At 72.0% G+C, this 45,810-nt stretch carries 42 protein-coding genes; 24 read left to right on the forward strand and 18 right to left on the reverse strand.

From position 1 onward, the window contains the following. Positions 1-841: MORN repeat-containing protein (locus QWZ14_RS02900; protein WP_408903615.1), on the forward strand; the 841-nt coding region annotated here is incomplete at its 5' end. 25 nt (positions 842-866) lie between these two features. Here the strand turns inward: QWZ14_RS02900 and QWZ14_RS02905 are convergent. From QWZ14_RS02905 to QWZ14_RS02920, 4 genes are all read right to left on the reverse strand, one after another. Further along, positions 867-2,303 carry a serine/threonine protein kinase gene (locus QWZ14_RS02905; protein ID WP_290315065.1) on the reverse strand — a complete coding sequence of 479 codons (1,437 nt, stop codon included), beginning with the start codon at positions 2,301-2,303 and terminating at the stop codon, positions 867-869. Positions 2,304-2,305: 2 nt separating this feature from the next. Beyond that, positions 2,306-3,046 (reverse strand): metallophosphoesterase family protein, encoded by a 741-nt coding sequence (locus QWZ14_RS02910; RefSeq protein ID WP_290315066.1) that lies wholly within the window; start codon positions 3,044-3,046, stop codon positions 2,306-2,308. A gap of 66 nt (positions 3,047-3,112) precedes the next feature. Then, positions 3,113-4,447, reverse strand: a complete 1,335-nt coding sequence (locus tag QWZ14_RS02915) for an LLM class flavin-dependent oxidoreductase (RefSeq protein WP_290315067.1) — start codon at positions 4,445-4,447, stop codon at positions 3,113-3,115. Then, the gene (locus tag QWZ14_RS02920; protein ID WP_290315068.1) at positions 4,444-5,820 is read right to left on the reverse strand and encodes an NtaA/DmoA family FMN-dependent monooxygenase; all 1,377 of its coding nucleotides are present in this window, start codon (positions 5,818-5,820) and stop codon (positions 4,444-4,446) included. The genes QWZ14_RS02915 and QWZ14_RS02920 overlap by 4 nt, the downstream gene beginning before the upstream one ends. A 116-nt stretch (positions 5,821-5,936) precedes the next feature. On the opposite strand from QWZ14_RS02920, the gene QWZ14_RS02925 reads away from it, so the two are divergent. Further along, positions 5,937-6,677 carry an aldolase gene (locus QWZ14_RS02925; protein WP_290315069.1) on the forward strand — a complete coding sequence of 247 codons (741 nt, stop codon included), beginning with the start codon at positions 5,937-5,939 and terminating at the stop codon, positions 6,675-6,677. Here QWZ14_RS02925 and QWZ14_RS02930 read toward each other — a convergent pair. The 4 genes from QWZ14_RS02930 to QWZ14_RS02945 form a co-directional block, all read right to left on the reverse strand. Beyond that, entirely contained in the window at positions 6,674-8,398 is a 1,725-nt protein-coding gene (locus tag QWZ14_RS02930) for an ABC transporter permease subunit (RefSeq protein WP_290315070.1), read from the reverse strand. The two genes, QWZ14_RS02925 and QWZ14_RS02930, sit on opposite strands and share 4 nt — an antisense overlap. Next, positions 8,395-9,483: an ABC transporter ATP-binding protein gene (locus tag QWZ14_RS02935; protein ID WP_290315071.1), complete on the reverse strand. Its 1,089-nt coding sequence runs from the start codon at positions 9,481-9,483 to the stop codon at positions 8,395-8,397. The genes QWZ14_RS02930 and QWZ14_RS02935 overlap by 4 nt, the downstream gene beginning before the upstream one ends. Continuing rightward, positions 9,426-10,469 (reverse strand): ABC transporter substrate-binding protein, encoded by a 1,044-nt coding sequence (locus QWZ14_RS02940; protein WP_290315072.1) that lies wholly within the window; start codon positions 10,467-10,469, stop codon positions 9,426-9,428. Before QWZ14_RS02940 ends, QWZ14_RS02935 begins: the two co-directional genes overlap by 58 nt. 96 nt (positions 10,470-10,565) lie before the next feature. Then, a complete protein-coding gene (locus QWZ14_RS02945) occupies positions 10,566-11,630 on the reverse strand; it encodes a hypothetical protein (protein ID WP_290315073.1) in 1,065 nt (354 codons plus the stop codon). An 88-nt stretch (positions 11,631-11,718) separates the two neighbouring features. Here QWZ14_RS02945 and QWZ14_RS02950 point away from each other — a divergent pair, with 88 nt between their 5' ends. From QWZ14_RS02950 to QWZ14_RS02965, 4 genes are all read left to right on the forward strand, one after another. Continuing rightward, a complete protein-coding gene (locus QWZ14_RS02950; RefSeq protein ID WP_290315074.1) occupies positions 11,719-12,765 on the forward strand; it encodes an MBL fold metallo-hydrolase in 1,047 nt (348 codons plus the stop codon). After that, positions 12,765-14,054 carry a flavin monoamine oxidase family protein gene (locus QWZ14_RS02955; RefSeq protein WP_290315075.1) on the forward strand — a complete coding sequence of 430 codons (1,290 nt, stop codon included), beginning with the start codon at positions 12,765-12,767 and terminating at the stop codon, positions 14,052-14,054. Before QWZ14_RS02950 ends, QWZ14_RS02955 begins: the two co-directional genes overlap by 1 nt. After that, complete coding sequence (locus QWZ14_RS02960; protein WP_290315076.1) at positions 14,051-15,295, forward strand: M20/M25/M40 family metallo-hydrolase; 1,245 nt, start codon at positions 14,051-14,053, stop codon at positions 15,293-15,295. Before QWZ14_RS02955 ends, QWZ14_RS02960 begins: the two co-directional genes overlap by 4 nt. An 85-nt stretch (positions 15,296-15,380) precedes the next feature. After that, positions 15,381-15,611 (forward strand): hypothetical protein, encoded by a 231-nt coding sequence (locus QWZ14_RS02965; RefSeq protein WP_290315077.1) that lies wholly within the window; start codon positions 15,381-15,383, stop codon positions 15,609-15,611. A gap of 23 nt (positions 15,612-15,634) precedes the next feature. Here QWZ14_RS02965 and QWZ14_RS02970 read toward each other — a convergent pair whose 3' ends face one another. From QWZ14_RS02970 to QWZ14_RS02980, 3 genes are all read right to left on the reverse strand, one after another. After that, complete coding sequence (locus QWZ14_RS02970; RefSeq protein WP_290315078.1) at positions 15,635-16,597, reverse strand: Bug family tripartite tricarboxylate transporter substrate binding protein; 963 nt, start codon at positions 16,595-16,597, stop codon at positions 15,635-15,637. A gap of 74 nt (positions 16,598-16,671) precedes the next feature. Then, positions 16,672-17,481, reverse strand: a complete 810-nt coding sequence (gene modA / locus QWZ14_RS02975; RefSeq protein ID WP_290315079.1) for a molybdate ABC transporter substrate-binding protein — start codon at positions 17,479-17,481, stop codon at positions 16,672-16,674. Between the two features lie 76 nt (positions 17,482-17,557). Continuing rightward, a complete protein-coding gene (locus QWZ14_RS02980) occupies positions 17,558-18,178 on the reverse strand; it encodes a pyridoxamine 5'-phosphate oxidase family protein (protein WP_290315080.1) in 621 nt (206 codons plus the stop codon). 106 nt (positions 18,179-18,284) lie between these two features. Between QWZ14_RS02980 and QWZ14_RS02985 the strand changes: the two genes are divergently transcribed. Next, positions 18,285-19,166 carry a LysR substrate-binding domain-containing protein gene (locus QWZ14_RS02985; protein WP_290315081.1) on the forward strand — a complete coding sequence of 294 codons (882 nt, stop codon included), beginning with the start codon at positions 18,285-18,287 and terminating at the stop codon, positions 19,164-19,166. Between the two features lie 37 nt (positions 19,167-19,203). Here QWZ14_RS02985 and QWZ14_RS02990 read toward each other — a convergent pair whose 3' ends face one another. From QWZ14_RS02990 to QWZ14_RS03000, 3 genes are all read right to left on the reverse strand, one after another. Further along, complete coding sequence (locus QWZ14_RS02990; protein ID WP_290315082.1) at positions 19,204-19,563, reverse strand: winged helix-turn-helix domain-containing protein; 360 nt, start codon at positions 19,561-19,563, stop codon at positions 19,204-19,206. Positions 19,564-19,611: 48 nt separating this feature from the next. Next, positions 19,612-21,786, reverse strand: a complete 2,175-nt coding sequence (locus QWZ14_RS02995) for a malate synthase G (RefSeq protein ID WP_290315083.1) — start codon at positions 21,784-21,786, stop codon at positions 19,612-19,614. Positions 21,787-21,888: 102 nt separating this feature from the next. Continuing rightward, a complete protein-coding gene (locus QWZ14_RS03000) occupies positions 21,889-23,208 on the reverse strand; it encodes an NAD(P)/FAD-dependent oxidoreductase (RefSeq protein WP_290315084.1) in 1,320 nt (439 codons plus the stop codon). Positions 23,209-23,303: 95 nt separating this feature from the next. Between QWZ14_RS03000 and QWZ14_RS03005 the strand changes: the two genes are divergently transcribed. The 6 genes from QWZ14_RS03005 (at position 23,304) to QWZ14_RS03030 (ending at position 28,933) form a co-directional block, all read left to right on the forward strand. Continuing rightward, positions 23,304-24,407, forward strand: a complete 1,104-nt coding sequence (locus QWZ14_RS03005) for an extracellular solute-binding protein (RefSeq protein ID WP_290315085.1) — start codon at positions 23,304-23,306, stop codon at positions 24,405-24,407. 98 nt (positions 24,408-24,505) lie between these two features. Next, positions 24,506-25,456 (forward strand): 2-hydroxyacid dehydrogenase, encoded by a 951-nt coding sequence (locus QWZ14_RS03010; RefSeq protein ID WP_290315086.1) that lies wholly within the window; start codon positions 24,506-24,508, stop codon positions 25,454-25,456. Position 25,457: 1 nt separating this feature from the next. Further along, a complete protein-coding gene (locus QWZ14_RS03015; RefSeq protein ID WP_290315087.1) occupies positions 25,458-26,228 on the forward strand; it encodes a class II aldolase/adducin family protein in 771 nt (256 codons plus the stop codon). Continuing rightward, the gene (locus QWZ14_RS03020) at positions 26,225-27,322 is read left to right on the forward strand and encodes an ABC transporter ATP-binding protein (protein ID WP_290315105.1); all 1,098 of its coding nucleotides are present in this window, start codon (positions 26,225-26,227) and stop codon (positions 27,320-27,322) included. The genes QWZ14_RS03015 and QWZ14_RS03020 overlap by 4 nt, the downstream gene beginning before the upstream one ends. Further along, positions 27,312-28,148 (forward strand): ABC transporter permease, encoded by an 837-nt coding sequence (locus tag QWZ14_RS03025; protein ID WP_290315088.1) that lies wholly within the window; start codon positions 27,312-27,314, stop codon positions 28,146-28,148. Before QWZ14_RS03020 ends, QWZ14_RS03025 begins: the two co-directional genes overlap by 11 nt. Then, complete coding sequence (locus QWZ14_RS03030; protein ID WP_290315090.1) at positions 28,148-28,933, forward strand: ABC transporter permease; 786 nt, start codon at positions 28,148-28,150, stop codon at positions 28,931-28,933. The genes QWZ14_RS03025 and QWZ14_RS03030 overlap by 1 nt, the downstream gene beginning before the upstream one ends. A gap of 21 nt (positions 28,934-28,954) precedes the next feature. Here QWZ14_RS03030 and QWZ14_RS03035 read toward each other — a convergent pair whose 3' ends face one another. Together QWZ14_RS03035 and QWZ14_RS03040 are read right to left on the reverse strand one after the other, a co-directional pair. After that, positions 28,955-29,821, reverse strand: a complete 867-nt coding sequence (locus QWZ14_RS03035) for a hypothetical protein (protein ID WP_290315091.1) — start codon at positions 29,819-29,821, stop codon at positions 28,955-28,957. A gap of 56 nt (positions 29,822-29,877) precedes the next feature. Then, positions 29,878-31,455, reverse strand: a complete 1,578-nt coding sequence (locus tag QWZ14_RS03040; RefSeq protein ID WP_290315092.1) for an ABC transporter substrate-binding protein — start codon at positions 31,453-31,455, stop codon at positions 29,878-29,880. A 162-nt stretch (positions 31,456-31,617) separates the two neighbouring features. Here QWZ14_RS03040 and QWZ14_RS03045 point away from each other — a divergent pair, with 162 nt between their 5' ends. From QWZ14_RS03045 to QWZ14_RS03095, 11 genes are all read left to right on the forward strand, one after another. Next, positions 31,618-33,234 carry an amidohydrolase gene (locus QWZ14_RS03045; RefSeq protein WP_290315093.1) on the forward strand — a complete coding sequence of 539 codons (1,617 nt, stop codon included), beginning with the start codon at positions 31,618-31,620 and terminating at the stop codon, positions 33,232-33,234. Next, entirely contained in the window at positions 33,234-34,175 is a 942-nt protein-coding gene (locus QWZ14_RS03050; RefSeq protein ID WP_290315094.1) for an ABC transporter permease, read from the forward strand. Before QWZ14_RS03045 ends, QWZ14_RS03050 begins: the two co-directional genes overlap by 1 nt. Next, entirely contained in the window at positions 34,172-35,026 is an 855-nt protein-coding gene (locus tag QWZ14_RS03055; RefSeq protein ID WP_290315095.1) for an ABC transporter permease, read from the forward strand. The genes QWZ14_RS03050 and QWZ14_RS03055 overlap by 4 nt, the downstream gene beginning before the upstream one ends. Positions 35,027-35,174: 148 nt before the next feature. Beyond that, complete coding sequence (locus tag QWZ14_RS03060) at positions 35,175-36,755, forward strand: ABC transporter substrate-binding protein (protein WP_290315096.1); 1,581 nt, start codon at positions 35,175-35,177, stop codon at positions 36,753-36,755. Positions 36,756-36,766: 11 nt separating this feature from the next. Next, complete coding sequence (locus QWZ14_RS03065; protein ID WP_290315097.1) at positions 36,767-38,200, forward strand: amidohydrolase family protein; 1,434 nt, start codon at positions 36,767-36,769, stop codon at positions 38,198-38,200. Continuing rightward, positions 38,197-39,177 carry an ABC transporter ATP-binding protein gene (locus QWZ14_RS03070; RefSeq protein ID WP_290315098.1) on the forward strand — a complete coding sequence of 327 codons (981 nt, stop codon included), beginning with the start codon at positions 38,197-38,199 and terminating at the stop codon, positions 39,175-39,177. The genes QWZ14_RS03065 and QWZ14_RS03070 overlap by 4 nt, the downstream gene beginning before the upstream one ends. Next, on the forward strand, positions 39,174-40,235 hold the full coding sequence (locus QWZ14_RS03075) for an ABC transporter ATP-binding protein (RefSeq protein ID WP_290315099.1): 1,062 nt from the start codon (positions 39,174-39,176) through the stop codon (positions 40,233-40,235). The genes QWZ14_RS03070 and QWZ14_RS03075 overlap by 4 nt, the downstream gene beginning before the upstream one ends. 339 nt (positions 40,236-40,574) lie before the next feature. Next, a complete protein-coding gene (locus QWZ14_RS03080) occupies positions 40,575-41,216 on the forward strand; it encodes a GNAT family N-acetyltransferase (protein WP_290315100.1) in 642 nt (213 codons plus the stop codon). A gap of 129 nt (positions 41,217-41,345) precedes the next feature. After that, entirely contained in the window at positions 41,346-42,173 is an 828-nt protein-coding gene (locus QWZ14_RS03085) for a tellurite resistance TerB family protein (RefSeq protein WP_290315101.1), read from the forward strand. A 117-nt stretch (positions 42,174-42,290) separates the two neighbouring features. Continuing rightward, positions 42,291-43,460, forward strand: a complete 1,170-nt coding sequence (locus QWZ14_RS03090; protein WP_290315102.1) for an iron-containing alcohol dehydrogenase — start codon at positions 42,291-42,293, stop codon at positions 43,458-43,460. Positions 43,461-43,668: 208 nt separating this feature from the next. Further along, a complete protein-coding gene (locus QWZ14_RS03095) occupies positions 43,669-44,214 on the forward strand; it encodes a hypothetical protein (RefSeq protein WP_290315103.1) in 546 nt (181 codons plus the stop codon). A 27-nt stretch (positions 44,215-44,241) separates the two neighbouring features. On the opposite strand, the gene QWZ14_RS03100 is transcribed toward QWZ14_RS03095, so the two are convergent. Both QWZ14_RS03100 and QWZ14_RS03105 read right to left on the reverse strand, forming a co-directional pair. Continuing rightward, positions 44,242-45,117: an EAL domain-containing protein gene (locus QWZ14_RS03100; RefSeq protein ID WP_290315106.1), complete on the reverse strand. Its 876-nt coding sequence runs from the start codon at positions 45,115-45,117 to the stop codon at positions 44,242-44,244. A gap of 233 nt (positions 45,118-45,350) precedes the next feature. Then, positions 45,351-45,810, reverse strand: a 460-nt coding sequence (locus QWZ14_RS03105; RefSeq protein WP_290315104.1) for a tripartite tricarboxylate transporter substrate-binding protein, incomplete at its 5' end; no start/stop codon positions are given.

The raw sequence follows: 45,810 nt of genomic DNA on the forward strand, positions 1-45,810 counted from the left end.
GCCGCGGCTGCCGCGGCCGCCGGCGCCCCGCGCCGCCCCCCGGCCGGCTCCGAAGGCCGCGGCCGGCCTGGTCGCCGATGCGCGCTCCCGCTGCCAGGCCTGGGTGCCGGGCCTGGCGCCGGACGAGGCGGTCGAGTGGTCCGGCCCCTGCCGCAACGGCCTGGCCCATGGCATGGGCGAGCTGCTGCGGCGCCAGGGCGAGGCGGTGGTCAGCGTCACCCAGGGCCGCTTCGCCGAGGGCCGGGCGGAAGGGCCCGCCACCGTCGCCCTGGCCGGCGGCGGCTTCCTCGAGGCCGAGTTCAGCGCAGGCCAGGCCAGCGCCGGCAGCATCCGCTACGGCGATGCCAGCCTCTACCAGGGCGAGCTGCGCGACCTCCTGCCGGACGGCCAGGGCTCGCGGTCCTGGCCGCGCGGGGCGCGGTACGACGGCCAGTGGGTCGCCGGGCAGCGCTCGGGCGAGGGCCGCCAGCAGGATGCCGCCGGGGTCTATGAAGGGCAGTGGCGCCACGACCGCCGCCACGGCGAGGGCGTCCAGACCTATCCGGGCGGCGACCGCTACGAGGGCGCTTGGCGCGACGACCAGCGCAGCGGCCGCGGCACCATGCAGTGGTCGGGCGGGGTGTACGAGGGCGAGTGGCGCCACGACCGGCGCAACGGCACCGGCAGCGAGACCTACCGCAGCGGCAGCCGCTACCTCGGGCAGTTCGTCGACGACCTGCCGAGCGGCGCCGGCACGCTGGTCGCGCCCGGCGGCAGGCCGCAGCCGGGCCAGGTGGCGGGCGGCTGCTTCATCGCCGGCGGCCGCAGCCAGCGCATCCTGCCCGGCCCCGGCGCCTGCTGAGGCCCAGCGGGCGCCAGGTCCGGCGCTACGCCGGGTGCCGGGGCGGCGGGGGCTCGGCCGGCACGCCGCGCTGGCCGGGGCGCACCACCGTCACCGTGCAGGGCGCCTTCTCCGCCACCTCGCCGGAGACGCTGCCGAGCAGCTTCCGCCGCAGGCTGCCGGTCCGGGCGCCGAGCACCACGTGGTCCACCGGATTCTGCCGGAGGTAGTCGAGCAGCGCATCGGCCGGGCTCACCGCCTCCAGCACGTGGAAGGTCACCCGGGCCTCCGCCAGGCCGAGCGGCGCCGCCCAATGCCGCAGCTCCGCCAGCCGCTGCAGGTGCTTGTTGTGCCCCTCCGGGTCGAGGCTCTGGTCGGGCGCGATGCGGTTCTGCCGCAGCACGTTGAGGCAGGCGAGCCGGGCCCCCGGCACCGTCGCCAGGACATGGCCGACGGTGGCGCGCAGCGCCTCGGCCAGGGCCGGCGGCTGGTCCGTCAGATCGATGGCGACGGCGATGATCGGCGCCGCCGCCAGGGCGCCGGCGAGGCTCGGCCGGCGTAGCTGCGGCTGCCAGGCCGGGTTGAAGCGCCGGCGCAGCACCGCCGCCCAGCCGTCCCGCCGCAGCTTCGCCGCCCGCGCCGTCAGCGGCACCTGCTCGGGATGCCGCAGGGCGAAGGCGAGCTGCGCCGCGCTGGCGTAGCGGCTGCGGGGCTCCACCTCGAGGCAGCGCAGGATGACCTCCTGCAGCCAGGGCGGGCAGTCCGGCCGCAGCGCCCGCGGCGGCACCGGGTCCCGCCACAGCCGGCGCCTGAGGTTGGCCAGCCGCTGCGGGTCGCCGAAGGGCCGCACGCCGGTGGTGAAGAAGGCCAGCATGGCGCCCAGCGCGAAGAGGTCGCTGGCGGGTTCGTCGCGGATCCGCATCACCTGCTCCGGCGCCATGTAGGGCGCGGTGCCGTAGGGCAGGCGGAATTCCTCCTCCATCAGGTCGGGCAGCTGGTCGTGCCGGGACAGGCCGAAATCGACCAGCACCGCCACGCCGTCCGGCCGCAGGATGACGTTGGAGGGCTTGAGGTCGAGGTGCACCACATGCTGGCGATGCACGGCATCGAGCGCCGTCGCCACGGCGATGCCGGTCTCGACCACCTCCTCGATCGGCCGCGGCAGCGCCTCCAGCCGGCCGTACAGGGAGGCGCCGGGCACCCGCTCCATGACGATGTAGGGCTGGCGGGTGAAGTCGCCGATGGCGATGCAGCGCGGCACGTGCGGGCCGCTGAGCCGGGGCAGGATCATCTGCTCCATCTCGAAGCTGACGATGGTCGCCGGGTCCTCGCCCTCGAAGAGCCGCGGCAGCTTCATCAGCAGCGGGCCGGGATGGTCGGGATGGGTCACCGACCAGAGCAGCGCCATGCTGCCGTGGTGCACCACCGTCTCCAGGGTGAAGCCGTCGATGGTGGTGGCCGGCGCGAGCCGCGGGCGGACCATGGTCAGTGGCCGCCGTAGAGCCGGGTCGCCAGCATCTCCGGCAGCCCGGCCGCCAGGATGGCCGCCGCCGCGCCCGCCACGTCATAGGGCACCCGGTGCCAGGCCAGCTCCTGGCTTTCGGTATCGAAGACGGCGTAGCAGGCGGCCGGATTGCCGTCCCGCGGCTGCCCCACCGCCCCCAGCACCGCCAGCCAGCGCCGCGGCCGCCGCAGCGGCACCGGCACGGCGGAGACCGGGTGGAAGGCCATCAGCTTCTCGGCGGCGGTGATGCCGAAGAGGCGGGGGATATGGGTATGGCCGCAGAAGGTCAGCCGCTGGTCGGTCGCCTCCAGGCTGCGCCGGGCATCATCCGCGTCCAGCACGTAGTGCCAGCGCTGCGGCGCCGAGGCCTCGGCATGGACATAGAGCCGGTCCTCCTCCTCCACCGCCAGCGGCAGGGCGCCGAGGAAGTCGAGCGCCGGTGCGCCCAGCCGCTGCCGGGTCCAGAGCATCGCGACGGTGGCCGCCGCGTTCAGGTCGCCCTGGCCGGCCAGCACCGCCTCGTCGTGGTTGCCGAGCAGGGCGATGGCGCCCCGGCCCACCATCTCCCGCACCCGGTCCACCACCCAGTCCGGATCGGCGCCATAGCCGACCAGATCGCCGAGGATGGCATAGCGGTCGGGTGCCAAGCCCTCGGCATGGGCCAGGCAGGCCTCGAAGGCCTGGCGGTTGCCGTGGATGTCGCTCATCAGCGCGATACGCATGCCGCCGTCCCTCCCTTTGCCGGGATATCAGCACGGATCGGGGCTCCGCAGTTTGCGCTGGCTCAGTCAGGCCGCATATCGGCTCGGCGCCGGCGGCAGGCCGAGGCGGGTGCGGAGGGTGCTGCCATCGTAGCCGGCCGGGCGCAGCCCGCGCCGCTGCAGTTCCGGGATGACCAGCTCGACGAAATCCGCAGTATCGACCGGGATGCAGGGGCCCTGGATGTTGAAGCCATCGGCCGCGCCGGTGGTGAACCATTCCTCCATCACGTCGGCGACCATGGCCGGGGTGCCGACCACCCCGAGGTGCCAGAAGCCGCCCGAGACCGCCTCGTACAGCTGGCGGATGGTCATCCCCTCGCGCCGCATCCTCTCCATCAGCGGGCTGGAGAAGAAGCTCTTCTGCCCCGGCGCCGCGGCGATGTCGGGCACCGGCCCGTCGATGTCATGGCCGCGGTAGTCGGGGAAGTTGTTCACCGCCAGCAGGCCGAGGCCGAGCTTCGGCTCGATGAGCGCCTGCATCCTATCGAACTTGTCCTGCGCTTCCTGCCTGGTGCGGCCGACGAAGGGCATGATGCCCGGCATCATCTTGACCTGGTCTGGCGTGCGGCCGTATTTCGCCAGCCGCCCCTTGATCGCGGCGTAGTAGGCCCGGGCGCCCTCGATATCTGGCTGCCCGCCATAGACCACGTCGCTGCAGCGGGCGGAGAATTCCATCGCATTCTCGCTGTCCCCCGCGGTGAAGATCGGCAGATGCCCCTGCGGCGGCCGCGCCACGTCGAGCGGCCCGCGGATCTTGAAGTGCTTCCCCACATGGTTGAGGTAATGCAGCTTCGCCCGGTCCCAGAACTGCCCCGTCGCCTTGTCGCGCGGGAAGGCGTCGTCGTCCCAACTGTCCTCGAGGCCCTTCATGACGTCGACGAATTCGATCGCGCGCTCATGCCGGTGGTCGGAGCCCAGCACCGCATCGAGGCCGAAATTCCGCGCCTCGTCGATGGAGAAGCCGGTGACGAGATTGGCCCCCGCCCGTCCGCCGCTCATGTGGTCCAGCGAGGTGAGCCAGCGCGTCAGGTTGAACGGGTCATTGTAGGTGGTGGAGACGGTGGGCACGAGCCCGACATGCTTCGTCACCGCGCTCAGCGCCGCCAGCAGCGCCACCGGCTCATGCTTGACGATCTGGTGCTCCATCTCCCGGGCAATGGCGGGGTTGTCGAGGTCGCGCACCGCGGCGCTGTCGGCGAGGAAGATCGCATCGAAGCCGCCCTGCTCGGCCAGCTTCGCGCAATGAACATAGTGGCGGAAATCCATGTTGCCGCCGGCCGGCATGTCGGGATGCCGCCAGGCCGCATAATGATAGCCGAGATTGGCGATCGAGAGCCCGAGGCCCATCATCCCCCGGCTCATGCGACCGCTCCCTGGTAGCGCCCTGCCGGCCGGCCGATGCCGAGGTGGCCGCGGAGCGTCGTCGCCTCGTACTCTCGTCGGTACAGCCCCCGCCGCTGCAGCTCCGGGATCACCAGATCGACGAAATCCTCCGCCGCCCCCGGCATATAGGGCGGCTGCACCATGAAGCCATCGGCGGCGCCCTCGTGGAACCAGCGCTCCATCATGTCGGCGATGCTCTTCGGCGTGCCGATGACGCCGAGGCTCCAGAAGCCGCACATCGCCACGTCGAAGAGCTGGCGCAAGGTCAGCTTCTCCTCCCGCGCCCGGTCCATCAGCGCGATGGTCATCTCCGGCTCCCGCCCCGCCAGCCGGGCGGAGCCGAGATTGTCGGTCCGCATCATCAGCTCCGGCACCGGCTCATCCAGCGGATAGCCGCTCAGGTCGGGGAAGTGGTTCAGGATGAGCTGGCCGATGCCGACCTCGATGTTCATCACATCCTGGATCGCGTCGAACTTGGCCTGCGCCTCGCGCTGCGTCTCGCCCACGTAGCACATGATGCCCGGCATCATCAGCAGGTCGGCCTCGGTGCGGCCGAACCTGCCGAGCCGGCCCTTGACCGAGGCATAGTAGCGCCGCGCCATCTCGAAGCTCGGCTGCCCGCCGTAGCAGATGTCCGCCGCCCGCGCCGCCAGATCCTGCGCATTGGACGAGGCCCCGGCGGTGATGATCGGCAGCCAGCCCTGCGGCGGCCGCGCGGTGTCGAGCGGCCCACGCACCTTGAAATGCTCCCCGGCGTGGTCCAGCCAGTGGAATTTCTCGCGGTCGAAATACTGCCCGCTCGCCTTGTCCCTGATGAAGGCGTCGTCGTCCCAGCTGTCCCAGAGCCCGCGCAGGACGTCCACGAATTCCGCGGCGCGGGAATGCCTGATATCGCTGCCGATCGGCCCGTCGAGGCCGAAGTTCATGGCCTCGTCGATGTTGGTGCTGGTCACCATGTTCCAGCCCATACGGCCGCGGCTGATATGGTCGATACTGGCCATGCGCCGGGCGAAATTATACGGGTGGTTGTAGGTGGTGGAGGCCGTCGGCACCAGGCCCACATGCGTCGTCACCGCGGCGACGGCGGCGCAGGCCAGCACCGGGTCCAGCTTGACCTGGGCATGTTCCTTGTCCCGGGCGATGCGCGTGTCGGTGACGTTCATCACCGAGGCCCAGTCGGCCATGAAGACGAAGTCCATCTTGCCGCGCTCGGCGATGGCCGCGCCGCGCATGTGATGGTTGATGTCCATGCCGCTCAGCGCCGAGACCCCCGGCAGCCGCCAGGCGGAATAGTGGTAGCCGGCGCTGGCGATGGAGAGGCCGAGCTTCATCTGGGGCCGGGTATTCGTCATGGCGGGCCGCCTTCTGTCACCGCCGAACTATGCCCCCGCCGCGCCCGCGCGGGAAGCAGCTTGCTTGACCGCAAGCAGGCCCGCTGACAGGCTTTGCCCGGCATGGAGGCATGGCGATGACCCTTCCGATGGCAGGCAACAACCGGGCCGAGTGGCAGGAATCCCGCGTCGACCTCTCGGCCGCCCTGCGCTGGGCCGCCCGGCTCGGCTTCCATGAAGGCGTCTGCAACCACTTCTCGGTCATGCTGGCGCCCGACCGCTTCCTCATCAACGCCCACCGCATGCATTGGGCCAAGGCGCGGGCGAGCGAGCTGCTGGTGATCGACGACCGCGGCAATACCATCGAGGGGGAGGGGCGTCCCGCCACCACCGGCACCAATATCCACGTGCCGATGCATAAGATGACCGGCCACAAGGTCATCCTCCACACCCACATGCCCCATGCCACGGCGCTCACCTGCATCGAAGGCGGGCGGCTCGAGATGTGCCACCAGAATGCCGGGCGCTTTCACGGGCTGGTCGCCTATGACGACGCCTTCAACGGCTTCGCTTCGGACATGGACGAGGGCACCCGCATGTCCCGCATGATGGGCGACAAGCGCGTGCTCTTCCTCGGCAACCATGGCGTCGTCGTCGCCGGGGAGAGCATCGCCGATGCCTTCGACGACCTCTACTACCTCGAGCGCGCCTGCCAGGTGCAGGTCCTCGCCATGTCCACCGGCCGGCCGCTGCGGCTGATCCCGGAGGCGACGGCGGCAAAGCTCGCCCACTTCTCCACAAGGCACGAGAATGCGCTGCACTTCCTCGCGGCGATCCGCGGGATCCTCGACGAGGAGGAGCCCGCCTACGCCGCCTAGCCGGCGGGCTTCCTGAACCGCTCCGCCGTCACCAGCAGCGCCGTCACCAGCACGAAGACCACGACGGAGACGGCGGCCAGGGTCGGGTTGAGCTGCAGGATCATGTCGTCCCACATCTGCTTCGGCAGGGTGGTGGTGACGCCGCCGCTGACGAAGAGCGCCACGGTGAGGTCATCGAAGGAGGTGATGAAGGCGAAGAGGAAGGCCGCCACCAGCCCGCCCTTCAGCAGCGGGATGGTGATCTGCAGCAGCACCTTCGCCCGCGTCGCGCCCAGGGTCGCCGCCGCCTGGTCCAACCGCCAATCGTAGCCCTTCAGCACCGCCGCCACCGTGACGAAGGTGAAGGGCAGGGCCAGCACCGTATGGCCGAGCACCAGCCCCGCCTCCGTCGCCACCAGCCCCATCTGCGCGAACAGGTAGAAGAGCCCGAGCGCCACCACGATGCGCGGCACGATCATCGGCGCCAGGAACAGCGCGAACATCGCCCCCCGCCAGCGGCTCTCGGACCGTGCCAGCGCCAGCGCCGCGAAGCCCCCCAGCACCACCGCGAGGCAGGCCGTGCCAAACGCCACCACGAATGACCGCACCGTGGCGCCGAGCCAGAGCTCGGAGCCGAAATACACAGCGAACCAACGCAGGCTGTAACCGGGTGGCGGAAAACCGAGGAAGTTGCTGTCGGTGAAGCCCATCGGGATCACCACCAGCGTCGGCGCCCCGAGAAACAGCAGCACCACCGCCGCATGCGCCGGCAGCAGCCAGCCCAGCACCCGCCGCCCGACCAGCCGCTGCATCACCGCGCCGATCGCCACCTGCACCGCCGCCAGCCCGGACAGGATGGCGATGCCCACCGCCCGCAGCGCATCCTGCCCCCGCCGCGGCGCGCCGCTCGCCTGGCCGGAGACGGTCGAAAGCCCGAACAGCCGGTCATAGACCCAGGTCGTCACCAGCGCCGCCGCCAGCATCATCACCGCCAGCGCGCCCGCGAAGCTCCAGTTCATCATCTCCGTGACCTGGGAGATGACGAGCTGCGCCAGCATGGTATCCTTCGGCCCGCCCAGCAGCGCCGGGGTGATGAAGAAGCCGAGCGATGTGATGAAGACCAGCAGCCCCGCCGCCGCCACGCCGGGCAGCGAGAGGTGGAAATGCACCCGCCAGAAGACCTGCCCCGGCGGCGCGCCGAGCGTCCCCGCCGCCCGCGGCAAATGCCGATCTGTCCCGATCATGACAGGCAGCATGGTCAGCACCGCCAGCGGCAGCATCGCATGCACCATGCCGATCATGACGCCGATCCGCCCATGCAGCACTTCCAAGGGCGCATCGATGATCCCGCCCCCCAGCAGCAGCCGGTTCATCACCCCGTTCTGGTCGAGGGTGATCATCCAGGCGAAGGTCTTCACCAGGTAGCTGGTCCAGAAGGGGATCATCACCAGCATGACGAACCAGCCCCGCCGCCCATCTGGCAGCCGCGCCAGCCAATGCGCCAGCGGATAGCCGAGCAGCAGCGCGCCCAAGGTCGTCTGCAGCGCGATGGTGAAGGTGATGCCGAGCACCCGGACATAGACCTCGGTCCCCAGCGCATGCTCGAAATGCTGCAGGGTGAACTCGCCGGTGCCCTCGTTGCGCAGGCTCAGCGCCAGCAGCTGCACCACCGGATAGAGGAAGAAGACCGCCAGGAAGGCAAGCCCCGGAAGCGCATAGAGCGCCGGCCCGAGCCGCCTCACAGCGGCACCAGCACGGCCGCATCGGTCGCCCAATGCGCCTGCACTGCCGTGCCAATCTCCGGCGCCGCCATCCCGGTTGGCAGCCGCAGCACCGCCGTCGTGCCATCCGCCAGGTCGAACAGCAGCCGCGTCTCCGCCCCGGCATAGACCGTCTCGGAGACCACGCCTTCGATGGTATTCTCGCCCGCGCCCAGCCGCAGATGCTCCGGCCGGATCACCAGCGCCGCCGCACCGGCCAGCCGCCCTTCCGGCAGGGCGAAGCGCCCCAGCGGCGTCACCAGCGCATCCCCCTCCACCACGCCGCGCAGCAGGGTCGAGGTGCCGATGAAGCTCGCGGTGAAGGTGGTCCGCGGATGCGCGTAGATCTCCTGCGGCGTGCCCACCTGCTCGATCCGCGCATGGTTCATCAGGCAGATCCGGTCGGAGAGCGCTAAGGCCTCCTCCTGGTCATGCGTGACATAAACGATGGTCGCGCCGGTCTCGCGATGCAGCTTCTTGATCTCGATCTGCATATGCTCGCGCAGCTGCCGGTCGAGCGCGCCGAGCGGCTCATCCATCAGGATGATCGCGGGCTGGTAGACGAAGCAGCGGGCCAGCGCCACGCGCTGCTGCTGCCCGCCCGAGAGCTCCCGCGGAAACCGCGCCGCGAGGTGGCCGAGCTGGACCATCGCCAGCGCCGCCGCCACCCGCTCGCGCACCTCCGCCGCCGGCCGCCCGCGCATCTTCAGCGGGAAGCCGATATTCTCCCCGACGGTCAGATGCGGAAACAGCGCGTAGTTCTGGAAGACCAGCCCGATGTCCCGCTGATGCACCGGCATCGCCGTGCGGTCATGCCCATCGATGAACAGCCGCCCGCCGTCCGGCTCCACCAGCCCGCAGATCACCTGCAGCAGCGTGGTCTTGCCCGAGCCCGACGGCCCGAGGATGGTCATCAACTCGCCGGTCCGCACCTCCAGCGAGACCGGCTCCAGCGCGACGACGGGCCCGTACCGCTTGGCTATGCCGTCGATCCGCAGCTTCGCCTGGCTCAGCGGAGCACCCAGGCGTTGAACCGCTCCGAGGCCGCCGCCCGATTGGCGCTCCACCAGGCATCATCGGCGATCCGCATGACCGCGAGGTTGTCGGGGTGCGTCGGCAGCAGCTTCGCCCGTGCCTCGGGGATGTTCTCATAGGCCTTCAGGTTGGTCGGGCCATAGGCCAGCGTATCGGTATAGGCCGCCTGCCGGGCCGGATCGGCGCAGAAGCGGATGAACTGCCGCACCGTATCTGCCTTGGGCGAGCCGCGCGGGATGCCCCAGCCCTCGATGCCGTAGAGGCCCTGGTTCCAGATGATCTTCGCCGGCGCGCCGCTGTCGATCACCGGCTGCACCCTGCCGTTCCAGGTCGGGATCATCGCCACCTCGCCGGATTGCAGCATCTGCGTCGCCTGCGCCCCGCCGGTCCACCAGGCCGCGATATGCGGCTTGATCTTGTCGAGGCTGCGGAAGGCGCGGTCGAGGTCGAGCGGATAGAGCGCCTCCTTCGCCACCCCATCGGCCAGCAGCGCCTCCTCCAAGGTATCGATCGGGTCCCGCCGCAGCGCCCGCCGCCCGGGGAAGCCGGCCACGTTCCACATATCGGCCCAGGAGGCCGGCACCGGCCCGCCCAGCTTGTCGGTCCGCACCGCCAGCACCGCGGCATAGACATCGGTGCCGAGCCAGAACGGGCTAATCGCCTCCGGCATGATGCCGGGCACATCGGCGGCGGTGAAGCCGATCGGATCCAGCAGGTTCTGCTTGGCCAGGATGTCGCGCGCCGCGGTGGTCAGGATGGAGGCATCCCAGGTGAAGGACTTGGTCTCCACCATGGCGCGGAATTGCGCGGTCGGCTCCGCCGGGCGGGCGACATTGGTCACCTTCACCCCGGTCGCCGCCTCGAAGGGCTTGTAGAAGGCCTTGCCATAGGCCTCGCCGAAGGGGCCGCCGGGATCGGCGACGGTGATGGCGCGGACCTGCGAGAAGCTGCGCTGCGAGATGAACGCCGGCGCCGCCAGGCCAAGCGCCCCGGCGCGCAGGAGAGTCCTTCGATCCATGGTCCCGATCCCCGTTCCTGTCCCACCGGTCTTGCAGGATTTGCGCCAGATGGGATGTGGCGCCAATCGGTGCATCCTGGCACCGAAGCTGGGGCATCAGGAAGCCTGCAACCGTCCGCGCAGCGCCGCCATCGCGATGTGCACCTCCTCGAGGTCGCGCATGGCGAAGCCCTCGGCCAGCGCCGGGCTCAGCGCCCGCAGCCTCTCCCGCAGCGGCCCGGTGTAGCGCACCTGCCCATCCGGCCCGACCACCAGGCCGTTCGCCGCTTCGAAGCTCGCGTTCCAGGCAATGGCCTCCGCCTCGTCCAGGCCCGGGGGCAGGTCGAGATGCAGGGCGCCGCCGTCCCAGCGCACCGGATAGCCGCCCGGCAGCCCTAGCGGCCCCGGCGCATGGCCGCGCGCCGCGCCGCCCGTCGCCATGGCGACCAGCATCGGCACCCCGGCCGCGCCCGAGATCTCGATCGCCGGCGCCGCCGTCAGCGTCACCGCGGCGAAGCGCGCCGCGACATCCGCCACCTCCGCCCCCTCCAGCCAGACCCGCGGCAGCGGCAACCCGGCCCGCGCCCCGGCCGGCCGGCGGAAGGCGCCGATGGTCTGGTAATGAGCCAGCACCGCGACGGGCACCCCCAGCAGCCCGGCGAAGGCCCCCGACAGGATGCCGATATTCCCGACCCCGCAGGCGACCGGCAGCCCCAGCGCCGCGATCATCCCGTTCACCACATCGGGGAAGCAGCAGTTCACGAAAGCCGCATCCGGGCACTCCCGCCGCATCGCCTGCGCCACCCGCACCGAGAGCAGCGCCTGGAACACCGCCGTCGCGCTCAGCCCGCCCTCCGCCACCAGCCGCGCCCAGCCATCCCCGGCGGCGATCACGGCGGAGGTCTGCACCGAGGCCGCCTGCACCACTACATCCGGCCGGTGCGCCGCCAGCACCGGCCCCGCCGCCCCCGGCTCCAGCAGGTCGCACGGCGCGCCGAGGAAGCGGGCAGGGGTCCCGAAGACCGCCGCCCGCGCATTCCCCGCCGTCACCAGCCAGTCCCGCCGCGCCGCGTTGCGTCCGGCGATCACCACCGTCACCGGCGACCGTGCCGTCGCGCCGATGTCGCAGGCGATCCGCCCGGCGAAGGCGCCGGTGCCGAACAGCAGGATGGTTCCGGTCATGCGCGTGTCCTTGCGTCCCACCCCAGCATAGCCCCCATGCCGGCCGGGCGCATCGACAAGCCCTTCACCCCCGCCCTAAGCTTCCCCCATGCCGGACCAGACCCCGCCGCCGCCCTATATCCCGCGTCCCCTGGCCCCCGAGGCCCCGCCACCCGGCGAGATCCGCCAGATCCAGCCCGGCCTGCTGCGCGCCCGCATGCCGCTGCCCTTCGCCCCGGGCCATGTGAACATCTGGTTCCTCGAGCACGACGGCGGCTGGCTCGCGGTCGATACCGCCATCGCCGGCCGCACCACCCGCGCCCTCTGGGACGAGGTGCTGGCCCGGCCGGAACTGGGCGGCCGCCCGCTCACCGCGTTGCTGGTCACCCACTTCCACCCCGACCACATCGGCCTGACCGGCTGGCTCTGCGAGCGCTTCGGCATCCTGCCGATGATGACCCGGATCGAGTGGCTGATGGCCCGCGCCCTCTGGTACGACAGCGGGCCGGACATGATGGCGCAGCAGATCGGCCACTACACCCGCTCGGGCTGCCCGGCCGACTACCTCACCTTCGTCGAGGGCCGCGGCGCGCTGTACCAGCGCTCGGTGGGAGAACTCCCGCGCAGCTTTCACGCGCTGAAGGATGGCCGCGCGGTCACCATCGGCGGCAGCGCATGGCGGGTGATGACCGGCGCCGGCCATTCGCCGGACATGGCGACGCTCTACAGCGCCGAGCGCGGCGTGCTGATCTCCGCCGATCAGATCCTGCCGCGCATCTCCCCCTATATCGGCCTGCATCCCGGCGAGCCCGAGGCCGACCCGCTCGGCGACTTCCTCGCCAGCAACGAGCGCTTCCTCGGACTGCCCGAGGATACGCTGGTCCTGCCCAGCCACGGCGAGCCCTTCCGCACCCTGCACCGCCGGCTCGAGATCCTGGCCGCCCACCATGCCGAGCGCCTCGACACCCTGGCCGAGGCCTGCCGCGAACCCCTGACCGCCTATGAGGCGGCGCAGGTGCTGTTTCCCCGCGCCGCCGGGGAGATGGGCCAGATCGGCTTCACCGTGGGCGAGACCCTGGCGCATCTGCGCCGGCTGCAGCGCCAGGGCCGGCTGGTGATGGACCCGGGCGAGGTGCCGCGCTTCCGGGCCGCCTGATGCTGGACGTCGCCATTATCGGCGCCGGGGCCGCGGGCATCGCCGCCGCCCGGCGCTGCGGCGAGCTCGGCCTCACCTGCCTGGTGCTGGAAGCCGGCGCACGCCCCGGCGGCCGCGCCTTCACCGAGAGCGACAGCCTCGGCGCGCCCTTCGACCACGGCGCCTCCTGGGTGCATGTCGCCGAGCATAACCCGATGACCCCGCTGGCCGCGGCGCTGGGCTTCACCCGCTTCGACGGGCCGCGGCGCCAGCGCGAGATCCTGCTGATCGGCGACCGCCGGGCCACCGCCGAGGAACGCCGCGCCCACGACGCCGCCTGCGACGCCTGGGAAGCGGCCGCCGAGGCCCGCGCCGCCGAGCCCGGCCCCGACATCCCCATCGCCGCCGCCGTGCCGCGGGATGGCCATGGTGGCTCCCCTTGGGCCGCCACCGCCTCCCACTGGCTCGGCAGCATCATCTGCGGCGTCGAGCCGGAGCGGAACAGCCTGCGCGACTACATCGACACCGGCCTCGACGGCGAGAACCCGCAGCTGGCCGAGGGCTTCGGCACCCTGGTCGCCCGACTGGCCGAAGGCCTGCCGATCCGCCTCGCCAGCCCGGTCCGCCGCATCCGCGCCGGCCGGATCATCACGGTGGAGACCGCCGGCGGCGCCATCGAGGCCCGCGCCGCCATCGTCACCGTCTCCACCGGGGTGCTGGCGGCCGGCACCATCGCCTTCGAGCCCGGCCTGCCGCCCGCGGTCGAGGCCGCCATCGCCGGCCTGCCCATGGCGCTGCTGTCGAAGATCGCCCTCCGCGGCGGCGGCCCCGGATCGCCCCTGGGCCTGCCCCCCTTCGCCCGCCTCGGCCGCCAGGTGCAGGGCCCGGCGGACCGCCCGATGTCCTGGATGATCGCCCCCTTCGGCCGCGACCAGGCCATCGGCTTCATCGGCGGCGAGGCCGCCTGGGACCTGTCCCGCCGCGGCCCTGCCGCGGCGGAGGCCGCAGCCCGCGCCGACCTCGCCCGCTTCTTCGGCGCCGAGACTGTCGCCCGCGCCTTCCCGGAACCCGCCGTGGTCACCGACTGGGGCGAGAACCCGCTCTTCCTCGGCGCCTATACCTATGCCCGCGTCGGCCAGGCCGGCGCCCGGAGGCTGCTGGCCGAGGCCGCGCTGGCCGATGGCCGCCTCCGCTTCGCCGGGGAGGCCTGCCATGCCCGCTACGCCGGCACCGTCGGCGGCGCCTGGGCCAGCGGCATCGCCGCGGCGGAGGCGACGGCCGCCACGCTTGCCGGTAGCGTCGCGGCATGACCCGCACGCACTTCGCCGCCCAGGCCGCCGCCTGCCGCGACCGCCTCGTCGCCGCCGCCCAGGCGCTGATCGCCGTCCCGTCGCCCAACCCGCCGGGGGACACCAGCGCCTGCGCCGAGGCCGCCGCGGCGCTGATCCGCGCGATGATCCCCACCGCCGAGGTGACGCTGCACGCGACCTCCGACACGGTCACCAACCTGGTCGCCCGCGTCCATGGCAATGCGCCGGGCCGGCGCATCATCCTCAACGGCCACCTCGACACCTACCCGGTGAACGAGGCGCTGGGCTGGACCGTGCCGCCGCTCGGCGGGCTGGTGCGCGACGGGCGGCTCTATGGCCGCGGCGCCACCGACATGAAGGGCGGCATCGCCGCCTCCATCACCGCCCTGGCGCTGCTCGCCGAGCACCCCGCGCTGTGGCGCGGCGAGGCGGTGCTGACGCTGGCCGGCGACGAGGAATCCATGGGCCCGCTCGGCACCCAATGGCTGCTCGAGAATATCCCGCACGCGGTCGGCGATGCCGTCATCATCGGCGACGCCGGCAGCCCCCGCGTGCTTCGCTTCGGCGAGAAGGGCTTCCTCTGGATCGAGGTGGAGGCCGTGGGCCGCGCCAGCCACGGCGCCCATGTGCACCTCGGCATCAATGCGGTGGACCGCCTCTGCGCCGCGCTCGACGCCGTCCGCGGCCTGCGGGCGCTGCGCCCTGAATCCCCCCCCGCCGTCACCGCCGCCATCGCCGCCGCGAAGCCGATCTCGGAACCCCTCTCCGGCGCCGGCGAGTCGGAAACCCTCTCGAACGTCACCGTCAACATCGGCCGGATCGAGGGCGGCACCTCGCTCAACCTGATGCCGGCCAGCGCCCGCGCCGGCGCCGATATCCGCCTGCCCATCGGCATCTCCTGCGCCACCGCCGAGGCCGCGCTCGCCGCCGCTCTCGCGCCGATCAAGGGCGTCAGCCACCGCATCCTCCGCCGCTTCGAGTCGAGCTTCACCGACCCCGGCCACGAGATCGTCCGCCGCGCCGCCGCCGCGGCGGCCGAGGTGCTGGGCGCGCCCTGCGCGGTCAACATGCGGGTCGGCGGCTCGGATGCCCGGCTGTTCCGCATGGCCGGGCTGCCGACCATCGTCTACGGCCCGACGCCCAATGCCATGGGCGCCGCCGACGAATACGCCCTCATCGAGGAGCTGGTGCAGGTCGCCCGGGTGCAGGCGCTGACCGCGCTCGACTTCCTCGCCGCCTGACCCTGCGGCCGGCGGCAAGGCGCTTTTGCTGGTGGCCGCGGCGGCGGCGGCGCTAGCATCCTTCGCTGCTTCGGAGGATGCCTGCATGTGGCTCGTCGTCGGCCTGCTGCTCGCGGTCGCGGGCGCGATCATCTGGTTCGCTGTCACCCTGCCGGCGGGCGCGCCGGTGCCGCGGCCCCGCACGGTGCCGGACGTCAACAACCAGGCGCTCCTGCGGGCCGAGAGGATGCGTGAGCGGGAGCGCAGGCGGCGGCAGGTCGAGCTGCGCGGCGATGGTGGCGGCGATGGCGGCGGGGGCGGCGACGGCGGCGGATAGGCCTGGTCGCCGGGGGCTGGCCGCTACTCCGGCTCGATCCCGGCGCGGCGGATGATGCCGCCCCATTTCACCCGCTCGCCCTCGGCATAGGCGGCGGTCTGCTCGAGGTCCATGGCCATCGGCTCCACCACCATGTCGCGCAGCGTCGCCAGGACCTCCGGCGCCTGCACCGCCGCCGTCGCCAGCTGGTTGAGCGCGCGCTGCAGCGGCAGCTGCGTGCCGGCGCGCACCGCGAAGCCCCAGAAGCCGCCGGTCTCGAACCCCTCGTAGCTCTCGTTCATGGCGGGGACCTCGGGCAGGGATGGGACCCGCTTCGGCGTCGTCACCGCCAGCGCCCGGAAGGCGCCCGAGCGGAGCTGCGCATCGGCCGCCACCATGTCGAGGAAGACGAAGTGGATGCGGCCGGTGCGGAGGTCGGCCATGGCGGTCGAGAAGCCCTTGTAGGAGACCTCCTCGAAGTCGAGCCCGCCGAGCTGCTTGAACAGCGCCGCCGGGATGCGCGACGAGCCGTTGAACCAGCCGGAATTGAGCTGGCCCGGGTTGGCCCGGATATGGGCGGCCAGCGCCGCGACGCTGCGATGCGGGCTGTCGGCGGGCACCATCAGGCACCCCGCCGATTGCCCGAAGGCGCAGACCACCGAGACGTCGCGGCCGGGATCGAAGGGCGGGTTCTTCAGCAGGAAGGGGCTGGCCGAAAGCGTCGTCGTTGTGCCGAGCAGCAGGGTATGGCCATCCGCCGGCGCGTTCAGCACCGCCAGCACGCCGACCGTGCCGTTGCCGCCCGGCAGGTTCTCGACCGCGAAGGGCTTGCCGGTCGCGGCCTGCAGCTGCCGGCCGATGAGCCGGGCGATGAGGTCGCTCGAGCCGCCGGCGCCGAAGGGGGCGACGATGCGCACCTGCTGGCGCGGATAGGCCGGCGCCTCGGCCCGGGCGCCGCCGGCCACCGCCGCGAGGCCCCATCCCAGCATGGCTCTCCGCTGCATCATCGCCCGCGTCCCCCGCCTGTCCCTGGCCTGGCGGCCAGACTGCGGCCATGGGTCCGGCGGAGCAAGCCCGTCGCTCAGGGCGCCCGCAGGCTGAAGCCGAAGCCCTGCCAGGCGGCGGCCGCGGCCGGGCCGGCGAGGAAGGCCAGCGCCGCCCGCGCCTGCGGAGACGCCTCGGCCCGGCGGGTGACGGCGAAGGGATAGGTGACCGGCGGGTGGCTCTCGGCCGGGAAGGTGCCGAGCACCTGCACGCCGCGGCTGGCCCTGGCGTCGGTCGCATAGACGATGCCGAGCGGCGCCTCGCCACGCTCGACCAGCAGCAGGGCGGAGCGGACGTTGTCGGCGCGGGCGAGCCGGGGGCCGATCGCCTGCCACTGCCCCATCCATTCCAGCGCCGCCTGGGCATAGCGCCCGGCCGGGACATGCGCCGGGTCGCCGGTCGCCAGCCGGCCCCGGCCGAGCAGCGCGGCGAGGTCGGTGCCGCGGCCGAGGGCCAGCGCCGGCTGCGGCGGGCTGGCCGGCGCCACCAGCACCAGCGCATTGCCCAGCGGGCTGATGCGGCTTTCCGGGACGATCAGCTTCCGCTCCGCCAGGTAGTCCATCCAGGGCTCGTCGGCGCTCATGAACAGGTCCGCCGGCGCCCCCTGCTCGATCTGCCGGGCGAGCGCCGAGGAGGCGGCGAAGGAGAAGCGCAGCGGCGGGCTGCCATCGGGGGCACCACCGGGGGCGCCACCGGGGGCAGCAGCGCGCCAGGCCGGCTCCAGCGCCCGCAGCGCATCCTGCAGCGAGGCGGCGGCGAAGACGGTGAGCGGCCGGGCTTCCTCGGCCCGCGGCCGGGCCGGGCGGGCGAGCAGGGTGCCGCCGGCCAGCAGGTGACGGCGATGCATCAGGGCGCTCCCGCAGCGTTATATCCCGCTGGATATAACGAGGCCCCCGGCCGGCGTCCAGCCGGGCCGGCGGCGGCTACCACAGGCTCTGCCGGGCCCGCGCGGCCCAGCTGCGGTCATAGGCCTCGCCGCCCACCTCGCCCTGGCTCATCGCCGCCAGGATCTGCCCGGGCGTCGGCAGGGTGGCGGGGTCGACGTGGCTTTCCGCCTGCCACAGCCCCGAGCGGATCAGGGCGCGGGCGCACTGGAAATAGACCTCCTCCACCGTCACCATCAGGACGCAGCGCGGCGCCTGGCCGCCGACGGCGAAGGAGTCGAGCAGCGCCGGCGCCGTCTCCAGCACCGCCCGGCCATTGACCCGCATCGTGTTGCCGATGCCGGGGATGAGGAACAGCAGCCCGACCCGCGGGTCCCGCACGATGTTGCGCAGGCTGTCCACCCGGTTGTTGCCGCGGCGGTCCGGCAGCAGCAGCCGCCGCGGGTCGGCCACCCGGACGAAGCCCGGCCGGTCGCCGCGCGGGGAGCAGTCCAGCCCCTCCGGCCCCACCGTCGCCAGGGCGAGGAAGGGCGCCGCCTCGATGAAGCGGCGGTACTCCGGGGTCACGTGGTCGGCCACCTTGGCGGTGGAGGCCGGTGCCACCGCGCCGGGGCCGCCGTAGCGGGCCTCGAGCTCGGCGATGCTTCGGATGATGCTCATGCGGGTGACCTCCGGTGGCGCAGGCCCCGGCGATAGCCCCGGCACCCGGGCGGGCGCCATCGACTTGCGCTGGCCGATCGGTGAGTATTCCTCACCGAGGAGCCGCATGCGCCGACCGCTTCCCCCGCTCTCGTCCCTCCGGGCCTTCGAGGCCACCGCCCGGCTGGGCTCGGTGACCCGGGCCGCGGCGGAGCTGGGCCGCACCCATGGCGCGGTCAGCCGGCAGCTCCGCGCCCTGCAGCAGGAGGCGGGCGTGCCGCTGTTCGACAAGGCCGGCACCGGCCTCCGCCTCAATGCCCGGGGCGAGGCGCTGCGCGCGGTGGTGGCGCGCGCGCTCGACGGGCTGGCGCAGGGCTGGATGCAGCTGCGGGACGAAGCCCGCGGCCCGGCGGTGCATGTCGCCTGCAGCGCGACCTTCGCCATGCGCTGGCTGGTGCCGCGGCTGCCGGCCTTCTACCGGGCGCAGCCGGAGGTGCGGCTGCGGCTGTCCATGACCACGGCGCGGGAGCTGCGGCACGAGGGCGCCGACCTGGTGATCGCCTGGGACCGCAGCGGCTTCCCGGCCGCGGAGCGGGCGCGGGCGATCCCGCTCGGGCCGGTCGCCTTCGGCCCGGTCTGCCCGCCGGGCTACGGGCTGGAGGTCGCCGCCACCCGGCTGCGGCTGCCGGTGCGCATCACCCATGAGCATACCACCCGCGCCTGGGAGCTCTGGCAGGCCGGCGCCGGCCTCGGCGTCGAGGCGGGGCGCGAGCTGAGCTTCCCGCATACCCACCTCTGCATTGAGGCGGCCCTGGCCGGCCTCGGCGTCGCCCTGGTCGAGCGCCGGCTGGTCCGGGAGGAGCTCGCTGCCGGCCGGCTGGAGGCGCCCTGCAGCTTCGTCGACTTCCCCGAGGGGCTGGCGGCGGTGCCGACCTCGGACCGCGCCGCCGCCCCGGCCGCGGCCGCCTTCCTCGCCTGGCTGCGGCAGAGCCTGGAGGCGGCCGGCTAGGCCTCCATCGGATCGAACTTTGCTCCGGGCGACCAGCCTAGCGCCGCCCGGCGGCGGGCGCCGGCCCGGCGTGGTGCTGGGCGGCGGCCTCCACCGCGCGGTAGCGGGCGATCAGCGCATGGCCCGCCGCGGTCAGCGCGGCGCCGCCGCCCCGCTGCCCGCCGGGCGCCCGGGTGACCACGGCGACGCCGAGGGCGGCATCCAGCGCCTCCACCAGCTTCCAGGCGCGGGGGTAGGACATGTCGAGCGCCCGGGCGGCGCCGGCGATGGAGCCGGTCCGGCCGATGGCCTCGAGCAGGGCGATCTTGCCCGGCCCCACCCGGGCGCCGGAGGCCAGGTCGAGGCGGAGGCTGACGCGGACCGGCAGCAGCGCGGCATCGGGCGCGGGATCGGGCACGATCCCATCGCCGCCCACCGCGGCGCCGCCGTCGGCCCGGGTGCCGCCTCAGGCCGCCTTGGCCTCGCGCCGCCGCTCGGTCAGGACGAACTCGGTATAGCCGTTGGGCTGCGCCGCGCCCTGGAAGACCAGGTCGCAGGCCGCCTTGAAGGCGACGCCGTCGAAGCCGGGCGCCATCGGCGTGTAGAGCGGGTCGCCGGCGTTCTGGCCGTCGACCACCTTCGCCATGCGCTTCAGCGTCTCCATCACCTGCGCCTCGGTGGTGATGCCGTGCTTCAGCCAGTTGGCGATGTGCTGGGCGGAGATGCGCAGCGTGGCCCGGTCCTCCATCAGCCCGACGTTGTTGATGTCCGGCACCTTGGAGCAGCCGACGCCCTGGTCGATCCAGCGCACGACGTAGCCGAGGATGCCCTGGGCGTTGTTGTCGAGCTCGGCCTGCACCGCATCGGCCGGCCAGTTGGTGTCGGTCGCCAGCGGGATGGTGAGGATATCCTCGAGCTTCGCGCGGCGGCCGCCCCGGACGATCTCCTCCTGCCGGGCGGCGACATCGATCTCGTGGTAGTGCAGCGCATGCAGCGTCGCGGCCGTCGGGGAGGGGACCCAGGCGGTATTGGCGCCGGCCTTCGGGTGCCCGACCTTCTGCACCAGCATGTCGGCCATGGCGTCGGGCGCCGCCCACATGCCCTTGCCGATCTGCGCCCGGCCGCGCAGGCCGCACATCAGCCCGACGTCGACGTTCCAGTCCTCGTAGGCCTTGATCCAGGCCGCGCCCCGCATGTCGCCCTTGCGCAGCACCGCGCCGGCCGCCATCGCGGTATGGATCTCGTCGCCGGTGCGGTCGAGGAAGCCGGTGTTGATGAAGGCGACGCGGTCGCGCGCGGCGCGGATGCACTCGGCCAGGTTCACCGTGGTGCGGCGTTCCTCGTCCATGATGCCCATCTTGAGCGTCGCGCGCGGCAGGCCGAAGGCATCCTCGACCCGGCCGAACAGCTCGTTCGCCCAGGCCACTTCCTCCGGCCCATGCATCTTCGGCTTGACGATATAGACGCTGCCGGCGCGGCTGTTCAGCTTCTTCACCCGCAGGTCGTGCAGCGCGATGGCCACCGAGCACATCGCATCGAGGATGGTCTCCGGCGTCTGTTCAGGTCCCTTTGGGCCATCCAGCGTCACCACGTCGGTCATCATGTGGTGGCCGACGTTGCGCACCAGCATGACCGAGCGGCCATGCAGGGTGATGGCGCCGCCCGAGGGCTGCAGGTAGCTGCGGTCCGGGTTCAGCTTGCGGACGAGGGTCCGGCCGCCCTTCTCGAAGCTGGCTTCCAGGGTGCCGTTCATCAGGCCGAGCCAGTTGCGGTAGACCTCGACCTTGTCCGTGGCATCGATGGCGGCGACGCTGTCCTCGAAGTCGACGATGGTGGTGACGGCGCTCTCGAGCACCAGGTCGGCGATGCCGGCCGGGTCGTCCTTGCCGATCGGGTGGTCACGGTCGATCACCAGCTCGGCATGCAACCCGTTGTGGGCGAACAGCAGCAGGCTCGGCGCCGAGGGCTCGCCCTGGTAGCCGATGCACTGGCCGGGCCGCGCCAGGCCCACGGTGGTGCCGTCCTGCAGGGTGACGGCCAGGGCGCCGGCGACGATGGCGTAGAATTTCGCCTTGGCATGGGAGGCGCCACCGGCCAGCGGGGCAATGCCGTCCAGCCGGGCCCGGGCGAATTCGATGACCTTCCTGCCGCGCGCCGGGTTGAAACCGCGGCCGCGGGCCGCGCCATCCGCATCGGAAATCGCGTCGGTGCCATAGAGCGCATCGTACAGGCTGCCCCAGCGGGCATTGGCGGCATTCAGCGCATAGCGGGCATTGGAGACGGGCACGACCAGCTGCGGCCCGGCGACATGGCCGAACTCGGCATCGACGTTGGTGGTGCCGACCTGGAAGGCCGGGCCTTCCGGCACGAGGTAGCCGATCTCCCGCAGCATGGCGGTATAGGCGGCGGCATCCACCGGCTTCGCCGGATGCGCGAGGTGCCAGGCATCGATCTTCGCCTGCAACGCGTCACGCTTGGCCAGCAGCGCGGCGTTGCGCGGGGCGAGGTCGCGCAGGATGGCGGCGTAGGAGCCCCAGAACCGCTCCGGCGTCACGCCGGTGCCCGGCAGCGCCTCATGGTCCAGGAAGTCGCGCAATTCGCGCGCCACGCCCAGCCCTGCAACCTCAACCCGATCCGCCATGGTTGGCCTCCCTTGTTCCCCGGCCAGCGGGGCATGGGGGGCTACCTAGGCGGAAACCGCTGTGCCGCAAAGGGGGTTGCGGCGCCGGGGGCGGCGGCCCGGTCAGGCCGCCATGCGGTCGATCCGGTCGCGCAGCCGGTACCAGCCGCCGATCAGCGGCAGCACCCAGGCCGGGTTGCCGGCATAGAAGGGCCGGGTTGGGAAGGGCAGGCCGTCGAGGGCGAAACGGTCGTTCGCCGCCCCGGCCAGCTTCATCGCCACATTGTGCCCGAGCCAGGTGGCCATGGCCACGCCGCTGCCCTGGCAGCCCGCGGCGTAGTGGATGCCGTCCTGCACCCCAATATGCGGCAGGGAGTCGAAGGTGAAGGCGACGTTCCCGGTCCAGGCATGGGTGATCCGCACCTTCGCCAGCTCGGGGAAGCAGGCGGTCATGTAGCCGTGCAGCGCCGCCGCCGTGGCCTCGGCCGTCGCCGCGCGGAAGCTGGCGCGGCCGCCCCACAATATGCGCTTCCCGTCCGGGCTCGGGCGGAAGTAGTTCAGCACCCGCTTGCTGTCGGAGATCATCCGCCGCCCCGGGAAGAGCCGCTCGATCGTCGCCTCGCCCAGCTCCTCGGTGGCGATGATGTAGCTGTTGAGCGGCACCAGCCGCCGCGCCAGCCAGGGGCTGGCGGTGCCGCGCGCATCGAGCGAATAGCCGTTGGTGGTGACCAGCACCGCATCGGCGCGGATCTCGCCCTTGTCGGTGGCGATGCGGAAGCCCCCCGTCTCCTCGCGGATCTTCTGCACCCGCACGCCATCCACCAGCCGCGCCCCGGCGCGCTCGGCGGCCGCGGCCAGCCCGCGCGCGTACTTGCCCGGATGCAGGCTGCCGGTCGCCGCCGCCAGCATCCCGCCGTGGTAGTGGTCGCTGCCCAGCGCCTCGCGCTGGCGTTCGCGCGGCAGCATGCTGGTCGGCAGCCCCGTGAGTTCGGCCAGCATCGCCGCCTTGGCCGCCATCGCGCGGTAGTGGCCGGGCGACCAGGCGGCGGCGAAGCGGCCGCAGCGGATGTAGTCGCAGTCGATCCGCTCGCGGGCGATGGTCTCCTCGATGAAGGGCAGGCTGGCCGCCGCCGCCTGGGCGATCGCCTTGCCCCGTTCCACCCCATGCGCCCGCTCAAGCCCGCTGCCCGCCACCTTCAGCCCGCCCGAGACCATGCCGCCGTTGCGCGAGGAGGCGCCCCAGCCGATCCGCTCGGCATCCAGCACCACCACCTCCCGGCCCAGCCGGCGCAGGGTCAGCGCCGCCGAGAGCCCGGCATAGCCGCCGCCGACCACGACCACGGCCGCGCGGTCGGGCAGCGCGGCGTCGCGCCGCGGCGGCTCGGCCGCCTCCCACCACCAGGGGCTGGTCTTGAAACCGGGGGCGAACAAATGGTCGGACATCGAATGGAGGGCTCCCCGGCCGGCGCCGAATGCGCTTTGATCGGTCCGGGTGAGGTTCACGCCGACGGCTCAACGCCGCAAGAGGGGCAATGCCCATGCAGAGTTTCCAGCAGGACTGCGTCGCACTGGCGCTCCGCCAGTACCGCCGTGGTCATACCAGCCGTCGTACCCTGCTCCGGGGCCTCGCCGCGCTCGGCGCCATCGCCGCGGGGAGCGAGGCGGCGGCGCAGGCCGAGCGCCAATTGGTCATGGTCAACTGGGGCGGCCTGGCCAACGAGGGCTTCGGCAAATTCTACGGCGCCCCCTTCCTGGCGGAGACGCCGGGCTGGAAGGTGGCGCAGGACAGCACCGGCCCGGCGACGGGGCGCATCCGCAGCATGGTCGAGAGCGGCCGCACCACCTGGGACCTCTGCGACAGCTCGGCCAGCGGCGCCAACCTGCTGGGCAAGCTCGGGCTGGCGACCAAGATCGACTACTCCATCGTCGACCGCGGCAACGTCATCGGCCCCGGCTTCGCCCTGGAATACGGCGCCGCGCCCTATTCCTTCAGCAGCGTGCTGGTCTACGACAGCGCCAAATTCCCGACCGGCCCGACCTCCTGGGCGGATTTCTGGGACACCCGCAAATTCCCCGGCACGCGGCTGCTGCGGCGGGACGCGACCTGCACGCTGGAAGCCGCGCTGATGTCCATGGGGCGCGACCCGGCCGCGCTCTACCCGGTCGATACCCGCGCCGCGCTGAAGCGGGTGCTGGAGCTGCGGCGCAACCTGGTGATGTGGACCAACGGCAGCGAGTCGGAGCAGCTGATGCGCACCGGCGAGGCGGTGATGGGCCAGATCTGGCACACCCGCGCCACGGTGCTGGAGAAGGAATCCAACGGCCGGTTCAAGTTCCTCTGGAACCAGGCCATCCTGCAGCCCGGCATCTTCGTCATCCCGAAGGGCAACCCGGGCGGGGAGATGGCGCAGCGGCTGCTCGCCAGCATGCTGGCGAAGCCGGAGCCGCAGGTCGGCCTGCTCGGCCTGCTCGGCAACGGCCCGACCAACCCCCGCGCCGCCGCGCTGGTGCCGGCCGAGCTGCGCCGCTTCAACCCGACCGACCCGGAGAACGCGAAGCAGCAGGTCGTCATCGACGGCGCCTGGTGGGGCGAGAACTACCAGGCGGTGAACCAGGACTACATCGACGCGGTGACCGGCTGAGCCAAAGGGCCGGGCCGCCGGGGCCCGCCCTGGCCCGTTTCCTGCTAGATGCCGGGCCGAGGCTGCGGCAGGGTCACGGCCGGCAAGATGAGGTCCGGATGTCGTCGCAACGTCTGATGGTGGTGAAATCCGGCGGCGAGGAAGCCTTCGCCGAATGGCGCGCCTGCTTCGGCTCGCTCTCTCCCGGCCTGCGGGTCCGCACCTGGACGGACCCGGAGGTGCGGGCGGAGGAGATCGACTACGCCCTGGTCTGGGACCCCGAGCCGGGGCGGCTCGCCGCCATGCCGCGGCTGCGGGTGGTCTTCGGCTCGGGCGCCGGGGTCGACGGCATCGTCGCCGACCCTGCCTATCCGCTGCACATCCCGCTGGTGCGGATGAGCATCCCGGAGGCGACCGAGCGCATGGGCGAGTATTGCTGCTGGGCGGCGCTGTCGCTGCTGAAGGACGCCCGGCGCATGGCCATCGCCCAGGCCGCGGGCCGCTGGGAGGATTTCGAGCCGCCCTACCGCGCCAGCCAGCGCACCATCGGCATCATGGGCCTCGGCAACATGGGGGCGCGGACGGCGGCCATGCTGCAGGGCATCGGCTTCCCGGTCATCGGCTGGTCGCGCGGCCGCAAGTCGGTGCCCGGCGTCGAGAGCTTCGCCGGCGCGGCGGAGCTCGACGCCTTCCTGGCGCGGACCGATATCCTCATCTGCCTGCTGCCGGCGACGCCGGAGACGCGGCACATCATAAGCGCCGCGACGCTGGCGAAGCTGCCGCGCGGTGCCGGCTACATCGGCGCCGGGCGGGGGATGCAGCAGAAGCTGGACGACATCCTGGCGGCGCTCGACGACGGCCAGCTCGGCGGCGCCGTGCTCGATGTCTTCGAGCCGGAGCCGCTGGCGCCGGGACATCCGCTGTGGTCGCATCCGCGCTGCACCGTCACCGCCCATGTCGCCAGCCTGCCGTCGCGCATGGAGCGCGCCGCCGCCGTCGCCGCCGCCATCGCCGCGCATGAGCGCGGCGAGCCGCTGCCCAACCTCTTCGACCACGCCAAGGGCTACTGACATGCCGCTTCCCGCACCGCCCCGCCGGCCCGACCCGGACCATGTCTTCACCGAGCAGGAGCTGCGCGAGGACCTCGCCGCCGCCTACCGGCTGATCGCGCTGTACGGCATGACCGACCTGGTCTTCACCCATCTCTCGGTCCGGGTTCCGGGTCCGGGGCATCGCTTCCTGGTCAATCCCTACGGGCTGCTGTTCGAGGAGATCACCGCCTCCTCCCTGGTCATGGTCGATGCCGAGGGCGAGCCGGCGCAGCCGACCGACTGGCCGGTCAACCCGGCCGGCTTCGTCATCCACTCCGCCGTGCACCTCGGCCGCGACAGCGCGCAATGCGTGATGCACACCCATACCCTGGCCGGCATGGCGGTGGCCGCCCAGGCCGGCGGGCTGCTGCCGCTGAACCAGATCAGCATGGAATTCGACGGCCGCGTTGCGGTGCACGACTACGAGGGCGTCGCCGCCGACGACAACCTCTCGGAGCGCGAGCGGCTAGTGGCCGACCTCGGCGACAGGCCCTGCATGATCCTCCGCAACCACGGCCTGTTGACCGTCGGCGCCACGGTGCGGGAGGCCTTCTACTGGATGTGGTACCTCGAGCAGTCCTGCCGCATCCAGCTCGCGGCGCAGGGCTCCGGCGTGCCGCTCGCCATCCCCTCGGCCGAGACGGTCGCGCGCACCCGCGCCCAGTTCAGCATGGGCCCGACCAAGGGCTGGCTGCCCTGGCAGGCGCTGAAGCGCAAGCTCGACCGCGAGCAGCCGGACTACCGGAGCTGAGCGCCACCGCCCACGCGCTGGAACTGCGCGACCTGACGAAACGCTACGGCCAATTCACCGCGGTCGATGCCGTCTCGCTCAGCGTCCAGCGCGGCGCCTTCCTGACGCTGCTCGGGCCATCGGGCAGTGGCAAGACCACCATCCTGATGACCATCGCCGGCTTCGTCGCGCCGAGCGCGGGCATGGTGCTGCTCGATGGCAGCGACATCACCCCGCTGCCGCCGGAGCGGCGCGACTTCGGCATGGTCTTCCAGGGCTATGCGTTGTTCCCGCACATGACGGTCGCCGAGAACGTCGCCTTTCCGCTGCGCGTCCGCGGCCTCTCGCGCGCCGACCGCGACGCGAAGGTGCGCGCCGCCCTCGACCTCGTGCAGCTCGACCGCTTCGCCGACCGCCGCCCCTCCCAGCTTTCGGGCGGCCAGCAGCAGCGGGTGGCGCTGGCCCGCGCCCTGGTCTTCGACCCGGCGCTGCTGCTGCTGGACGAGCCGCTCTCGGCGCTCGACAAGAAGCTGCGGGCGGAGCTGCAGGAGGAGCTGAAGGCGCTGCACCGCCGGGTCGGCCGCACCTTCGTGAACGTGACGCATGACCAGGACGAGGCGCTCTCGCTCTCCGACCAGGTCGCCATCCTCAACCACGGCAGGCTGATCCAGCTCGGCGCGCCCGAGGCGCTCTACGAGCAGCCGCGCACCCGCTTCGTCGCCGACTTCCTCGGCAAGTCGAATTTCCTCCAGGGGCTCGTGCAGGAAAGCCACCTGGGCGGGCTGAGGGTGCAATCCGGCGCCACCACACTGGTGCAGCAGGCGCCGCGCGCGCTGCGCCCGGTCGCCGGCAGCCCGGCGCTGCTCTCACTGCGGCCGGAGAAGATCGCCCTGCTCGCCGCCGGCGAGACCGCCGAGAACATGGTGGAAGGCCACATCGCCGCCTGGTCCTACCTCGGCGCCGGCTTCCTGCTGGTGGTCCGCACCGCCGACCTCGGCGAGATCCGCGTCACCCTGCCGTCCTGGCGCGCGCCGATCGCCCCGGCCGAGGGCCTCGCGGTCCGCCTCGGCTGGTCGGCCGATGCCGCCGTCCCGGTGCTCGACGATGCAGCGTAGCGCCATCGGCTGGTGGCTGCTGCTGCTGCCGGCCTTCCTGCTGATGACGGTCTTCTACATCGCGCCGATCCTCCAGGTGCTGACCATCTCGGTCACCGAGCCGGAGCTGGGCTTCGGCAACTACGAACGGCTGCTGACCAACATGGGCGTGCAGCGCGTGATTGGCACGACCTTGCGGATCGGCCTCGTCACCACCGTCATCGCCCTGTTGCTGGGCTATGCGCTGGCCTATGTCATTACGCTGGCCACGCCGCGGGCCCAGCGCTGGTGGCTGCTGGGTGTGCTGCTGCCGCTTTGGATCAGCGTCCTCGTCCGCGCCTTTGCCTGGGTCACCCTGCTGCGCCGGCAGGGGTTGGTGAACCAGGGGCTGCAGGCGGCGGGGATCATCGAGGCGCCGCTGGCGCTGGTCTGGAACGAGTTCGGCATCGTCATCGGCATGGTCCACTACATGGTGCCCTATGCGGTGCTGCCGATCCTGGCCTCGATGCGGGAGATCGACCCGCGGCTGCTGGCCGCCGCGCGCGGCCTCGGCGCCTCCCGCCGCACCGCCTTCCTGCGGGTCTTCCTGCCGCTCTCGGCACCGGGGCTGGTGGCGGCGGGGGTACTGGTCTTCATCTTCTCGCTCGGCTTCTACATCACCCCGGCCATCCTCGGCGGCGGCAAGACGCTGATGGCCGCCGAATGGATCAAGCTGCAGATCCTCGACATCATCCGCTGGGGGCTCGGGACTATGCTGGCGACGGTCATGGTGGTCGCCATCCTGGTGACCCTCGGCATCTTCTCCCGCATCGTCGACCTGCGGCGGATGTTCGGGGCGCGCGCCTGATGGGTGGCTATAAGGCCGGGCCTCTCGCCCGCATCATCGCCTGGGCGACGGTGCTCTACCTCATCCTGCCCATCACCATCGTCCTGCCCGTCTCGGTCACCGACCAGCGCTTCCTCTCGCTGCCCGAGCACGGCATCAGCTTCCGCCACTACGCCAACCTGCTGGGCTCGGAATCCTGGCTGAACTCGATCGGGCAGAGCGCGCTCATCGCCGTCGCCTCGACGGTGATCGCCGTCGTCGCCGGCACGCTCTGCGCCATCGGCTGCTGGCGCATCGGCCGGCGGAGCACGGAACTGCTGCGCGCCGTCATGCTGCTGCCGCTGATCATCCCCTCGATCGTCTATGCGATCGGCCTCTACCGCTACTTCGGCAGGCTCGACCTGCTGGACCGCTTCCTCGGCGTGACACTGGCGCATGGGGTCACCGGCATCCCCTATGTGATCATCACCGTCTCGACCGCGCTGGCCGCCTTCGATCCGCGGCTGGAGCAGGCGGCGCGTGGGATGGGCGCCAGCCTCGGCCAGACCCTGCGCTGGGTGATCCTGCCGCGGATCTTCCCCGGCATCGCCTCGGGCGCGATCTTCGCCTTCATCCACTCCTGGGATGAATTGGTGATGGTTCTGTTCATCGCCAGCCGGCAGGTCTTCACCCTGCCGCGCAAGATCTGGGACGGCATCAACGAGAACCTGGATCCCAGCATGGCCGCGGTCGCGGTGCTGCTGATCCTCTTCACCATCGCCCTGCTGGCGGTGGACGGGATGCTGCGGTCGCGGCGGGACCCCTGAGGGCCCCGCCGCCCCTGCCGCCTACCGCCGGTTGAGCAGCATCCCCAGCATGAAGCCCACGGCGCCGGCGCCGAGCAGCGCCAGCAGCGGCTCGTTGCGCACCACGCCGCTGACGTATTCCCCGGTCTGCGCCACCGCCTCGGAGCCCTGCTTGTAGGCCTCGTTGCCGGCACGCGTCAGGCTGTCGCCGGCCTGGCGCGCCATCTGGCTGGCCGAGGCGCCGACCTCGCCGGCCTTCTCCCTGGTCCGGTCCCAGGCCTCGTCGGCGGTGTCGGCGGTCTTCTCCGCCAGGTCGCTGGCCTTGTCCTTGGTCCGGTCCCAGGCCTCGTCGGCCTTGGCGGCGGCGCGGTCGACGACCTCTCCGGCCTTGTTCGCGGCCTCGCCGGCCTTCTCCTTGGTCCGGTCCCAGGCCTCGTCGGCCTTGGCGGCGGCGCGGTCGACGACCTCTCCGGCCTTGTTCGCGGCCTCGCCGGCCTTCTCCTTGGTCCGGTCCCAGGCCTCGTCGGCCTTGGCGGCGGCGCGGTCGACGACCTCTCCGGCCTTGTTCGCGGCCTCGCCGGCCTTCTCCTTGGTCCGGTCCCAGGCCTCGTCGGCCTTGGCGGCGGTCCGGTCGGCGACCTCGCCCGCCTTGTCCGTGGCCTTGCCGGCGGCGTCCTTGGTCTTGTCCCAGGCCTCGTCGGCCTTGGCCGCGGTGCGGTTGGCGGCGTCCGCCGCATTGTCCCCGGCCTTGTCGGCGGCCTGGTCCATGGCCTGGCCGGCCTGGCGCACGGTATTGCCCGGCGGGCCGCCCGCCATGCCCGGAGCCTTCTGCCCAGGGGTCGCGCCCATCGCGTCCTTGCTGTGGGCACCCACCGCGGCGGCGCCGCTACCCTCGATCCGATCGCTCATTGCGGCATCTCCTTGCGTTGCGCAGCGGGAACGCCGGAGGCGGGCGGCGGTTCGGGCTACTTCTTCTCCACCCCCCAGAAGACCGGAACGGTCGTCGGCCGTAACCCTTCGATATTCGCCCGCCGCGCGCTCAGCGTCCGGTATTGCCCCGCACTGATATAGGGCAACACTTGGTAGGCCCGGGCATGCACCTGCTCCAGCACCTCGCGCCGCTTCGCCACGTCCGGCTCCTCCCACCAGGTGCGGCGCAGCCGCTCCAGCTCGGCGTCGCAGGGCCAGCCGGCCAGCCCGCCCTCGCACGGGGAGGCGAGGTAGAGGTTGGTCAGCGGGTTCTGCGCATCCAGCACGTTGGCGATGGTCACGAACAGGTTCCAGCCGCCCTGGTCCTGCGACTCGCGCCGGTTGCGCCGCTGGGTCAGCGTCGCCCAATCCATCGAGGGCAGGTCCATGTTGAGCCCGCCGCGCTGCAGCGCCGCGCCCATGGTCAGGGTCACCGCATTGTTGGTCGGGCTGTCGGTCGCATTGAGGAAGACCACCTTGCGGCCGTCGTAGCCCGCCTCCCGCAGCAGCGCGCGGGCCTTGCCGAGGTCGACGGTGCGCAGCCCCTCCGCCCCGGCATGGCTCTCGAGCGGCGTGCCGCAGAGGAAATAGGCCGGGCAATAGGGCACCTGCTCGCTGGCGCGGATGCCAGCGGCGTCGAGGTTTTCCTGCTGGTTGATCAGGTGCAGCAGCGCCCTCCGCGCGCGGGGATCGTCGAAGGGCGGCTGGGTGTGGTTGATCCGCAGCCAGACCACCGAGCCGGCCGGGTTCAGGGTGAACATGCGGATGGCGCGGTTCCGCTCCAGCGTCGGGATCAGGTCGGGGGAGGGGACCTCGAGGAAATCCAGCTCGCCGGATTGCAGCGCCGCCGCCGCCGTCGCCGGATCGGGCATCGAGAGCCATTCCAGCCGCTCGATTTTCACCACCTTGCCGCCGGCGAGCCCATCGGCCGGCTCGGGGCGCGGCCGGTAGGCCGGGTTGCGGCGGTAGACCGCGCGGTCGCCGACCCGCCATTCCGCGGCCTGGAAGATGAAGGGGCCGGAGCCGGTGGCCTCGGTGATGGCGGTGGTCGCCGGCGTTTGCGCCAGCCGCTCCGGCATGACGAAGAGGGCACTCGCGGTCGGCCGCGCCAGGGCCTCTGTCACCAGGGCGAAGGGGCGGGCCAGCACCAGGGTGAAGGTCTTCTCGTCCACCACCTCCAGCGACCCGGTCGCCGCCGCCAGCGCCCGGCCCACCACGTCCCGCTGCGCCCAGCGCCGGATCGAGGCGACGGCATCCGCCGCCCGCACCGGCGCGCCGTCGTGGAAGGCGAGGCCCTCCCGCAGGGTGAAGCGCCAGGACATGCCGTCGGCCGAGCGTTCGAACCGCTCCACCATCTGCGGCTGCGCTTCGCCCTTGCTATCGAGGGCAAAGAGCTGGTCGTAGACCATGAAGCCGTGGTTGCGGACGAAGGCGGCGGTGGACTGCACCGGGTCGAGGCTGGCAAGGTCGTTCACCAGCACGACCTTGAGCGTCTGCGCGCTGGCCGGCGCGGCCAGTGCGACGCCCAAGGCGACGGTCGCAAGCAGTCGGCTGATGCGGGATGGTGCGGCCATGGTGTCCTCTGCCCTCGGGCTATGCAGCGGCAGTGTCGCCGCCGGATTGCATCGCCGCAATGGCGGTTGACGCCACCCGCCCCCGCGGCGACCATCCGGCGCCAAAGGAGCCGCCCCGATGAACGCCGCCTCTTCGCCGCACGGCCGCCCGGACTGTCGGGTTTGATCGCTGACCTCGTGCTGGAAGGCCGCGTCTTCCGCGGCCTCGCCGGTGGGTTCGCCGAGGCCGTGGCGGTGAAGGATGGCCACATCCTCGCCGTCGGCAGCAGCGATCAGGTCGCCAACGTGATCGGCGCCGGGACGCGGCGGATCGCCCTCGGCGGCCGCGTCGCGATTCCCGCCTTCAACGAGGCGCATATGCACCTGCTGGCCTATGGCCTCGGCCTCACCCAGGTGAACCTGCGCGCCGAGGAGGTCCGTTCGCTGGATGCGGCGCTGTCGCGCCTTCGCGCCGCGGCGCAGGCCGCGCCGAAGGGTGCCTGGATCCTCGGCCGCGGCTACGACCACGGCGCCCTCGACATCGGCCGCCATCCGACCGCCGCCGAGCTCGACGCCGCCGCGCCCGACAACCCGGTCTTCGTCACCCGCACCTGCGGCCACATGGGCGTGGCGAATACCGCCGCGCTGCGCGCCGCCGGCATCGGCCACAACACGCCCGACCCCGAGGGCGGCGTCATCGAGCGCCGCGGCGGCGCGCTCACCGGCCTGATCCAGGAACGTGCCATGCACCTGGTGAAGCAGGCGATGCCGGAGCCGGGCGAGGCGCGCATGGTGGACGCGATCGCCAGCGCCTGCGCCAATCTCGCCGCGATGGGCTTCGCCTCGGCGACCGACATGAACGTGGGCATGACCGCGGGGATGGCCGAGATCGCCGCCTTCGAGGCCGCGAAATCCACCGGCCGCCTGCCGCTGCGGATGTGGCAGGTCCTCGCCGGCAACCCCGAGGGCATCGCCGCCGAGGCCTGGGCCGCCGGCCTCCGCCCGATGGATGGCGACGACAGCCTGCGCTGGGGCGCCGTCAAGGTCTTCGCCGATGGCAGCGCCGGCGGCCTGACCGCCGCCTTCTTCGACCGCTACCTGCCGGCCGATACCCGCGGGGTCTTCACCTTCCCCGACGAGACCATCCACAACCTGCTGCGCCAGTACCACGAGCAGGGCTGGCAGCTCGACATCCACGCCATCGGCGATGCGGCGATCGAGCAGGTGCTGGCCGGCATGGAATACGCCGATACGCCCGACCACCCCTTCACCGGCCGCCGCCATCGCATCGAGCATTGCGGCTTCGTGACGCGGCACCAGCGCCGCCGCATGCTGGCGCGGGGAATCCTGCCGGTGCCGCAGCCGGTCTTCCTGTACGAGTTCGGCGATACCTACGTCGCCAACCTCGGCCTCGAGCGGTCGCAATACGCCTATCCCATGCGGACCTGGCTGGAGGAGGGCCACCACCCCGCCGCCTCCTCCGACAGCCCGGTCTCGACCGTCGATCCCTTCATCAATCTGCTCACGATGCTGACCCGCCGCACCAACCGCGGCACCGTGCTCGGCATCAAGGAGGCGCTGACGCCCGAGCAGGCCATCCATTGCCAGACCTGGTGCGGTGCCTTCACCCAATTCGCCGAGGGGCGCCGCGGCACGCTCGAGCCCGGCATGCAGGCCGATATCGCCGTGCTCTCGCAGGACGTCTTCGCCATCGAACCCGATGCCATCCTGGCGACGCAAGCGGACCTCACCCTGCGCGACGGTCGCCCGATCTTCGACCGCCACGGCGAGTACGCCTGATGCTGCGCCATACCCTGCACCGCCTGCTGCTGGCCATCCCGGTGCTGCTCGGTGTGCTGCTGATCGGCTTCCTGCTCATGCAGGTGGTGCCGACCGATGCCGCCACCGTCCGCGCCGGGCCGAACGCCAGCGCCGAGGTGGTGGAGGCCATCCGCCGCGACCTCGGCCTCGACAAGCCGCTGTATGTCCAGTTCGGCCGCTACCTCGGCCGCCTGGCCCAGGGCGATCTCGGCGTCTCCATCATCAACAACGTGCCGGTGACCCAGGAGCTGGGCGCCACGGTCGGGCCCACGCTCGAGCTGATGGGGGCCAGCCTGATCTGGGCCATTCCGCTCGGCATCCTGCTCGGCACCGTCGCGGCCTATTGGCGCGCCACGATCATCGACCGCATCATCCTCGGCATCAGCGTCGCCGGCGGCTCGGTCCCGGTCTTCTTCCTCGGCCTGCTGCTGATCTGGTTCGTCGGCTTCCAGTGGCAGCTGCTGCCCTTCACCGGGCGCGGCGGGCCGCTTTATACCTGGGAGGGCATCCAGGCGATCATCCTCCCCGCGCTCACCCTCGGCGGCGTCTTCATCGGCCCGGTGGCGCGGATGACCCGCACCGCGGTGCTCGACGTGCTCTCGGCCGACCACGTCCGCACCGCCCGCGCCAAGGGCCTGACCGAGCGCCGCGTGGTGACGGCGCATGCGCTGCGGAACGCCATGATCCCGATCGTCACCCTCATCGGGTTGCAGATCGGCTTCCTGCTCGGCGGCGCCGTGGTCACCGAGACCGTCTTTTCCTGGCCCGGGGTCGGGCGGCTCGCGGTCGGCGCCATCCTGTCGTCGGACCTGCCGATGGCCCAGGGAACCATCATAGTGCTCTCCTCCGGCTTCATCCTCATCAACCTCGCGGTCGACGTGCTCTATGCCGCGCTCGACCCGCGGATGCGCGCGGCATGAACGCCATTACGCCCAAGCGCCCCGGCCTGCTCCGCCGCCTGCTGCGCGACCCGACCGCCGCTGGCGCGCTGGTCTTCGTGCTGCTGCTGATCGGCGCCGCGCTGCTGGCACCCTGGATTTCGCCGACCGACCCGCTCGACAACAACCTCGCGCTCTCGATGCAGCCGCCCGGCTCGCCCGGCCTGCCGCTCGGCGCCGATGCGCAGGGGAGGGACCTCATCACCCGCCTGCTGTTTGGCCTGCGCGCCTCGCTGCTGATGGGCTTCTTCGCGACGGCTGCCGGCGGGCTGGTCGGCGCGCTGCTCGGCTTCCTCGCCGCCTTCTACCAGCGCTGGCTGGACGGGCCGATCATGCGGCTGATGGACATGATGCTGTCCTTCCCCGCCATCCTGGTCGGCCTCGCCATCGCCGCCATCTTCGGCCCCGGCATCTTCAGCGTGGTCCTCGCGCTCTCCATCGCCACCATCCCGCTGATGGCTCGCATCACCCGCGGCAGCGCCCTGGTCACCATGCGGCTCGACTACATCGAAGCGGCGCGGGCCATCGGCATGACCGACGCCCGCCTCATCTGGCGGCACCTCGCGCCGAACTGCCTCTCCGCCATCTTCGTCTTCACCACCTTGCGCTTCGGCCAGGTGATCCTGCTGGGATCGGCGCTGTCCTTCCTCGGCCTCGGCGCCCAGCCGCCGACCGCGGAACTCGGCGCCATGGCCAGCGAGGGGCGGAATTTCCTGTTCTTCGCGCCGCATATCGCGGTGCTGCCCTGCATCGGCATCTTCGCCATCGTCTTGGCTTTCAACCTGCTGGGCGATGCCTTGCGGGATGCTTTGGATCCACGCCTGCGGTTTTAAGGCAAGGTTGGGGAGAAGGTATTCTCCCCAAGCCCCTCATCTATTTCTATAAGTAAGACAAGGCTTTAACTCATGGTTTCCAAAGGCCCTTCGGCCTTTGGTAGGGGGTCCTAGGGGGACAAAGTCCCCCTAGCCACAGGAGACGACGATGAAAACAACAATCGCCGCCGCATTGCTCGCCCTGTCCGCCGGCACCGCGCTCGCCCAGCCCGCGCCGCGCAATACCCTCGTCATCCTGCGCGAGATCGACGCCGACAATTACGACCCGCCCCGCTCCACCGCCCGCTCCGCCGGCGAGAGCCTGTATATGATGAGCGACACGCTGGTCTCGCTCGACTGGGACATGAAGACCGTCCGCGCCGGCCTCGCCGAGCGCTGGGAGGTCAGCCCCGATGGCAAGACCTATACCTTCCACCTGAAGCGCGACGTCACCTTCTGCGATGGCAAGCCCTTCACCGCCCGCGACGTGGTCTACACCATCAACCGCTGGCTCGACCCGGCGACGCGCAGCCCGGTCCGCTGGCGCGCCGGCCCTGTGAAGGAAATCCGCGCAATCGACGACTACACGGTGGAATACGAGCTCACCGAGCCTTACGGCGAGCTGCTGTATCAGCTCAGCCTCTTCTTCGCCTCCATCGTCGACCAGGCGACGGTCGAGAAGCTCGGCGCGAATTTCGGCGTGCAGGGCTTCAACGGCACCGGTCCCTATTGCTGGACGAGCTGGACCCCGCGCCAGGAGCTGATCCTGACGAAGCACCCCCGCTACACCTGGGGCCCGCCGCTGTACCAGAACCCGGCGCCGCAGGTGGACCGCGTCATCTGGCGCGTGGTGCCGGAAAGCCAGACGCGCCTCGCCGCGCTGCAGACGGGACAGGCGGATGCGACGCAGTACATCCCGCCCATCGCCATCAGCCAGCTCCGCCGCATGCCGAATGTGCGCATGTCGACGCAGGAGAATTATTTCTGGGATCATTTCGTCGGCTTCAAGGTCGACAAGCCGGTGGTGAACGACCCCGCCGTTCGCCGCGCCATCAACCAGGCGGTCAACCGCGCCGCCATCGTCCAGGCCGTCTGGTTCGGCAATGCGACGCCGGCCGATGGCTACATGAACCCCAACACCGCCGGCTACGACGCCGAGGCCGCCAAGCTGGTCCCGAGCTTCGATCCCGAGGCCGCCCGCCGCACGCTCGATGACGCCGGCTGGACCATGGGCAGCGACAATGTCCGCGCCAAGGACGGGCTGCGGGCCAGCTTCCTGGTCTATGCCCTCAACACCCAGCAGGGCCGCCAGGTGCTGGAGGCGATGCAGGCCGACCTGCGCCGCGTCGGCATCGAGATGAAGATCCAGGTCTGGGACGCGACCGTCGGCTGGGGCCGGCTGGCGACGCAGGAATTCGACGCCTTCATCATGTCCTACCCCTATGTCACCGCCACCGACGGCATGGCGCTCTATTTCGACAGCCGCAACAAGCCGACGCCCAACCGCATGAACTGGACGAGCCCCGAGACAGACCGCGCCCTCGACCAGGCCAAGGTCGCGCTCGACCCCGCCGTGCGGCTGGCCGCCATCGCCGAGGCGCAGCGCATCGTCTCCGCGGCCAATGTCTGGTTTCCCATCGCCCGGGAACAGATCTGGGTCGCCTCCTCCATGCGGGCCGAGGGCATCCGCGCCCATGGCATCTACGGTGTCGCGCTCTACAAGGGCCTCGACATCCGGCTGACGCGATAAGGACCCCGAATATGCCCATCACCGTCATCCGCAACGCCGATGTCCTCCTCGCCTGGGACGACGCCACGCATCAGCACGTCTACATGCCGAACGGCGACCTCGCCTTCGAGGAGGGCCGCATCCTGTTTGTCGGCCGCGATTACGCCGGCCCGGCGGATGAGACCATCAGCGGCACCGGCATGATGGTCATGCCGGGGCTGGTGAACATCCACTCCCACCCCTCGTCGGAGCCCATGAACAAGGGCTTCACCGACGAGGTCGGCACGCCGGGCCTCTACAATTCCTCGCTCTACGAATACCTGCCGATCTTCCGCCCCGACCCGGGCGCGGTGCATAGCTGCGTCAAGGTCGCGCTGTCCGAGCTGCTGCTCTCCGGCGTCACCACCGTCGCTGACCTTTCCATGGCGCATCCCGGCTGGCTGGACCTGCTGGCCGAAAGTGGCATGCGCGTCTGCATCGCGCCGATGTTCCGCTCCGCCCGCTGGTTCACCAAGAACGGCCATGTGGTCGAGTACGAATGGGATGCCGCCGCCGGCGAGAAGGCGATGGCCGAGGCCTTCACCCTGGTCGAGCGCGCCGAGCAGCACGAGAGCGGCCGCCTCTTCGGCATGGCCGTCCCCAGCCAGATCGACACCTGCACGCCGGAGCTCCTGAAGGACAGCCGCGAGGAGGCCCGCCGGCGCGGCATCTCCTGGCAGATCCACGCCGCGCAGTCGGTCACCGAATTCCACGAGATCACCCGCCGCCACGGCTTCACCCCGATCGGCTGGCTGCACGAGCAGGGGCTGCTCGACGACCGCGCCATCATCGGCCACGGCATCTTCCTCGACGATCACCCGAGCACGCCCTGGCACACCCGCCGCGACCTGGAGATTTTGTCGGAGACCGGCACCACCGTCGCCCATTGCCCGACCGTCTTCGCCCGGCGCGGCATCACCCTGAAGCACCTCGGCCGCTACAAGCGCTCGGGCGTCAACATGGGCATCGGCACCGACACCTACCCGCACAACATGCTGGATGAGATGCGCCTCGCCGCCTACCTCGCCCGCACCCAGGCGACCGACCCGCGCAGCCTGACCACCACCGAATTGTTCGAGGCGGCGACGGTCGGCGGCGCCCGGGCGCTGGGCCGCGAGGATATCGGCCGGCTCGCCACCGGCTGCCGCGCCGATTTCGTGCTGGTCGACATCACCCACCCGATGATGCGCCCGGCCCGCGACCCCATCCGCTCGCTCATCTACGCCGCCGGTGACCGCGCGCTGCGGTCGGTCTATGTCGATGGCCGCAAGGTGGTGCAGGATGGCGAGGTGCTGACCATGGACTACCGCGCCGCCGCCGAGCACCTGCATGAATCGCAGCAGCGAATCGCCGATCAGGTGCCGAAGCGCGACTGGGCGCATCGCTCCGCCGACCAGATCTCGCCGCCGAGCTTCCTCTGGAAGTGACCGGGGCGCCCCTGCTGGCGGTCAAGGGGCTGCGGACCAGCTTCCGCACGCCCAATGGCGATTTCGCCGCGGTCGATGGCGTGGACCTCTCCGTCCCGCGCGGCCGCACCCTCGGCATCGTCGGTGAGAGCGGCTGCGGCAAGTCGGTGCTCTCGCTCTCGGTCATGGGCCTGGTGCCGCGCCCCGGCCGCGTCGCCGCCGGCCAGGTGCTGCTGGAGGGGCAGGATCTGCTCACCCTGCCGCCGGCGGCCATGCGCCACATCCGCGGCGGCGAGGTGGCGATGATCTTCCAGGAACCGATGACCTCGCTGAACCCGGTCCACCCGATCGGCGCCCAGATCACCGAGGCCATGCGCGCCCACGACCCCGGCGCGACCGACCTCCGCGCCCGCGCCATCGCCGCCCTGGCCCGCGTCCGCATCCCCGCGCCGGAACGCCGCTTCGACGAATACCCGCACCAGCTCTCGGGCGGCATGCGCCAGCGCGTCATGATCGCCATGGCGCTGGCATGCGCGCCGAAGCTGCTGATCGCCGACGAGCCCACCACCGCCCTCGACGTCACCGTGCAGGCCCAGATCCTGGATTTGCTGCGCGACCTCCAGGCCGAGACGGGCATGTCCATCATCCTCATCACCCACGACCTCGGCGTGGTCGCCGAGATGGCCGACGAGGTCGCTGTCATGTATGCCGGCCGGGTGGTCGAACGCGCCGCCGCCCGCGACCTCTTCGAGGACCCGCAGCACCCCTACACGCTCGGCCTGCTCGGCTCCGTCCCCCGGCTCGACGAGGACCGCCCCCGGCTGCTGGCGATCGAGGGCACCGTCCCGCCGCCCTTCGCCCTGCCGCCCGGCTGCCGCTTCGCCCCGCGCTGCCCCTTCGCCGTCGCCGCCTGCGAGGCCGCGCCGCCGCCGCTGCGGGAGATCAGCCCCGGCCACCACGTCGCCTGCCTCCGCGCGCCGGTGGAGCTCGCGGCATGACCGCGCCGCTGCTCGAGGTGCAGGGCCTGGCCAAGCACTGGCCGGTCAAGCAGGGCATGATCCTGGCCAGGCAGGTCGGCACCGTCCGCGCCGTCGATGGCGTCTCCTTCACCCTCAACCGCGGCGAGACCCTGGCCCTGGTCGGCGAATCCGGCTGCGGCAAATCCACCACCGCCCGGCTCGTCCTCCGCCTGATCGAGCCCTCCGCCGGCACCGTCCGCATCAACGGCGCCGACATCACCGGCCTCTCCGCGCCCGAGCTGCGGCGAATGCGCCGCCAGGCCCAGATCATCTTCCAGGACCCCTTCGCCAGCCTGAACCCACGCCTCTCGGTCGGGGAGGCCATCGCCGAGCCGCTGGTCGTGCACGGCATCGGCGATGCCGCCAGCCGCACCGCCCGCGTGCATGAATTGCTCGGGCTGGTCGGCCTCGCCCCCTGGCAGGCCGAGCGCTTCCCGCATGAGTTCAGCGGCGGCCAGCGCCAGCGCATCGGCATCGCCCGGGCGCTGGCGGTGCAGCCCGACCTCATCGTCTGCGACGAGCCGGTCTCGGCGCTCGACGTCTCGATCCAGGCGCAGGTGGTGAACCTGCTGAAGGACCTGCAATCGCGCTTCGGCCTGGCCTACCTCTTCATCGCGCATGACCTGGCGGTGGTGAAGCACATGGCGGACCGGGTGGCGGTGATGTACCTCGGCCGCATCATGGAGGTGGCCGACCGCCGCAGCCTGTTTGCCAATCCGCGCCACCCCTATACCCGGGCGCTGCTGGCGGCGATCCCGCACCCCGATCCGCGCCGCCGCGGCAAGGTGACGCCGCTCGGCGGCGACGTGCCGAGCCCGCTGAACCCGCCGCCCGGCTGCCGCTTCCACACCCGCTGCCCGCTGGCCCAGGCGATCTGCCGCGAGGTCGAGCCGCCCGACGTGCAGATCGGGCCGGGGCATCACAGCGCCTGCCATTTCGCGGCGGAACTGCCGCCGCCGGAGCACGACTTCAGCGGCGGGCTGACGCCGGTGGCGGCGCGGCGGCTGGCCCTGTTCGCGGCAAGGGAGGCGGGCTGAAGGGTGGGGCGCCGGGCTCCGCGCCGCCTGGACGACAGCCAGGCCATGAAGAGGCAAGGCAACTTTAAGAAAAAATATTTTTAATGCCAGTCTCGTGCAGCCGATTTCCTGCCCCGCCTGATCGGATGGGAAACTTTCCCAGAACGGGAGCCACCCCCAAGAAATATCCCATCTGTCATAATCCATGGCATGCTTGGCCGATTTGCCTTTCCTCATGGCCATGACATCTGATGTAACCATGGCGGCGGCGAGCCTGGCGAAATCCTTGGTGCCTGATTGCATTCGGCACCTCCGGACCAGCGGCTCCGGCCTCCGTGTGCACAATCTCAATGGGATCACATGCCTTCCCCAAGGCCGCAAAAGGCCCTCAGCTATCGCCCGATCGGCAACGATCAACTGGGTATTCTCGACACGATCGGCCTGGATACCGCCCAGGTCGAAGACTATCTCGGCCCCCTCGCGGATATCCTCGACGCGGTCCGCACCGGTCCCTCCCATGCACTGATCGGCATTCATGCCGAAGGTCGCCTGATCGGCTTCTACGTCATTCACCCGGATCGCCGGGATGCCACCTGCTGGTGGCTGGGCTGGTTCATCCTGGCACGCTCCCAACAGGGGCTTGGCCTCGGCCGGACCATCCTGGCACGGGTCATGGCGGGCCTTGCCGCCGTGCCGGCCTGCCGCCGCATCCGCCTGATCGTGGTGCCCGAGAATGAGGGTGCCATCGCGCTCTACCGCAAGGTCGGCTTCCGGTCCGTCGGCGCGCTTCCCGGGACGGGCGACATCATCATGGAATGCGCGCTCCGCTCCGATGTCCCGGTCGCCGCCCCTGCCCGCCTGACCGCCCTTTGCCCCATTGCCAGCCGGCATGGGCGAAGGCGCATGCGGTTGCGTCCCAGGACAGGGCCGCATGCCGCCCGCGCCATCGGGGTCGAGCGCGGACCCCCTGCCGGCATCCAGCGCCGATCCGCCGCAGCCTGAGGCTGTCGGAACGCGCCGGCCGGCCGGCTTGAGCCTCTGCCCGGGGCAGGCGGATCAACGCCTCGGCCGTATCCGCGCGACATGGTGGGACGGCGGCCGAAGGCGGCTCCTGCCAGGGTGCGAACATGGATGAAATTTCACCACCAGCTTGACATGCTCGGCCGCGGTTCCGACCTGGGCGGCATGATCAATGCGAAAGCGCTCTTCGACAGCTTCCTCGGCCAGGCCCAGGGCCAAGTCCAAGGTCAGGCCCAGGGTCAGGCTCCCGGCCAGGGCCAGGGCAGGCCCGGCGCAGCGGCCGGCTTCATGGATCAGGCCAGGTCCGCCCTGAACAATATCCATGGCGGCAGCTTCGCCGGCGGCGCCGCGACGGGCGGCATCCTCGGCATGGTCCTCGGCGGCAAGGGCGTCAGGAAGATGGCCGGCGGGATGCTCGGCTACGGCGGGGCGGCGGCGCTCGGCGCCCTGGCGCACCGGGCCTACCAGAACTGGCAGCAGGGCCAGTCCCCGGCCAGCGCCCCGGTGGCCACCCAGGCCGAGACCGAGACGCTGGACCAGCGCTTCCTGCCCGCCGCCGTCCCGGCCGCCGATGGCCAGCCCTTCGAGCTCGCGCTGATCCGCGCCATGGTCGGCGCCGCCAAGGCCGATGGCCACCTCGACCCCGAGGAGCGCAAGCGCATCTTCGAACGGGTCGAGACCCTCGGCCTGGACGCCGAGGCCCAGGCCTTCGTCTTCGAGGCCCTGGACCAGGACATGCCCGTCTCCGCCATCGCGGCCGCGGCGCAGACCCCCGAGCAGGCCGCCGAGCTCTATCTCGCCGCCCGCATGTCGATGGATCCGGACCAGGCCGCCGAGCGCGCCTGGCTGGGCGCCCTGGCGCATCGGCTGAAGCTGGACCCCGCGCTCGCCGCCCATCTCGACCGCCAGGCCGATGCGGGGCTGCAGCCCGCGGGCTGAAGGCGGGCACGGCGGGAGGCGCCGGTCCCCTGGGGCATGGGGTCATCCCCCAACCTTCCTTCGCCGCCCCGCCCCACCTATTGTCCGCCCCAAACCCCCAGGGGAGGATCCTGCCCAATGACCGCCACCATCGTCTCGCCGCGCCTGATGCGCATCGGCGGCGGCGCCGTCGCCGAGGCCCCCGAGGTGCTCCGCCTCCTCGGCCTGTCCCGTCCCCTGGTCGTCACCGACCCCTGGATGGTCTCCTCCGGCACCATCGACCGCGCCCTGCTGGCGCCGCTGCGCGCCGCCGGCATCGCCTTCGCGGTCTTCAGCGAGACGGTGCCCGACCCGACCGATACCGTCATCGAGGCCGGCGCCGCGGTGCTGATATCCGGCGACCACGACTGCCTGATCGGCTTCGGCGGCGGCAGCCCGATGGACACCGCCAAGGCCATGGCGATCCTCGCCGCCGCGCCCCCCGGCGCGAAGATGCGCAGCTTCAAGGTCCCCGCGCAGGCCGACCACGGGCTGGTGCCGATCCTCTGCATCCCGACGACCGCCGGCACCGGCTCGGAGGCGACGCGCTTCACCATCGTCACCGATACCGAGACCGACGAGAAGATGCTGATCGCCGGCCTCGGCGCCCTGCCGCTGGCCGCCATCGTCGACTACGAGCTGACCTTCAGCGTGCCCCAGCGCACGACGGCCGATACCGGCATCGACAGCCTGACCCATGCGCTCGAAGCCTATGTCTCGAAGCGGGCCAACCCGCATGCCGACAGCCTGGCGCTGTCGGCCCTGCAGCTCATCGGCCGCCACCTCCGCCCGGCCTATCACCAGCCGAAGAATGCCGCCTCGCGCGAGGCGATGATGCTCGGCGCCATGCAGGCCGGCCTCGCCTTCTCCAACTCCTCGGTCGCCCTGGTGCACGGCATGAGCCGGCCGATCGGCGCGCATTTCCACGTCCCGCACGGGCTCTCGAACGCCATGCTGCTGCCGGTAGTCACCGAATACGGGCTCACCGAGGCGCTGCCGCGCTATGCCGAGGCGGCGCGCGCCATGGGCGTCGCCACCCGGGAGGACAGCGACGCCGCCGCCGGCACCCGGCTGCTGGAGGAGCTGCGGGCGCTGAACCGCGAGCTCGGCGTGCCGACGCCGAAGGACTACGGCATCGGCGGCAACCGCTGGGAGGGGCTGCTGCCGCTGATGGCGCAGCAGGCGCTCGCCTCCGGCAGCCCGGCCAACAACCCGCGGGTGCCGGACGAGGCGGCGATCATCGACCTCTACCGCCGCGCCTATGGCTGACCCGGCGCACCGCCCCGCCGGACGGGCTGGTTGATCTGGCAGGCAGCCTGTCTCCGCCAGGTGGTTCCACCCACCGGCGGTTTGCTCTAGACCGGGGCCATGCCGACGGCAGGCGCCGCGCCGCACCGGCGGGTGCCCCGCCATCGGCCGTCCGACATCGCGGCGCCGCCCGGCCGGGGCGCGCCGCCGCACCGCGACAGGAGTGGGCATGAGCGAGCAGACCGCACCGAAGGCCGCCAAGCTGTCGCCCGAGGAGGCGAAGCTCGAGGCCCAGCGCATCGCCGCCGAGCAGAAGGCGCTCGGCCGCGTCCGGGTCGCCGGCTGGGTGCCCCGCCCGCTGGCCAAGGAGGCCGAGGCCCTGCTGGCGGCGCTGCTGGAGGCTGGCCGCGAGGCGACGCCGCCGGCCGCCGCGCCGCGCGAGGACCCGGCCGCCGCCGCCCGCTGGCAGCAGGCGCAGCAGGCGCTGGAGGCGGTGCGGGCGGATGCGACCGAGGCTGCCGCCGCCCTGGACGGGGCCCGGGGGGGCGATGCCGAGGCCGGCGCGGCGCTGGAGGCCGCCCGGGCGGAGGCCGCCCGCCTGCGGCAGGAAGCCGCCGCGGCGGCGCAGTCCCTGGCCGAGTCGGAGCGTCACCGCAGCCGCGCCGAAGGCCATCTGGCCGAGGCCCTGGCCACGCTGCGCCAGCTCCAGCCGCTCAGCACGCGGCTCAAGCAGCCGGGGCTGCGCACCGCCCTGGCCCGCCGCCTGCTGGGCTGAGGCCCGGCGCCGCGGGCCGGTTGGGGTTCAGGACAGGCGGCCGCCGCGCCAGCCGCTGCTCCAGCCGGGCAGCGCCTGCGCCGGGATCGGCCGGCCGATCATGTAGCCCTGGGCGTGATGCACGCCGAGGCTGCGGACGGTCGACCAGAGGCGGCGGTCCGAGACCCCCTCGGCGATCACCTGCCGCCCGGCGGCATCGGCCAGCCGCACCAGGCGCCGCACCTCGCGCCGGGCCTGGCCATCCGTCGGCAGCCGTTCCACCAGGGAGCGGTCCAGCTTGAAGGCGCCGAAGGGCAGGCCGAGCAGCCAGTCGCGGTCGTCGTGCAGGATGATGTCGTCGAGCAGCACCCGGTAGCCGCCGGCCCGCAGCCGCAGCAGGGCGCGGTGCAGGGCGGAGCGGTCGTGCACCGTGGTCGTCTCGGTCAGCTCCAGCGACAGCTGCCCCCGCCGCAGCCCGCCCAGCCGCATGGTCCGGTGCAGCCAGGCCGGCAGGTCCGGCGCCAGCAGCTGCCCGAGCGGCAGGTTGACCGAGACCTTCAGCCGCAGCGCCTGCCATAGCGGCGCCACCTCCCGCACGGCGCGGGAGGCCACCAGCACCGAGAGGGCGCGGGTCAGCCCGGCGCTTTCCGCCAGGGGCACGAAGCGGTCGGGCGGCACCGGCACCGTGGGCCGGTGCCAGCGCGCCAGCGCCTCCACCATCACCGGGCGGCGGTCGGCCAGCCGCACCACCGGCTGGTAGTGCACCGAGACCTCGCCGTTGCAGAGGCCGGCCGCCAGCGCCGCGGCGTCGCGCAGCACCGGGTCGGCCGCGGGCGGCAGCACCGGCGCGGGCGCCGCGCCGTCCAGCAGGCCGGCGGGCAGCGGCGGCCGGGCGAGGTGCCGCCGCACCCCGTGTCCGGCCATGGTCAGCACGGCGGGCGGAGCCCGGCGGCGACGCGGTCCGCAACTTGCGGCTGCATAAACATGAATAAGAAATCTTTCCGCTCGATCCATCTCCAGTATGGAGATGCGCCGACCCCCAGAACATGCCTCATCTACAAAAGATCGGCTATAATTTGAGACTATACGGGAGTTTGACCGCCCGGCGGGGCCGGCGGCGGCACTGGGCCGGGCGGCTGAAGCGCGCCGGTTAGGCCTCAATCCTGTCGTGCAACCCAGGGGTCGGTGGCCCAGCGCCGCGACAGCTCGCTGGCCAGGCGGCGCAGCGGCGGCGCCCAGGCGGCCTGGCCGAGGAAGGCCGGCACGTAGCCCCTTGCCTCCGACTGGGCGGCGAATTCCGGGTCGGTGACGGCGGCCTGCAGGGCACGCAGCAGCGGCTCCAGCAGGGCAGGGGGCACCCCCGCCGGCGCGGCGAAGCCCCGCCGCGCCACCAGCGCCAGCGGAATGCCCTGCTCCGCCAGGGTCGGCACCTCCGGCAGCAGCGGGCTGCGCCGCTCCCCGGCCAGGCCCAGCGCCTGCAGCTGGCCGTCGCGCAGTGCGCCGATCGCCTCGGGCGCCGCCAGCATGGCGCAGGGGATGTTCCCCGCCATCACCGCCTGCCGCGCCGCCGCGGCCTGGGCGAAGGCCAGCAGCCCCAGCCCGAGCCGCCGGGCCAGC

Origin of the sequence: Paeniroseomonas aquatica, assembly GCF_030409335.1 — a bacterium.
Classification (GTDB): Bacteria; Pseudomonadota; Alphaproteobacteria; order Acetobacterales; family Acetobacteraceae; genus Belnapia; species Belnapia aquatica.

Bases quoted from the DNA above. Each gene is read 5' to 3' on its own strand.
- QWZ14_RS02905 (WP_290315065.1), bottom strand. From the start codon at position 2,303: ATGGTCCGCCCGCGGCTCGCGCCGGCCACCACCATCGACGGCTTCACC.
- QWZ14_RS02910 (WP_290315066.1), bottom strand. From the start codon at position 3,046: ATGCGTATCGCGCTGATGAGCGACATCCACGGCAACCGCCAGGCCTTC.
- QWZ14_RS02915 (WP_290315067.1), bottom strand. From the start codon at position 4,447: ATGAGCCGGGGGATGATGGGCCTCGGGCTCTCGATCGCCAATCTCGGC.
- QWZ14_RS02920 (WP_290315068.1), bottom strand. From the start codon at position 5,820: ATGACGAATACCCGGCCCCAGATGAAGCTCGGCCTCTCCATCGCCAGC.
- QWZ14_RS02925 (WP_290315069.1), top strand. From the start codon at position 5,937: ATGACCCTTCCGATGGCAGGCAACAACCGGGCCGAGTGGCAGGAATCC.
- QWZ14_RS02940 (WP_290315072.1), bottom strand. From the start codon at position 10,469: ATGGATCGAAGGACTCTCCTGCGCGCCGGGGCGCTTGGCCTGGCGGCG.
- QWZ14_RS02945 (WP_290315073.1), bottom strand. From the start codon at position 11,630: ATGACCGGAACCATCCTGCTGTTCGGCACCGGCGCCTTCGCCGGGCGG.
- QWZ14_RS02950 (WP_290315074.1), top strand. From the start codon at position 11,719: ATGCCGGACCAGACCCCGCCGCCGCCCTATATCCCGCGTCCCCTGGCC.
- QWZ14_RS02955 (WP_290315075.1), top strand. From the start codon at position 12,765: ATGCTGGACGTCGCCATTATCGGCGCCGGGGCCGCGGGCATCGCCGCC.
- QWZ14_RS02960 (WP_290315076.1), top strand. From the start codon at position 14,051: ATGACCCGCACGCACTTCGCCGCCCAGGCCGCCGCCTGCCGCGACCGC.
- QWZ14_RS02965 (WP_290315077.1), top strand. From the start codon at position 15,381: ATGTGGCTCGTCGTCGGCCTGCTGCTCGCGGTCGCGGGCGCGATCATC.
- QWZ14_RS02970 (WP_290315078.1), bottom strand. From the start codon at position 16,597: ATGATGCAGCGGAGAGCCATGCTGGGATGGGGCCTCGCGGCGGTGGCC.
- modA (WP_290315079.1), bottom strand. From the start codon at position 17,481: ATGCATCGCCGTCACCTGCTGGCCGGCGGCACCCTGCTCGCCCGCCCG.
- QWZ14_RS02980 (WP_290315080.1), bottom strand. From the start codon at position 18,178: ATGAGCATCATCCGAAGCATCGCCGAGCTCGAGGCCCGCTACGGCGGC.
- QWZ14_RS02985 (WP_290315081.1), top strand. From the start codon at position 18,285: ATGCGCCGACCGCTTCCCCCGCTCTCGTCCCTCCGGGCCTTCGAGGCC.
- QWZ14_RS02995 (WP_290315083.1), bottom strand. From the start codon at position 21,786: ATGGCGGATCGGGTTGAGGTTGCAGGGCTGGGCGTGGCGCGCGAATTG.
- QWZ14_RS03000 (WP_290315084.1), bottom strand. From the start codon at position 23,208: ATGTCCGACCATTTGTTCGCCCCCGGTTTCAAGACCAGCCCCTGGTGG.
- QWZ14_RS03005 (WP_290315085.1), top strand. From the start codon at position 23,304: ATGCAGAGTTTCCAGCAGGACTGCGTCGCACTGGCGCTCCGCCAGTAC.
- QWZ14_RS03010 (WP_290315086.1), top strand. From the start codon at position 24,506: ATGTCGTCGCAACGTCTGATGGTGGTGAAATCCGGCGGCGAGGAAGCC.
- QWZ14_RS03015 (WP_290315087.1), top strand. From the start codon at position 25,458: ATGCCGCTTCCCGCACCGCCCCGCCGGCCCGACCCGGACCATGTCTTC.
- QWZ14_RS03025 (WP_290315088.1), top strand. From the start codon at position 27,312: ATGCAGCGTAGCGCCATCGGCTGGTGGCTGCTGCTGCTGCCGGCCTTC.
- QWZ14_RS03030 (WP_290315090.1), top strand. From the start codon at position 28,148: ATGGGTGGCTATAAGGCCGGGCCTCTCGCCCGCATCATCGCCTGGGCG.
- QWZ14_RS03035 (WP_290315091.1), bottom strand. From the start codon at position 29,821: ATGAGCGATCGGATCGAGGGTAGCGGCGCCGCCGCGGTGGGTGCCCAC.
- QWZ14_RS03040 (WP_290315092.1), bottom strand. From the start codon at position 31,455: ATGGCCGCACCATCCCGCATCAGCCGACTGCTTGCGACCGTCGCCTTG.
- QWZ14_RS03050 (WP_290315094.1), top strand. From the start codon at position 33,234: ATGCTGCGCCATACCCTGCACCGCCTGCTGCTGGCCATCCCGGTGCTG.
- QWZ14_RS03055 (WP_290315095.1), top strand. From the start codon at position 34,172: ATGAACGCCATTACGCCCAAGCGCCCCGGCCTGCTCCGCCGCCTGCTG.
- QWZ14_RS03060 (WP_290315096.1), top strand. From the start codon at position 35,175: ATGAAAACAACAATCGCCGCCGCATTGCTCGCCCTGTCCGCCGGCACC.
- QWZ14_RS03065 (WP_290315097.1), top strand. From the start codon at position 36,767: ATGCCCATCACCGTCATCCGCAACGCCGATGTCCTCCTCGCCTGGGAC.
- QWZ14_RS03075 (WP_290315099.1), top strand. From the start codon at position 39,174: ATGACCGCGCCGCTGCTCGAGGTGCAGGGCCTGGCCAAGCACTGGCCG.
- QWZ14_RS03080 (WP_290315100.1), top strand. From the start codon at position 40,575: ATGCCTTCCCCAAGGCCGCAAAAGGCCCTCAGCTATCGCCCGATCGGC.
- QWZ14_RS03085 (WP_290315101.1), top strand. From the start codon at position 41,346: ATGAAATTTCACCACCAGCTTGACATGCTCGGCCGCGGTTCCGACCTG.
- QWZ14_RS03090 (WP_290315102.1), top strand. From the start codon at position 42,291: ATGACCGCCACCATCGTCTCGCCGCGCCTGATGCGCATCGGCGGCGGC.
- QWZ14_RS03095 (WP_290315103.1), top strand. From the start codon at position 43,669: ATGAGCGAGCAGACCGCACCGAAGGCCGCCAAGCTGTCGCCCGAGGAG.
- QWZ14_RS03100 (WP_290315106.1), bottom strand. From the start codon at position 45,117: ATGGCCGGACACGGGGTGCGGCGGCACCTCGCCCGGCCGCCGCTGCCC.